This is a genomic window from Nocardia sp. NPDC051052, from assembly GCF_044456045.1.
GTDB lineage: Bacteria > Actinomycetota > Actinomycetes > Mycobacteriales > Mycobacteriaceae > Nocardia.
Map to the genome: position 1 here is coordinate 459,106 of NZ_JBITFL010000002.1, position 55,644 is coordinate 514,749.

The following is a 55,644-nucleotide window of genomic DNA, read 5'->3' on the forward strand; positions in this document are numbered from 1 at the left end:
CCCTCTACGACCTCGGCGTCGCCATGTACGGCCGCGGCGAGGAAGACCAGGCGTGCGGACTGTGGGAGCAGGCCGCCGACGCGGGACATCCCGGCGCAGCCTACGACCTCGGCGTCGTTCGCTTCCGCCGCGGCGACCTGGCCGACGCCGAACGCTGGTGGCGCACCGCGGCGGACCGCCGGGAGCCGCGCGCGATGGCCGGGCTCGCCGAACTCTTGGACCGCCAAGGCAATTACGCCGAGGCCCGCGTCTGGCGCGCGTGCGCCGACGAGGAGCGCGTCACGAACGCAGATCAGTCGGTCGGCTGACCACGACGTAGTTCCGCGCGCGCGTCCATCAGCGCGAAGCCGAGCAGGTTCAGCCCCGGCCACCGTGCGGGATCCTCGGCCTTCGGACTGTCGGAGGCCAGCCCGATCCCCCAGATCCGGTCCACCGGACTGGCTTCCACCAGTACCCGATCGCCGGTGCCGAGCAGATACTCCCGCAACTCCGCGTGCTGTCCGAACTTCGCGACATTCCCGCGCACCACTACTTCGTACCGGTGCTCGCTCCACACGGTGCCATCGAATCCACGGACTTCCCGCCCGAGCCGCTTCGCGTCCTTCGGTGTCGGCGCCGCCAATACCCGCTCGGCATTCGCCGCGTCCCCGAACAACTGGGCCTTGCCCCACATCATGTAGTGCTCGGCCGACGCGAACTCCGTCCCGTCGACGACGAACGACGCAGGCCACCACTGACTCAGGCAGCTGGCCCCGATCCGTCCGCTCCGCTCCGGCTGATGTCCCCAGAACAGCAGATAGTCCACCTTCTCGCCCGCAGTTGTCACCCTGACCAGGTCGGCTACCGAACGCAGGTTCATGATCAAAGTGTGCCCTATGGTGTGCCGTCGCTGCCGCTCGATTATCGTGAGCGCCGTTGTGGGCGGCCGACATAGGGTTCGTGTGGTGAACAGACACATCCACTTCGAACGACTACACAACTTCCGTGATCTGGGCGGCTACCCGACCGAGGACGGACAGGTAGTGCGATGGCAGCGTCTGTTTCGCTCCGACTCCCTGAGCAAGCTGCGCGACGAGGACTGGACAAGCTTTCTGAACCTGGGCGTCACGACCGTCATCGATCTGCGCTACCCCTGGGAGATCGACCGGGCAGGCCGGGTCCGCCACCACCAGTCGCTCGCCTACCACAACCTCAGCATCGAACATCGCCCGTACGATCAGGCGGCGCTCGGTCCGGAAATCGAGACGGGCCCCTACCTTGCCGAGCGCTTTGTGGAGGTCGCCAATGACGGCGTCGCCGAAATCCGCCGAGCCCTCGAGGTCATCGCCGAAGCCGACGGCCCGACGGTCTTCCACTGCGCGTCCGGCAAGGACCGCACCGGGCTGCTCGCCGCACTCGTGCTGACCTTGCTCGGCGTCTCCGAAGAACGGATCATCGAGGACTTCACGCTGACCGAGCTCGCCACCGGACGTCTCGTCGCGGACTGGCGGGCCGCGTATCCCGGCAAGGAGCTGAAGTGGCCAGGGTACGGGCGGGCACCCGCCGCGGTAATGCGGTTGTTCCTCGACGCGTTGACGGCCGAACATGGCTCTGTGCACGGATATACGACGGATCTGCTCGGCGTCGACGCCGACTTGATCGCCGCGCTGCGCCGGAATCTGCTCGAACCGGCGTAGCGCGTCGGTAAATAATCGGTCGCGGGGCGCGGTGGCGGTGCGATACCTTGCGGGCATGTGCAGTGTGGAGATGAACGGAGTGTGCGCGGTCGGCGTGTACTACCTGCGGCTGCGCGCGGAGGCCTGGGCTCTGCCAGTGCACCGTCACGCTCCGGTGTCCCGACTGTCCTGATCGGGAGCTGCGCCGGCGGTCGATGACCGTCGGATTTTTTGTGCACTGGCATGGGTCCGGGCGAATCACCTGTTCTGATTCGACCACTCCGTTCGGAGGACACCCATGTCCCGCAATCGTTCGCTGCCGCGCGCCCGTAAGCGCCTGTCCCAGAACTTTCTCACCGATGTCGGTGCCGCCCGGTTGATCGTGCGCTCGTCGGGCGTCACGGCCGAGGATCTGGTGCTCGAGATCGGTCCCGGCGACGGCATGCTGACCAGGCAACTGCTCGGCTCGGCAGGCCGGGTACACGCCTATGAGAAAGACGCCATCTATGCCGACCGCCTGCGCAGGCGGTATCTCGGCAATGACCGAATACGGCTGTACCACATGGATTTCCGGTCGGTGCGCGAGCCAGCGAAGCCGTTCGCGGTGGTGGCGAATGTGCCCTTCGCCGTCACCACCGACCTGGTTCGCTGGTGTCTGGCCGCCCGGCAGCTCACCTCGGCCACGCTGCTCACCCAATACGAGTTCGCGCGTAAGCATTCCGGTGACTATGGCCGGTGGACAAAGCTCACTGTCACCCATTGGCCCACTGTCGCAATGGAATTGGGTGCGCGCATCGGGCGGCACAGCTTCGATCCGGTGCCACGGGTCGACACCGCGATCCTGCGTCTGCGCCGTCGGCCTCGACCGCTCCTGCCCGGCTCAGCGCTGGCCGACTACCGGCGGGTGGTCGAACTCGGCTTCGCCGGGGTGGGCGGCTCGCTGGCGAGCTCGTTGCGCCGCGAGTTTCCGACGCGCACCGTGCGGGCCGCCTGTGTCGCCGCGGAAATCGCGCTCGACGAACCGGTCGGACTGATCGATCCGAACCGCTGGCTGACCCTCTACGGCGCACTGCGAACAGACGCCAACTCACACCGCTACACAAATGTATCGGATACATTCATGTATCAAACGAGGAAGGGAGCGCCGTGACCGGCAACTTCGGTGACTACCAGTACGAGATCTACTTCCAGGGCCTCGGCGGCGTCCAGCCCGACCTGCCGATGACCTTCGCCGACCTGGAGGCGCGGGCGCAGGCCGCGCTGCCGCCGGGCATCTGGTCCTACGTGGCGGGCGGTGCCGGCGACGAGCTCACCCAGCGCACCAACGCGACGGCCTTCGAACGGCTTGGCCTCTTCCCGCGGATGCTGCGCGCCACGAAAGAACGCGATCTCACGATCGATCTCTTCGGCATGAAGCTGCCGTCGCCGATCTTCATGGCCCCGGTCGGCGTGATCGGGCTGTGCGCGCAGGACGGCCACGGCGACCTCGCGACCGCCAAGGCCGCCGCCCGCACCGGCGTGCCCATGGTGGCGTCCACGCTGACGGTCGACCCGCTCGAGGACGTAGCCGCCGAATTCGGCGCCACCCCAGGCATATTCCAGCTCTACACACCGACCGACCGTGACCTCGCGCAGAGCCTGGTCAGCCGCGCCGAGGCCGCGGGCTTCAAAGCCATTGTGGTAACCCTGGATACGTGGGTCCCCGGCTGGCGGCCCCGCGACCTGAGCACCTCGAACTTCCCGCAGCTGCGCGGCCACTGCCTGGCGAACTACTTCAGCGACCCGGTATTCCGCGCGATGCTCGCGAAGAGCCCCGAGGAAGACCCGAAAACCGCCATCCTGACCTGGGTTTCGCAGTTCGGTAATCCAGTCACCTGGGACGACCTGTCCTGGCTTCGATCGCTGACCGATTTGCCGTTGGTACTCAAGGGAATCTGTCACCCGGACGACGCGCGCCGCGCCAAAGACGCCGGCGTGGACGGCATCTACTGCTCCAATCACGGCGGCAGGCAGGCCAACGGCGGCATCCCGGCGATCGAGCACCTGCCCGGCGTGGTCGCGGACGCGGACGGACTGCCCGTGCTGTTCGACTCCGGAATCCGTTCCGGCGCAGACATTGTCAAGGCACTGGCGTTGGGCGCGACCGCCGTCGGCATCGGTCGCCCGTACTGTTACGGCCTGGCACTCGGCGGTGCCGACGGCATCGTGCACGTGCTGCGCACGCTGCTTGCCGAGGCGGATCTACTGATGGCCGTTGACGGCTATCCGACGATCGCCGACCTGACCCCGGAAATCATCCGCCGGTCGAACTGACCCGTCAGCCGAGCTGAGCCCGCGCTCAGCTCGGCTGAATCAGCGTGCGCTTCAGGATCTTTCCGGTCGCGTTGCGCGGCAACGCCTCCAGGAAGGTCACGTCGCGCGGCACCGAGAACCGGCTGAGCCGGTGGCGGATGTAGTTGCGGACCATGTCGCGATCGAGCCCGAACCCCTCCCGCGTCACCACGAACGCCGCGAGCCGCTGGCCGTACTCCTTGTCCGGCACGCCGACGACGGCGACCTCGCTCACCTGCGGTAGGTGCGACAACGCCTCCTCCACCGGTCGCGGGAAGACGTTCTCGCCGCCGGAGATGATCATCTCGTCGTCCCGGCCCGCCACGAACAACAGCCCGTCGGCGTCGAGATAGCCCAGATCGCCGGTGTCGAGCATGCCGCCCGACTCGATGGGCGGCTTGGCGTCGGTGTAGCCGTCGAACAGCATGTGATTCAGCACGAAGATGCGTCCGGTGACACCGCGCGGCACCGGACGCAGATCCTTGTCCAGCACAGCGAGTTTCGTGCCGAGCGGCGGGCGGCCCGCAGTGGTCGGTGCCGCGCGCAGATCGGCCGGATCGGCGATGGTGGCCCAGGACACCTCAGTCGAGCCGTACACGTTGTAGAGCACATCACCGAAGCTGTCCATGAACTTGAGCACCGTCGGACCGGCAAGGGGCGCACCGCAACTCGCGACCACCCGCAGGCTCGACGTGTCGTAGCGATCCCGGATGTGCGTGGGCAGGTCCAGGATTCGGTTCACCATCACCGGCACCACGATCAGTGAGGTGACGGCGTGTTCCTCGATCAGCCGCAGGCAGTCCTCGGCGTCGAACCGTTCCGGCAATACGACACTGGCCCGGATCGGGGTGCTGATCTGCAAGGCCGCCAGCCCCCAGGTGTGGAACAGCGGCGCGGGGATGAGCATGGTCTCGTCCATCCGCAGCGGAATCCGCGACAGCAGCGCGGCGACGGTGCCGAATCCCTTGGGCTGCGGGCGTTGTGCGCTCTTGGGCGTGCCGCTGGTGCCGGAGGTGAGCACGATGAGCCGGCCGGGATGCGACGGCCTGGCGAACGTCGGCGCTTCCAGGGCGATCAGATCGTCGACGGTGTTGCGCTCGAACACCGACTCCCGCCCGGTCGCGAAACGCGGCACCCCCGACCCGACATACTTGGTCTGCGCGTCGTATTCGTCGTCGAGGAAGAGCGCGGACAGACCGTGCCGATCGGCGACGTCCTCGATCTGCCTGGCCGACAGCCCGGTGTTCAGCAGCACGGTATCCACGCCGAGTTTGCCGGTGGCGACCATGCATTCGACCATTGCCACGCGATTGCGCGACAGTAGCCCTATTTTGTCGCGCGCGCCGATGCCGAGCAACGTCAGCGCCGACGCGAGTTTATGCGTGCGATCGTGCATTTGACCGAACGTGTAGGCGGACACGTCGTCCACCACGGCCAGACGATGCGGCGAGTGCCCCGCGGCGGCCGCGTAACCACCGGCCAGGGTGAAGCCCCACTTGGCCAGTCCGCCCATCTGCTTGAGCGCGCGATCCGGCCGGAAGGTGCGCACGACACCGGTCGACACCATCTGCTTCAGCGTGCCGACCTGCTGTTTCGTGCCCGAATCCTCGCCGTTGACCAGCACCGAGGTCGGCGCGCCGATGATGGCGTCGACGATCCGGTCCAGCCCGGCCATGGTCCAGTCGATCACGTCGGCGTTGTCCTGCTCGGCGATCCACGGATGGATCCGCGCCGCGCCGAAATAGGTGATGGTGACCCGGGTCTGTTCCTCTTCGCCGCGTAGTCGGATCGCGGCGAAACTGCCCAGCCCAGGGCACTGTAGTTCGAAGGTTTCCAGCTCCTTGCCGACGACGAGCCGGAGCGCTGGCACGGTCAGTTCATGACCGGCGTGCCGCGCCCGGATCAGGAGAACGGGGTGCGTATCCGAGGTTTCCGCGCGATCACAATCTCCGATTCCGAGGAACATCCGGGTGTAGGTCTGTGGGTCCATGAAAAAGTCCCACAACGCTTTGCGTGCGGCTGCGAACTCCGCATCGATAGTGATGACGTCCGTTACCAACTGCGTGCATTTCTTCATGGGCCGACCGAGCGGTATGCGTCGGCATGGTTACGTAGTTGTACCCACCGGTAACAATTAGGTCAAGGGCTTCGCCCGTTGCCGATGATTTGCCACCAAATTGGTCAAACGCCCATGTTTGTGCACGATGCTGGCAGCTGACGGCACTCTGCACAATTCGTCCGAAACCGCCGCCCGGCCAGCCGTGATCGGGTATCCGATCGAGAAGACCACGCGCACAGCGTCGGTCAGTAACCGGATCGGCACGCGGTCGCGATCACGCGGCACCGGGGCGATGAGTCATCTTGTGGCGAACGCCAACACCCGCAGGTTGTCCAGAATATTGCGCACGCCAGAAGAACATTTGGCGGGAGAACCGGAACAGGGGGCGAATCCGGCCGTGTGGGGCGGCAACAGCAGATGGCCGACAGGATCGTACCGCCGATCCACCCGCGGCGCGCGGCGAGCACCCGACGCCCACATCGGGCTTTCGCCGAGCAACCGAAAGCGCCCTTCGGACTGCGGGCGCCTTCGGTCAGTGCATCAGGCAGACAGTGGCGTGAAGTCGCGGCTGCCGATGTAACCCGGCCGCGGCGCGGGTGCCGCGAACGGTTCCGTCAGGGTGTTTTCCACGCTGTTGAACACCAGGAAGATGTTCGAGCGCGGGAACGGGGTGATGTTGTTCGACGAGCCGTGCATCAGGTTCGAGTCGAACAGCAGCGCCGAGCCTGCCCGGCCGGTGAACTGGCTGATGCCGTAGGTGTTCGCCAGGGTAGTGATGTCGTCCTGGGTCGGCACCCCGATCTCCTGCTCCTGCAACGACTCCCGATAGTGCTCGGCGGGCGTGCTGCCCAGGCAGGGCACGAACGTCCGATGCGAGCCGGGCATCACCATCAGGCTGCCGTTGATCGGATAGTTGTCGGTCAGCGCGATGGACAGGCTGACCGCCCGCGGCGCGGGCATGCCGTCCTCGGCGTGCCACGTCTCGAAATCCGAGTGCCAGTAGAAGCCGGTGCCGCGGAACCCGGGCATGTAGTTCACCCGGCTCTGGTGGATGTAGACCTCGGAACCGAGGATCTGCCTGGCCAACCCGGCAACCCGGGATTCCCGGGTCAGTTCGGCGATCGCCGCGCTGAGCCGATGCACCTCGAAGACCGACCGCACCCGCTTCGACGACTTCTCCACGATCACCCGCTCGTCGTCGCGCAGCGACGGATCGCCTGCGAGACGGCCGATTTCGGCGCTGAAGTCAGCGACCTCGGTGGGCGTGAGCAGGTCGTCGACGCTGGCGAAACCGTCGGCCTCGAAGCTCGCCAGCGCCGGAGACTCGACCCGTCCCCACACCGTCGGATCCTTGCGATCCAGATGGGTGCCGGGAGTACTGAGCCGGGTCGGGTAACGATCGACCGGGCCGGTCTCGGGTCGAGTTTCAGTGTGCAGCAAAACCATTACTACCTCTATCCCCCGATCGTCGCGGCGACCAATGGGTACGCGCCACTGCTGTCGTGGACCTCCTGCCCGGTGACCGGCGGGTTGAACACGCACATCATCCGCATCTTGGTGCGGGCTTCCAGACGGTGCCGTTCGTGTTCGTCCAGCAGATACATCGAACCCGGCTCGAGCACGTAGGTGACGTTGTTGTCGAGATCGGTGAGGCTGCCCGTTCCCTCGATCAGCCATACCGCTTCTACATGATAACGATAATGGAACTCGTGGGTGGTGCCCGCGTCGATGGTCGTCTCGTGGAACGAGAAGCCGACGCCGTCGCCGCCGAGGATGATGCGCTTGCTGCGCCAACCCTCGCCCGCCACATCACGTTCGGTGCCGGTGATCTCTTCGGTGCTACGCACGATCATGCGATCGCTCCCATTCCACTGCAGACGGTGTCGATGGCGCCGGTGAGGATGCCGAGGCCGTGGTCGAGTTCCTGATCGGTAACGGTCAACGGCGGCAACAACTTCACCACCTCGTCGGTGGAACCGGAGGTCTCCACCAGCAGGCCGCGCTCGAAGGCGACCTGGCAGACCTTGCCCGCCTGCGAGGCGTCGTCGAACACCACGCCCTGCACCAGCCCGCGACCGCGGGTCGAGAGGCCGGGGAGGTGATCGGCGAGCTCGCCGAGCGTCCGCGCGACGCGCTCACCCTTGGCCAGCGTCGAGGCCTGCAGCGCACCGTCGGACCAGTAGTGCCGCAACGCGACTCCGGCCGTGACGAACGCGGGGTTGTTGCCGCGGAAGGTGCCGTTGTGCTCGCCCGGCGACCACTGGTCGAGCTCGGACTTGAACAGCACCAGCGCCATCGGCAGGCCGTAGCCGCCGATCGACTTGGACAGCGTGACGATGTCCGGGGTGATCCCGGCCAGCTCGAACGAGAAGAACGGGCCGGTGCGGCCGCAGCCCATCTGCACGTCGTCGACGATCAGCAGGATCTCCCTGGCCTCGCACAGCCCGGCCAGATGCCGAAGCCATTCGGCGCGAGCGACATTGACGCCGCCCTCGCCCTGCACCGTCTCGACGATCACCGCGGCGGGACGGTCGAAGCCCGACGACGTGTCGTCCAAAACCTTTTCCATCCACTGGAAGTCGGCCGTGGTGCCGTCGAAGTAGCCGTCGTAGGGCATGTGCGCGGCGTGCACCAGCGGCACCCCCGCGCCGGCCCGCTTGGCGGCGTTGCCGGTGACCGACAGCGCGCCGAGCGTCATGCCGTGGAAGGCGTTGGTGAAGCTGACGATCGTCTCGCGCCCGGTGATCTTGCGGGCAAGCTTGAGCGCGGCCTCGACGGCGTTGGCGCCGGTCGGGCCAGGGAACTGGACCTTGTAGTCCAGGCCGCGGGGCGCGAACAGGGTGTCGCGCAAGGTGGTCAGCAGGTCACGCTTGGCGGTGGTGGACATGTCGAGGCCGTGCGTGATGCCGTCGCCCGCGATGTAGTCCAGCAGCGGCTGCTTGAGCACGTCGTTGTTGTGGCCGTAGTTCAGCGCGCCCGCGCCCGCGAAGAAGTCCAGATAGTCGTTGCCTGCTTCGTCACGTAACCAGCTGCCCTTGGCCTTGGTGAACACGGTCGGCCAATTGCGGCAGTAGCCGCGGACATTCGATTCCAGACTTTCGAAAATGCTCGTGTCAGCGTTGATCATCGGTGGTCCTCCTGCGTTGTGCGAGCGGTCGGTGCGATGAGATAGAGATCCTCGGGCGCGTGGCTGTCCGGGAAGACGCCCGCGTCGAACAAGGGGCGCTTGGTGATTCCGGCGTCGCGACGCCGTGCCACCGAGCTGAACAAGGCGATCGATGCGGCGTTGTCCGGCGAGATCGTGGTCTCCAGCTTGGAAACGTCCTGGGCGGCAACATTGTTGAGCAAGGCGTGCAGCATCTGCGCACCGATTCCCTTGCCCTTGTGCGCCCGGTCGACGGCCACCTGCCAGACGAACACGGTGTCCGGCGCCTGCGGCCGGACGAAGCCGATCACATAGCCGACCACGCGGCCCGCCCGCTCGGCGACCACCGAGGTGGCCGCGAAGTCGCGACACCAGAGCACGTAGGCGTAGCTCGAATTGGTGTCGAGCACGGCCGAGTCCTTCGCGATCCGCCACAGCTCGGCGCCGTCGCCGATGCGTGGCGCGCGCAGGACCACGGCGGGTCCGGCCTGCGTGCGAGCCTGGGTGGAGCCAAGTGCGGCTGCGGCCTGGACAACACGAGATCGTTCGATCTCCGCGGTGTTCAACGTTGGCAGTGGCATACAACTCCCTCGTCGGTAGTACTTATCCAGGCTTACGAATCAACTTTGAGGTGGCCTGGTCGACTTCATTACGGTCGTGTTACGACTCGATTGCGTCGAGTCCCGGCAGGGTGACGACAAACCGGGCCCCGCCGCCCGGGCGATCGGCGCATTCGACCTGGCCACCGTGCTTGGCGACGGTCTCGGACACCAGCGCGAGGCCGATGCCGGTGCCCGTCGCGGAGCGCCGCCCGCTGCGCGCGGTCGCGAAACGTTCGAAGATGCGGACGCGGTCCAGCGGCGGCACGCCCGGCCCCGTGTCGTCCACCACGATCACCGCGTCGCGGCCACGCCGGTCCGCGGTGACCGCGACGACGCCACCGCCGTGCAGATCGGCATTGCGCAGCAGGTTGCCCACCGCACGCTCCAGCTCGAGCTTGCGGCCGCGCACCACCACGTCGTCGGCGATGGTCAGCAGGCCCGGCGGATACCGCCGCTCGGCGAGGGTGTGCGTCAGCAGATCGCGCACCGACAGCGGTTCCATGTCGCCGCGATGCATGCCCGCCTCGACCCGGGCCAAGGCCAGCAGATCGTCGAGCAGCCGCCGCAGATGGTCCACCTCGACGGTGACCAGTCCGAGCGCCCGCTGGGAACGTTCCGGCAGATCCGCGCTGTGTCGATTGAGCACGTCCACGCTGGCCATCAAAGTGGTTAGTGGCGTGCGCAATTCGTGACTGACATCGCCGAACAGCCGGTGCTCGCGCTCGATCCGGCGCTGCAGCGAGTCGACCATGCTGTTGAACGACTCCACCGTGGTGGCCAGATCCTGATCGCGGGTGGCGGCCAAGCGCAGATCCAGATCACCGGAGGCGATCTGAGCCGCCGCACCGGCCAGCTGATGCAGCGGCGTGAGCACCCGCCTGCTCGCCCACCAGCCGACGCCGGCGCCGATCAGCGTCACCACCACGGCACAGCCGATCAGCACATTGCGCAGCAGATTCAGATTCGACTGCAGATCGGTGCCGCCGGCCTGCGCGTGTTCGAGATAGCTGCGGCTGATAGTGAACACCGACACCACGAGCACCAGCGACATGAGCGCGGCGATCGCCGCGAACATGGCCGTCACCCGGCCGCGCAGACTCCAGCGTTTCGGATCGAACCAGCGCTCAGCGCTGAACATCGAGGCGATAGCCGAGCCCACGCACGGTTACCACAATGTGCGGATCGGACGGGTCCCGTTCGATCTTGGTGCGCAGCCTGCGCATGTGCACGTCGACGATCCGCTCGTCACCGAAAAACCCTTGGTCCCATACGCGTTCGAGCAGCACGGTACGACTGAGCACCCGGCCCGGCGCCTCGGCCAGCTCACACAGCAGCCGGAACTCGGTGAGCGTCAGCCGGATCTCCTCGTCGCCGCGACGGACAACGCCGCCGTCCTGCGCGAGCACCAGCGGGCTGTCCGGATCGGCGTCGAGCACCATCTCCTGCGGTGCGTCGCGCTCGACGGTGGACCGCGCGCGGCGGCGCACCGCACGCATGCGGGCGGTGATCTCCTTGATCTCGAACGGCTTCGTCACGAAATCGTCCGCGCCGGCTTCCAGCGCGGCCACCACATCGTGGGTATCGTCGCGGGCACTGACCACAATGATCGGCACGTCGTGCTCGCGACGGATCTCGCGAATGCAGTCGAAACCATCCATGCCGCCGAGCATCAGATCGACGATCATCACATCGGGAACACCGTTACTGCGCAGATGAGTGAGCGCGTCCTCGGCCTCTTCCGCCTCCTCGACGTCATAGCCTTCGTCTTCCATGGCGAGCCGCAGCGCACCACGGACCCTATCGTCATCTTCAACGATCATAAGGTTCGCGCTCAAATACCTATCCTTCGCAGACGCGCGGTACACGTCGCCGGTACGGAATTTCGCATCCCCATACCGACACGACATTCCGCTGTTCGAGCACCTTGCCGAAGCCACGATTACCCGAACAGACTGTTCGGTAAACGTCGACTGGACGCCCGATCAATAGCCGTTGAGCTCTGGCTACTCTCCACTCTTGCCCCCATCGCACCCGTTACGCAACCGTTACGTGATGCCTGACACATTGGCGCCACCAGCTGTTCATCGGCCTCGCCGCGATGGTGTATCGGAGCCCGTTCAGCGGGCGATTATCGACTCGAGCCGACCGAAATCAGCGATCCTCGCGAGTCGGGCGTTCCAGGCGATTGAAGTTGCTCGGTGTCCCGTCCGCGCGCCGATCCTGGTAGCGAAAATGCATATGCTTCGCGTCGAAGGCGGCGAACCAGTCGTCCCAATCCACCGGCCGCAGTACCGCGCCGCCGTAGCCCGGAAAATCGAAGCGCAACACCCGGAGTTGTCCGTCGTATTCGCTGCCCGGCATGGTCGCGGGGCGGGCACCGCGCCGCTCCGCCCACTGCCGGATGATGTCATGGTTCCTGGTAACCCGGGTGCGCTCCACATTCGCGGCGCGCAGCCGATCCAACCGCTGCTGCGACTGGATTTCTTGCGAGTACTTCGGCGACCTCGTGCTCCCCGATCCGGCGTACGGATTCCGGGTGCCTAGTCGGTGATCGTTCATCAACGAGCTCCTGAGCCATCGGCATCGTATGTCCGGTTCCCCTTCACGTACCCGACGTGAACTTCGTGCAAACCGGCTGCAGGTCACTCGGCTGTCGAATCAGGCGAAAGGTCTGGCGAAAAGCGCTGACCGGCAGTACGTGTGTGCGCCGAATCACTCGCGACGAGGTGGCGACCGCGGCCGATTCAGGAGCTCGCGGGTGGGTAACTCCCCCGCCGAGGAGGAATACGATGACCACTCCAGTGTCACCCGATCCGAGCCCGATTCCGTCGCCGCCGAATCCGGTCCCACCCGCGCCGAATCCGAATCCCGACCCGGTACCGCCGGTGCCGGGGCCCGACCCGGCGCCCGCTCCGCCGGACCCGATACCACCGGTTCCCGGGCCCGACCCGGCACCGGCCCCGCCGAGCCCCGGCGATCCAAGCCCGCTCCCGCCGGTGCCGGAACCCGGCGGGCCGTTCCCGCCGGCACAGCCGACGCCACCCAATCCGCTGTGAGCCACCGGTATTTCAGGCGCTCAGTCCCGTAATGCCTGCTCGCGCAGCTGATTCAGGGTGCGCGATAGAATCCGCGAGACGTGCATCTGGGAGACGCCGAGCACGTCCGCGATCTGGGTCTGCGTCTTGTTCTCGAAGAACCGCATGATCAGCACCTGACGCTCACGCTCGGGCAGCTCTTCGATCAGCGGCCGAACGGCGAGGTAGTCCTCCACCAGATGGTAGGAGGGCTCCTCTGCCCCAAGGCTTTCCAGCAGCGGCAGCGGCGCGTTCTCGATGTCGTCGCCGGCCACCGCGTCGATGGACGACGATTGATAGGCGTTGCCCGCGATCAGCGCCTGGGTGACCTCGACGAGGTCGACGTCCAATTCCGCGGCGATCTCCCTGGCCCGCGGTATCCGGCCGAGCCGCTGCGACAGCGCCTCCACCGTCGCGCCGATGCTGAGCTGAATCTCCTTGGTGCGCCGCGGCACTCGCACCGACCAGGTGTTGTCCCGGAAGTGCCTGCGCACCTCGCCCATGATGGTCGGCACCGCGAATGCCAGAAACGACGAGCCACGGGTGACGTCGAACCGGTCCGTCGCCTGCACCAAGCCGAGCCTGGCGACCTGCAGCAGATCATCGAAATTCTCACCGCGCCCGGCGAATTTACGCGCGATGTGCTCGGCGAGCGGCAGACAGCGCCGGATCAGCTCCTCGCGCATCGGCTCGCGCCGCGGGTCGTCCTCGGTCAGTGCGGCGATCTTCTCGAACAGCGGCTCGATATTGTCGTAGCTGTCGCCGCGTGATCTCGATTCACCCGCCATCCGAGGCCCCTCGTATCCAACTGAAGTCGACGACAGTCGGATACCCGGAAATCACGCCGTCGAACGGGGCCTGCGCGGCAGCGATCGAATGGGTCAGCGTGCGCACGATATGCCAGCCGAATCCGGCCTGTCCCACCACCGACTCCGTGGTGGTCACCGACGCGACATGGACGAACATCTGGTTGCTGTCATAGGTGAATTCGCAGTCGAGGGTGGAGCCGGGCACCGCGTCCAGGATCAGCGAGGTGGCGACCTCATCCAACGCGAGGCGGATGTCGGTGACCTCATCGAGCGCGAAATCGGCGATGAGGGCGACGGTCTCGGCGAGCGCGCGCAGCATCGTCAGCTGTTCCAGCTGCGCGGGGATTCGGACGCCGATAGTTGTTGTTTCCGTTGAGGATCGGGAAGTCCATTCCCCCATGCCCATCACCACCTTGCTCTCGCAGCCAACTCCGGAGACGACGTCGTTACTCGTCGATCCGAGTTCTTCCGGGCCGCCCGCTGCCCAACACCGCGACAGGCCAGGACTCCGAGGTCGCAGCGCTCCTCATCGGTACCGACGTACCCGCCGCGCCGCACCCGAAACGTGCGCGCGAGATCAGCTCGCGTCGATGCGCTGGTGCGCGGTGAGCAGCAGATGGTCGAACCGCGTACGTAATCCCACGGTCGAGCCGTTCAGCGAGCCCAGGTCGGTGACGAGGCGCGAAGCCAAGGTGCGCAGCTTGATGTTGGTCTCCTGCGAGCGCCAGCTGAGCACCCGGAACGCCTGTTCCGAGCTGACGCCGTAGACCAGCATCACCGCGCCTTTGGCCTGCTCGATCACCGCACGGGAAGCCCACAGTTCGGGCAACGCGTCGTCCAGGGCTTCCTGCCGATGGTGTTCGAGGGTGTCGGTCACGTCGATGTAATAGCCGGCGGTGCCCGCGACCTCGCCCTCGTCGTCGAACAGGTGGTCGGCGACGACGATGACGTGGTGGATGCCGCCCGAGGTGTCGATGATCCGGTGCCTGCTGGAGAACGGCTCGCCCTCATCGATGGACTTGGCCAGAGCGTTGGCCACCTGGGCACGATCTTCGGGGTGCTTGTGCGTCAGCAGCAGATCAGTGGTCGGTGTGACGCTGCCCGGCGAATAGCCGTGCATCGTCGCGACCTCGTCCGACCATTCCCACCGCTGATCGGCGAACCAGAAACGAAAACTACCGACACTCTGCGGTGTCCCTAATCCGATCACCCGGTCCAGCGCGAGGGAATCCTCGGGCTGGACCGGCCCCATTTCAGTCACAGCGCAAGTATCCATCGTAAACCAGCGCCACGCGACCAGATCAGCACTCGCCACGCCGGAATCGGCGACCCGGTGAAATCGGCCGCTCCTTACGCGTCCAGTGCCGCTTGCATCGACGGAAAGTGGCTGAATAGCTGGCGCACGCCGGAGACCTCGAGTGACCGTTCGATCGCCTGCCGACCGGCGACGATGCGCACATCAGTGCCGTCGCCCTCGGCGCGTTGTTTGACCGAGCCGAGTGCGTCGGCCGTTCGGAGACTGAGGAATCGCGCCGCGCGCAGATCGATCACCACGGCCCGGCAGTTCGAGCGGACCGCCCGTTCGATTGTGGCAAAGAATTGCGGCGACGCGGCCGCGTCCAATTCGCCTTCGACGCGGACTACCACGCATTCGTGGCGGCGGTCTACGCGTTGGGCCCAGGCGTGGCTGGCGTGGGGCCCCGAGCCGTTCTGGTGCACGCCTTCAGCGTGCTCATGCAGAGCGGAACTAACGGACATAACTGCGCCTCCCGTATAAGGGGGGAATTCCAGCTCTACGCGACAGGCTGGGTCGATGGGAGATAAGGGAGCGAACAACTGTCGCAACACTGCGAATTGGCTGCCGCTACGTTTCCATCGACCGGTTTTCGGCGGGTGTGGTGCGCCCTGCGTGGAACCGGGGTCGGCTGTAGTCTCAACCTTCCTATAGTGTCGCACGGTCCGTCGCCGATGTCACAAAGTCACGGGCGAGCCGCGGATAGCAGGCGCTGTTCAGTGGGGCGCGGGTGTCGTCTTTCCGTCATGCGAGCGCGCAAACCGGCGCCGGATTGCCGTTCCCGCCATCGGGTACGCCATATCCATGGATTCCGACCCGATCAAGGCCATGGACCCCGACCCGATGACCACCCCCGGCCTGGAGCCGGGCGGTGGCGTACCGCCCGGCTCCACTCCGCCGGAGACCGCACAGACGTCGGGCCTATCCGCGCCGGAGCCAGCCACCAGCCACCATTTCCCCGGTACCGGCGTCGCCGCGATGATCGCTACGGTGCTGCTCGTGGTCGTCTTCACCGCGGTCGCGGTCGGCATCATCGTGTCGATGTTCTGACCCTGTTCCGTATTACGCGGCGGGGTCAGTGGTTTCGTTCTCGCGCGCACGGGCATAACTGGGACATATCCGAATTCGACACATGTCACGCGATGCCTGGTCGCGGGCCCCGCGCAGCGCCGTGTGCCCGTCACCCGTAGTGAGAACGGAGCACGTCGTGAAGATTGCCATGGTTTCCGAACACGCCAGCCCGCTTACCGGGCTCGGCGGAACCACCGCGACCGGCCAGCACATCCACGTCGCGGAGTTGGCGGCGGCGTATGTGCGGCGCGGACACGACGTCACCGTGTACACCCGTCGCGAGGATCCGAAGCTTCCCGCGGAGGTCGTCACCGGTGCGGGCTACCGCGTGGTGCACGTGACCGCCGGTCCGGTCGAGCCGCTGCCGCGCGACCAAAGTTTGCCGTATCTAGGCGATTTCGGCAGCTACCTGCAACGCCAGTGGGGCCTCGACACCCCCGACATCGTGCACGCGCACTTCTGGATGTCCGGGCTCGCCGCGGAATTGGCCGCACGCGCACACGGGATTCCGGTGGTGGTCACCTTCCACGCACTCGGCACCGTGCGCCGCCGCCATCAGGGTCTGGCCGACACCAGCCCGCGCTCCCGAATCCGCTTCGAGCGGCTGATCGCCGGCCGCGCGGCGCATATCGTGGCGACCAGCTCGGACGAGGTGATGGAGCTGACCAGGATGGGCGTCCCCCGGTTCCGCATCTCGGTCGTGCCGAGCGGGGTCGACCTGTCTGCCTTCACCCCGGAGGGCCCGGCCGCCGATCGCAACCAACGACACCGCCTGCACCGCGTGCTCTCCGTCGGAAGGTTGGTGCCGCGCAAGGGATTCGACGTCGCGATCAAGGCGCTACAGGAACTGCCCGACACCGAATTGGTGATCGCGGGCGGACCGGTCGGCGACGATATCGAGGATGACGGCGAAGGCAGGCGACTGCGCAGGCTCGCAATGGAATACGGTGTGCAGGAACGGCTTCGGATGCTAGGACCGGTCCGTCGTGCCGATTTGCCGCGCTGGTATCGATCGGCCGACGTAGTACTCAGCACCCCGTGGTACGAGCCGTTCGGCATGGTCGCGCTGGAGGCGATGGCGTGCCGGAAACCGGTGGTGGCCACCGCGGTCGGCGGCCTGCTCGACACCATCGTCGACGGGGTCACCGGCAGGCTCGTCGCGCCGCCGGATCCGCTCACCGTGGCCAGGGCCGTCCGCCAGCTGCTCGAAGACAAGACCCTGCGCGACACCTGGGGCGCGGCCGGATATCAACGCGCCGCGAGCCGCTACGCCTGGGATCAGGTCGCCCTCGAGACGCTGACCGCCTATCACCGGGCCGCACCCGCGCACGCGGGGGAGGTCGTCTCGGCCCGCTGACGACGCGCCGTCACCGACCCTCGGGCTTGCTCGATCTACGCCAGCACAGCGGCGCGATCCACCACGCCACCAAGAACAGCACCGCGATCGTCACCCCGGCGACCACGCCACCGACCGTCCCGGCGACCATGCTCACCACTAGCACCATTGCCCCGGTCAGCGCGATACCGAGCAGGCCGACACCGGCGATCGCACACCGGTGCGCCGCGGCGACCACGTTGCCGAGACGATGCCGCCGGAACAGCATTCGATGCCAGGACACCGGCGCGACCAGGAACACCGTCGCCCCGATGGCGGCGCAGAGGGTGACCAGGTAGAGCAGCCGCAACGGGTGCGACAGCGTCCCGAACGTCGCCTGGAACGGCACGATCAGCAGTGCCGAGATGAGGAACTGCACCCCGGTCTGCACCACCCGCAGCTCCTGGATCAGCGTGCTCCAATTGCGGTCCAGTCGCTCGGTTTCGGTCTCGCCACGCGCATTGTGGTTCCAGGCTTCGTCACTGCTGGGCACGGGTGGTCCCCGTCTGCTCGATCGAGACGAGTCGGTCCCCGGTCATCTCCCACCGCCCTTTCCAGCACAGGCCGTTGCGCAGGAAAGCGGGTACCCGTTCACACCCCGATTAACCAGGTGCCCGCCGGGTAACCGCAGTGCGCGCCCGGACGTCGGCGTCCAGCCCCATCGAAGACGGAGAGAGTTGAGCCTCATGCGGATCGCGGCGATCGGCGATGTCCATTTCGGCACCGAATCCTCCGACCTGCTCCGGCCCGAGCTGCTCGAACTGCCGGGGCGGGCCGACGTTCTACTGCTGGCCGGCGACCTGACCAACCACGGCACCATGGACGAGGCGCGGGTGGTGGCGGCCGAATTCACCGATCTCGGCGTTCCGGTGGTCGCGGTGCTCGGCAACCACGATCACCACAGCGATGCCGAGGGCGAGATCGCGGCACTGCTGTGCGACCACGGCATCACCGTCCTGGAGGGCACCTCGGTCACCCTCGACGTCGACGGCCGGACGCTCGGCATCGCCGGAACCAAGGGCTTCGGTGGCGGCTTCGCAGGCAAGTGCGCGGGCATTTTCGGCGAGCGGCAGATGCGCGAATTCGCCGGGCACACGGCCGATCTCGCGGCCTCACTCGGCTCGGCGCTGGCGGAGCTGTGCACCGATGTCACCCTCGCCCTCACGCACTACTCCCCCGTCACCGACACCTTGCTCGGCGAGCCGGCCGAGCTGTACCCGTTCCTCGGGACCTATCTGCTCGGCGAGGCGATCGACGAGTCCGGCGCCGATCTCGCGCTGCACGGCCACGCGCACGCGGGTAGCGAACACGGAAAGACACCGGGTGGCGTCCCGGTGCGCAATGTCGCCCAGCCGGTGATCCACGCCGCCTATCGAGTCTACGAATTGGTGCCCGCCGCCACCTGATCATGGAGAGCGTGCGTTTCGGATTTCCCGACACGGGCACCCGGCCCTTATGGATGCGCCGACGACTGAAACGAATCCTCGCCCGACCGCCGCGCACCGGGCGTTGCCGACCCGATGACCGGGCACGTACTGGTGGCGCGCCTGGACAGCGCCGGCGATGTGCTCCTCGCCGGGCCCGCCGTGCGCGCCGTCGCACGCCGAGCCGATACGGTCACCTTTCTCGCCGGTCCGCGCGGTAGCTCGGCCGCCGCGCTGCTACCCGGCGTCGACCGGGTGCTGCAATTCGAGGCCGCCTGGGTCGAAGCCGACCCACCGGCGCTGACCGATGCGGCCGTGCGCGCCCTGATCGAATGTGTCCGCATGCTGGCGCCGGACGAGGCGCTGATCAGCACCTCGGCGCATCAGTCCCCGTTGCCGCTCGCGATGCTCCTGCGGATGGCGGGCGTGCCGCGAATCAGCGCGATCACCACCGACCACGCCGGATCGCTGCTCGATGTCCGGCATCGCGTGAACGACGATATGCCGGAACAGATTCGGGCGCTGTCGTTGGCCGTCGCGGCCGGCTATCCGCCCGGCAGCCACCGGCTGCGGGTGCGCGACGATCTGCCCGAGGTGGCCGAATTGACCGGCGGCCCAGGCTATGTCGTGCTGCACCCCGGCGCCACCGAGCCCGCCCGCCGGATGTCGGCACCGCGCAGCAGGCAGGTGGCGGCGGCGCTGGCCGAGGCGGGCCATCGGGTAGTGGTGACCGGAAGCGCGGCCGAGCGGTCGCTCACCGACGCCGTCGCCGGCGGTCACGCCCGCGATCTGGGCGGGGCCACCGACCTGGCCTGCTTCGCCGCCGTGCTGCGCGACGCCGACGCGGTGGTCGCCCCGAACACCGGCGCCGCCCCGCTGGCCGCGGCGGTGGCGACTCCCGTGGTTTCGCTGTTCGCACCCGTCGTCCCAGCCCGGCACTGGGCGCCCTACGGCGTACCGACCGTCGTGCTCGGCGATCAGCGCACACCGTGCGGGCGATACGGCCTGGACGCCATTCCGGACGTCGCGATCGTCTCCGCCACCGAGCAGGTGCTGCGCGCCACCGATTGATCCCCGGCTGGCCGGGTATGCGGTCGAATGCCCCCTCTTCGGTGGTAGGACCAGAAAGGATCCCCATGCTTCCCGGACCGGACGAGACGACCACGGGACACGGCGGTGCCGAGCACCACGGCCGCCCCGATGACAATTTCCCGGATTACACCCGGACCTCACGCGCCCACGTCGGGGAATCCATCGAGGACGCACGCAACTGGCCCGGCATCATTCTGGTCGCGATCGGCCTGGTCGGCCTGGGTCTGACGCTCACGGCGGCCGGCTACGGGTTCGAAGGCTGGGTCATCATCGGCGCCATCGCGACCGTGGTGTGCATCGCGCTCGGTATTTTCCTGGTGGTCCTCGAGCATCGTCGGCTGAAGCAGCGTGAGGGCTTGGACCTCACCGATCAGGCAGGTCATTGAGATGACCCGAGATCGCCATCGGCCGATGCTGCGCGCACTGCTGATCACCGGCGCGCTCGCCGCCGCCCCGCTGATCGCCGCGTGTTCGAGCAACGATAAGGACCCGGCGGCCCCGGCCACCGCGACGAACAGCACCATCGTTTTCTCGATGCCCTCGACCACGGCCCAGGTGCCCGATCCCGACAAGCAGATTTCCGGCGCGGCGGCCAAACAGTTGTGCGACATGATGCGCCCGGACATCGACAAGTGGCACACCGAAGGCGCGGCCCTCGGCCGAGTCGCCTTCAACGGCACCGTACAGAACTGGGCCGCCCGCAACGGTGGCCTCAACGACACGGTGATCAAGGACCGTGGCGTCATCGACCAGATCACCGAACAGAACTGTCCCGATGTGCGGCAGCAGGCACTCGAGGCGCTCGACACCGCTGACCTTGCCAGTGCCCTTGTCGGATTCGGAGGCTGACCATGATCAAGACCATCAAGTTCTTCACGTTTGTGCTCATCGCGGCGTTCTTCGTCGGCGGCTGTGGTGATGAGCCGAAGAAGATCGTCAACAAGGGCGGTAGCACGCCGTGCAGCGAGTTCTCGGCGCAGGATCCCGACAAGCAACGGATCACCGTCACCAAGTTCCTGGAACAGGAACGCAACAATGACGCGCCGGCCACCAATGACGGGACCACCGACGCGGCCATCGCCTCGATCAAGTTGATGTGCGCGGCACAGGCGAACCCGGACACCCCGATCAACAAGGCCGATCTGACCGGCATCCTGGTCCCGAAGTAAATCGCAGTCGAACGAGGGCGAACATGACATCGCGTCACTACAGAAACGTCGTGGAACTCCTTGTTCTGCAACACAACCGGATGCGTGAGCTACTCGACGACCTGCAGTCGACGGCGGGACCCGACCGCAGGGAGTCGTTCGAAGAGCTGGCGCGCTGGCTCGCCGTGCACGAGGCCACCGAGGCGGAATTGATGGCGGACACCGTCAACTAGCGGTGAGCAGCCGCAGCACCTGATCCACCGGCAGCGCCGGTGAGCGATGACCGCCGCGGCCGATCATCGTCTCGCCGGCGAAGAGTGCGTTGACCACGGCTTCCTCGACCACGTGCACAACCGCGTCGTAGAACGGGTTGAGTTGACCCCACGGGATGAATGTCAGTTGTTCGTACGGGGTTTCGGCATTCGGGAAGGTGCTGGTGAGCGCGCCCTCGTTGGCGGTGGAGAAAGCGAGGAAGATGTCGCCGGAGAAGTGCGAGCCGCTGGTTCCGGTGCGGGCCAAGCCGAGTGGCACCCGGCGGGTCAACGCGGTCAGCTGGCCGGGCAGCAGCGGCGCGTCCGTCGCGATGACGACGATGACCGAGCCGGAGCCCGACGGTGGACTCCACTCCTCCAGCGGATTGTCTTCGGCCAGTAACGGGCCGAGCGGGACGCCGCTGATCGTCAGTTCTTTGCGGGAGCCGAAATTCGCCTGCACGAACGCGCCGACCGTGTAGGTATCTTTACCGTAATCGACTCGGCGAGACGCGGTTCCGCTGCCGCCCTTGAAGCCGTAACAGTTCATGCCGGTGCCGCCGCCGACGCTGCCCTCGGCGATGGGTCCGCTCGCCGCGGCATCGATCGCGGCCACCGCGTCGGCGGAGGTGACATGGGTGCCGTTGATGTCGTTGAGATAGCCGTCCCAGGTCTCGGCGACCACCGGAAGTGACCAGTCGTCGGGCAATTCGGGAAACGCGCCGATCAGCCAGTCGATGATCCCGCGATGGCAGGTGCCGACCGCATGAGTGTTGGTGATGAGGATCGGCAGTGCCAGCGAACCCGTTTCGGTGAGCCAGGTGGTTCCGGTCATCTCACCGTTGCCGTTGAGCGAATACCAGCCTGCCGCACAGGGTGTGAATACCCGATCGCGGCCGCGCGGCAGGATCGCCGTCACGCCGGTGCGCACGTCCTCGCCCCGGATGAGGGTGGTGTAGCCGACCTCGACACCGGGGACGTCGGTAATCGCGTTCAATTCGCCCGTGGCTCCAGGGAATTGCAGCCCATACTCCCTTGCGCGCACATTCATGGGATGATCTTAGGCAAGGAAACGGTCTTCCGCTCGGAAACTTCTACGGTTCAGATACTCGATTTCCGTACAACAACCGGCGGGTTTGCCGAACCACACACCGGCTATGCCGTGGTTATGACGTCACTTTGGTTGAACGACGCAGAGATCCCGGCACGTCTGCGATTAACGCCAGGATCGCGCTTCGACACCGTCGTGATCGGCGGCGGCCTCACCGGCCTGATCACCGCGCTGCTGCTGGCGGAGAACGGCGTCGAGGTGGCGGTGGTCGAAGGCCGACGGGTCGGCGCGGGCACCACCGGCGCCACCACCGGAAAGATCAGCCTGCTGCAGGGAACTCGGGCCCAGCAGATTCGCCGGCGACATACCGCGGGCACGGTGCGCGACTATGTCGCGGCGAATCGTGATGGGCAGCAATGGTTGTTGCGGTTCTGCGCGGAACACGGGGTGCCGGTGCAGCATGCCGCCGCGCTCACCTATGCGCAGTCGGCGGCCGAAATCGGCAAGGTGCGTGCGGAATTCGAGGCGACGAAGGAGGCGGGGCTGGCCACCGAGCTGGTGGCGAAGTTGGACGTGCCGTTCCCGTCGCACGGCGCGGTGCGGCTCGACGATCAGGCTCAGGTCGATCCGATGGCCACGCTGGCCGCGCTCGCCGCCGAGGTCGAATCGCATGCCGCGCCGATCTATGAGTCGACGATGGTGCGCGGGGTGCGCGATGGGGTGAACGGCGACCTCACGGTGGAGACCGAGCACGGTGATCTCGGTGCGGGGACCGTCGTGTTGACCACGGGCACACCGATACTCGATCGCGGCGGGTTCTTCGCACGACTGACGGCGCAGCGGTCCTATCTTGCCGCCTTTCGCGTGGACGAGCCGTTTCCGCGGGACATGTACCTCAGTGCAGGACAACCCACTCGCTCACTGCGGTACGCGCCGACGCCGGAGGGCGACGTGCTGCTCGTCGGCGGGAACGGGCACGTCGTCGGACGCACCAGGTCGGAACGCGAGAAGGCCGACGAGCTGCTGCGCTGGACGCGAACCTGGTTCCCCACAGCGGAACCCATGCAGGAGTGGTCGGCTCAGGACTACTCGCCGGTCGGCGAACTGCCCTACGTCGGTCCGCTGTTGCCCGGACGGGACAAAATTCTGGTCGGCACCGGATACGCGAAATGGGGCCTCACCAACGGTGTTGCCGCCGCCTTGGCGCTGGCCGGGCGCATCACCGGTAAGCCGCCGAGTTGGAGCGGCGCGCTGGCCAGTTGGCGGCCGGGCGAACTCAAGGCGCTGCCGTCGGCCACCCGCACGAATAGTGCGGTGGCCCAACAACTCACGGCCGGATGGTTACGCATGGCCACCCACACCTCCGATCAGGCGCCCGCGGAGGGGTGCGGCACGGTCGAACGACGGGGTGTGCGCCCCACCGCTACCTGCACGGTCGACGGCACCACCACCGAATTGTCCGCCGTGTGCCCGCACCTCTACGGCATCGTCCGCTGGAACGATGCCGAACGCTCCTGGGATTGTCCGCTGCACGGTTCCCGCTTCGCGCCCGACGGCACTGTTCTCGAAGGGCCTGCCACCAAACCACTCACCCCGCTGAGCCCGCCGCATACGCACGACCTGGCCTAGCAAGTTCCTGCCGCGGGGTCGCTACGTCAGCGGCTGCGCGCGGGTCAATATCTCATCGACCGTCTGCTGGACGGTGAGATACGAAGTGTCCAGCCACAATCCGATTCGCGGCGTGCTCTGCCACAACGCCGCGTCCAGCTCCGCGACGCTGAACGCCCCATAGGCATGCTTGCCCCGCCCCGCCTCCCGAGCGGCAACAATGTCCGGCCGCGGCGCGAGCACCACCACGAACAGCGGCCGCGTCTCGATCTGATCGATGGTGTACTGCAACAACTCCCCGAGCACCGTGTCCTGCACGACCGCCGTAAACCCCTCCGCCGCATAGGCATCGGCGGCCTTCGCGGCCAGCCGATGCCGCAGGCACAGCTGCCGGAGCGCCTCCTGCGACGGCTCCTGACTCATCTCCTCCCGGCCCCCGACCACAAAGCGCCGGAACGTATCTCCCCGCACATGCGCCGACCGAGGCAACCGCTCGGCCAGCGCCTGCGCCACCGTCGACTTCCCAGCCGCCTGAATGCCGGAGATGAGGTAGACCGAAGGTGTCATGGCGATCATGATTGCACTCGAGGCAACAGAGTGCCCGCCGACATCCAAAACGGCCGCCGTTCCCCCGAATACGCGCGACCATCCCTAATATGGAGTACTGCGGCGCCGTAACGGCATCTCGGCATCGCCGAAGTGGTTCGATAGGGCGATGGCAGTCGATCCGATTCCCCCCGGCCAGCACAGTCTGACGGCGTACTTGGCCGTCGAAGACGCGCGCGCGGCAATCCAGTTCTACACAGACGCCTTCGGCGCCGTCGAGCTCTACCGCGGCGAATCTCCCACCGGCCGCATCGATCACGCGGAGCTGAGGATCGGCGACTCATCCCTGGTCCTCACCGAACCGTCCGAAGGCAACCCCCTGGTCACCGCGGGCCAGCCCGGAACATCGGTGGGCCTGCGCCTCTACATCGACAACGTCGACAAACACTTCGCCCGAGCCCTGCAACTCGGCGCCCGCCAGTTCAGCCCCGTCAAAGACCTCTTCTACGGCGACCGCAGCGGCACCCTGGTCGACCCCTTCGGCCACGTCTGGATCATCTGCACCCGCACCGAAAACCTCACCGTCGAGGAAATCCAGGAGCGGGCCAAGAAGTTGTACGGCGGATAGATCGGGGCCTCTACAGTGGAGCGGCATGGGGTACGTGCGGTTCTGTTCGACATCGGTGGGGTCCTCGAAATCACGCCGCCGATGACCTTCCTCGCCGATTGGGTGCGTCGACTCGGGTTGTCGGCCAATGAGATCGGGCCGTCGTTGTTCGACATCTGGGCGGCGGGAGAGCTCGGCAGAGTCACCAACGCACAGGTGGGTGAGGCGATCCGGATTGGTCTGGCCATCGATCAGACGGTCACCGACGCGGTAATCGCCGACATGTGGACACAGTATCTCGGGGTCGCCAACACCGAACTGATCGAGTATCTCGGCGGATTACGTCCGCGGTACCGAACCGGCCTGGTGAGCAACAGCTTCGTCGGCGCGCGCGAACGCGAAAGAGCCGCATACGGTTTCGAGCACCTGGTCGACGACATCGTCTACTCCCACGAGGTCGGCATGACCAAACCCGACCCCCAGATCTACCTCCTGGCCTGCGCGCGCCTGGACGTCGCCCCTTGCGAGACCGTTTTCGTAGACGACGCGGAGGTAGCGGTGGCCGGAGCGGAGTCCGTCGGGATCACCGCGATCCACCACCTGAACAACGCGTCCACCATCTCGGCGCTGGACACGTTGCTGGCGAAGGAATAGACGCCCTTCGATCGAAGTGGTCCGGTCGAACCCTCTAGGTGGGTTCGCCGAGCCACTCTCCCGGCAAGCGGTTGTACACCTGCGGTATGTCCTCGGCTGGGCATCCGCGAGTGAGTTCGACGTACACATCGCCCCATCGGGTGGGAATGATCAAGTGCTCGAACTGGTCGAGCTCGGTGTCGCAAAACCGTTGGAGCAGCATGAAGAATTGGCGCAGCTCCGCTTCTGTCATGGACCGGCCGGAGGTGTCTGCCATGTCGGAAGTCTAGTTTCGTGGGAGCGCAGGCCGTGGGGTCGATCAGATCATCGAGCGGTGGATTCCCTGCGGCTCACCGCCGAGTTGGGTCAGTGCCGACGAATGGAAGATCGAGCCCGGGACGTGGATGGCGTGGGACAGTCCCGCGTGCGCGTCGCGCCAGAACCGTTGCAGCGGCGTCTTCATTTGCAGCGCGCCGCCGCCCGAGCGGGCGAAGATTTCGTCCACGGCGCGGACGACCCGCCATGCGGCGGCGGTTTGGGTGCGGCGACCGATCGCGCGCATTTCGAAGGTGACGTCCTGTCCTCGCTCGACCATGTCCCAGAACCGGTCCACCGTTTCGAGGATCGCGGCCCGCGACGCCGCGATCTCGGCGGCAGCGTCACCGATCGCGTACAGCACGTACGGATCTTCTTTGATCGCGACGCCAGTGATCGCCACCCGCGATTTTTGTGCGGCGATGTGACATGCCAACGCGCCCTCGGCAATTCCGATCAGCGACGAGGTGATGCCGAGCGGAAAGATGCACGAGAACGGGAAGTTGTAGAGCGTTTCGGTGCGTCCCGCGTCCTTCGGCGCGGTGCCATCGAACACCTTCGCGGCGTCGATGGTGCGATACGCCGGAACGAACGCGTCCTTGACGATCAGATCCTTACTCCCGGTCCCGCGCAGCCCGACGACGTCCCAACTCTCCTGATCGATCTCATAGTCGCTGCGCGGCAACAACACATGCATCGTCTGCGGCGGCATCAACCGCTTACCCTGCTCGTCGCCGACGGCCGCGCCGATCATCACCCACTGACAATGATCTGTGCCGGACGAGAACGACCAGCGCCCATTGAGCAGATACCCGCCGTCCACCGGCTTCGCGACCCCCATCGGCGCGTACGGCGACGCCATCCACGTATCCGGATCCCGCCCCCACACCTCGTCCTGTGCCTTGGTGTCGAAAAACGCCAGCTCCCACGGATGCACGCCGACAATCCCGGTAACCCAACCGGCAGCACCGTCCATCGCCCCGATCGCCATCGTGGTCTCCGCGAACTCCCGCGGATGCACCTCGAGCCCCCCATACTGCTTCGGCTGCAACATCCGAATCGCCCCGCTAGCCCGCAGCCGACCCGCCGTCCCCTCAGCCAACCGCATCAGCTTGTCCCCCTCAGCACCAGCCGCCCGGATCTCCTCCGCATGCTGCTCGACCCGATCCAGAACCTCTCCCATGATGTACCCCATCCACACTGATCGTCCGCGACTTCCAAACTAGAACACGTTCCATTATGCGTGCAGCAAAACGCCCATCACGAGCGGGCATATCCACCTGGATAGTTCGGCTACGAAGCGCAGGACGCGACCGCGAAGACCAACTGGCCATGCGATCACAGCGAACCGGTGCCGCCGACCTCCGGAACTGCGGATTCAACAGTGACCCCGACCTGCCACGCTGAATGATGGTCAACGCGAGGTTCTGGCCCGACGATCCGGCTGCGGCCGCGGCGATGCGCTGTGGTGAAACCTGTTGACATACAGGGGGATTCACAGAGCCTGCGTACCCCTCACAGGCACCTGGCGCCTGGTGGAAGGTGTGGGGGGCTGTGGGATCGGTTAGCGGCCCGGGTCGTTGGGGTGGGGTTGCAGGGGGGTGATGGTGAAGGTCATCCAGGCTCGTAGGGGGAGGGAGTCGAGGACGTTGGTGCGGAGGTCGGCTTCGTCGGTGGCGCGCCAGAGGCCGATGCTGCGGAGTTCGTCTACTGGGCGCCAGAGGCGGCCCAGGTTGCCGGTGGCGGCGAGTTCTTTGGCTCGGACTGCTTCGGCGGCGCGTCGGGCGTCGACGTCGGCTGGGTCGGTGCCGTCGGGGATGGTGGTGGTGATTTCGACGAGGAATTCCTGCATGCCTTGCTCCGTTCGGTGATTGTGCTCGGCCCGGTCCGCGGGTGGCATCGTTGCGGCGCGAAACAGCGTTGCGCTAATCGTGCGCCCGGGTCCGATGTGTCCACAACGTCCGGTTGCCGTGAAGATCGCCCGGCTGCCGGGACGACGTACCGGTCTTTGGTGGCTACGATCGAGCCAATATCGCGGTCCTGGCCTTGCGCGACGGCCGTTTGCCCGAATCTGATCAGGAGACCAGTTGACGTTCCGCAGTGTGGTCGGTGTGCAGCTGTTGATGAGCCGGGGCGAACGTGTGTTGCTTGCGCGCCGGCGGAACACCAGTTTCGGGGACGGGGAGTGGAATGCTCCCGGGGGCAGGCTCGATGACGGGGAGGATGTGCTCACCGCGGTCATTCGCGAGGCCGAGGAAGAGATCGGGGTGCGGGTCGATCGCGAGGACGTGCGGATGGTGGCGTCGATGCACATCCAGTCCCCGCCAGGACAGGCGCTGATCGTGTTCGTCTTCCACACCGACACCTGGTCCGGCGAACCGCGCAACCTCGAACCCGACCGCTGTTCGGACCTGCGCTGGTTCGCCTTCGACGACATTCCGGACGAAACGATCCTCAGCACCCGCGCCGGCATCGACATGTTCCGGCGCAAGCAGCATTTCGGGCTGTACGGCTGGCCAGAGCACGCGTCGCTCGGCGCCAAGAACTGACAGCTCAGAGCAGCGTTCCACCGCTGGCGTCGATGTAGGACCCGGTGATCCAGCGGGAGTCGTCGGAGGCGATGAACGCGACGACGTCGGCAATATCGGAGACCTCGCCGACCCGGTTGAAGGTGGACCACGCGGACATTTCGGCGACGGTATCGGGGTCGTCGAAGACCGGGTCGCCATTGTTGGTGACGCCCGGCGCGACGGTGTCGATGGTTATCCCGCGCGGCGCGACCCTAGTCGGCGCGCCCCGTCCGCAAGGTGAGGTAGCTCGGCTGGTCGGGGTCGAGCACGATGGTCTGGCCGATGATCTCGCGCTGCTTCCACGGTGGAATCAGGTGACGCGGAAAGCTGGTGCGGCTCACCGCTACTCGCAATCGATGACCCGCGCGCAGCACCGCTTCGGTGGGGTTGATCTCGATGTCGACGACGAACGGCTCACCGGGGATCACCGGCAGCGCGGATTCGGCGGTCAGGGTGTGCAGCGGGAACAGCAGCTCACCGTCGACGTAGTCGCTACCCGCGGTATCGATCGCCCGCAGACTGGACAGCAACGCACCGCGCGTGAGCGGCACGGAGGCACCGCCGGGCTCCACATCGCACACCGTCACCGACCAGAATGCGTCCGTCCCTTCGGCTTCCACGTTCAGGTGCAGGTTCATCGGACCGGACACCACGAGGTCTTCGGCGAAGGGCTCGGTGGTGAACGTGACCGCCCCGGCCTCCGCATGCCGGTCGTCGGTACCGAACCGACGACCGAAGAGCAGGGTCACCCCCATGCTCATCACCCCGGTGTTGTTGGAAGCCATCCGGATTCGCCCGGTGGGCAACGGTAGTCGGGACTCGATATCGCCGACCTCGGCAGCCAACCCGGCGTCGGTCCCGGCATGCGGTGCGGCACCGGTGATTTCGGAGTTCAGGTAGAGCCGTTGCAGCGTGCTCGCCGGATCCGGGAACTCGTTGTGCCGCAACCACTGTCCGTCGCCTTGCCGGCGGACGGTGATCGGACCGTAGCGGTCGATACCGTTGTCGATGTCCTTGACCCACCGGTCGAACCAGGCGCATTGCAGCTCGTCGATCGCCTGCGGACTGCCCGGAGCGCCGAGACCCGACCCGACGGTGAGGTGGTAGGAATCATCGACCAGCACCTGTTTCGCCCCGCCGGACAACGGGATTCGATCGAACATCCGGAAGTTGGAGCGGTTGTAGACGTCGTGCCAGCCGCCATGAATCCAGGTCGGCGCGGTGATGTCCTCGAAGCGCGCCAGCTTGCTCGCCCACGTCGGGTTGAGGAAGCTGTCGGGATGGTTCTCGGTGAGCCCGATCTCGATCGCGTGCCGCACCCAGCCCGCCGGGTCGGCGATCCGATCGCGCAGGAACTGCCTGGTGATCCCGGCGCGCAGCAGGCCGGACACCGACGGCAGCCATTTGAAGCCGGTGACGGCCAGGATCCACAGCAGCATCCCTGGCGTCGGCACCCCACCGGTCAGGCCGAGTTCGCGCATCGGGTCCTCGCCCGCCTCGATGGCGAACACGGCGCGCAGGCCCGCCGGCCGCAGACCCGCGGTGATCAGCGCGGAGATCGCCCCGTAGGACACCCCGGTCACCGCGAAATCGCCGTTGCACCAGGGCTGTTCGCGCACCCACGCGATCGCCTCCAGATAGTCCTGCTGCTCGCGCGGTTGGAAGAAATCCCAACTGCCGGTGGAGGTTCCGGTGCCGCGCACGTCGATCATCAGCCCGACATACCCGCGGCGCACCGCGGTGCGGTTGATCACGAATGGTTCCAGGATCCCGCCCGCGGGCGTGTGCAGCACGTCGCGCGCGGTGAACCGCCGCCGATCCGAGGAGCCGACCCGCGCGGCCAGCCCGCGCAGCGTGTGGTGCCAGCGCATGCCCTGACGATTGATCATCTTGTTGTACGGGGTGAAATTGATGATCGCGGGCAACGGTTCACGGGCGGGCCCGGCTCCGTCCCCGGGGCGCAGGATATCGGCGGTGAGGATCGCGCCATCCGACATCGCGATGGGAACGGTGGTGGCGCCGAACAACTTCGAGTATCGGGCCGGCCCGATATCGAATCGATGATCAGGCGGCACCGTCGCCGCGGTGGTGGTCAGCGGCTGGGCCATGGTGGGTCCTCTCGGCGTCAGCGCACGGTGGTCGTCGTGGCCGGTTGATCGATATAGCGGCTCATCGCCCAGTTCAGGCCGCGCATGGCGAGGTGGTAGGACGGCGGGAAATACCGCTGCGCCCAGTGCCCGATGCGAATGTCGTTCGAGGTGTAGACCAGATAGGTATCGCGCTCGACCCCGCGCACGATCGAGCGCGCCGCGGCCTCCGGCGTCACCGCCCGCTTCATGAACAGCCCCATCGCACGCTGCACGACGTCGGCGTTGCGATCGATGCCCGCGATGTCGACCCGGTCGACCATCGGCGTCGCCATCGCGCCCGGACACACGAGGCTGACCCCGATCCGGTGCCTGCGCAGATCGAACCGCAGCACCTCCGACACCCCGCGCAGGCCGAATTTGCCCGCGCTGTACGGCGCGTGCCACGGCAGCCCGAACAGTCCGGCGGCGGAGGACACGTTCACCAGATGCCCACCGCGGCCCGCCGCGATCATCGGCGGCAGGAATTCCTCGATGACATGGATCGGGCCCATCAGATCGACGTCGATGGTGCGCCGCCACTGCGTGTGAGTCAGCCGGTCGACGGTGCCCCAGGTCGCGATCCCGGCCACGTTCATGATGATGTCGACGCTGTCCACCTCGTCGTGCGCCCTGGCCGCCAACGCCACCACCTGATCATGGTCGCTGACGTCCGCGGTCGCCGCGAGGTGCACATTCGCGCCCGCCGCCCGCGCCAGCGTCGCGGTCTGCTGCAGACCCTGCGCATCGATGTCGGTCAGGATCAGCGAGGCGCCCTTGGCCGCGACGGCGAGGGCGGTACTGCGGCCGAGACCGCTGGCCGCACCGGTGATCAAGCAGCTCTTGCCGCCGAACGTGGTCATGACTCACGACGATAGGCGCAAATGAACATTGTTGTCTACAAAACGACGGATGCTGTCCCAGACGCAAAAGGGCTGGCGCTCAAGCGGGTTCGCGCCCGGCCGGATCGAGGGCGAACACGATGGTCGTCCAGCCACCGAGATGGATCCGATCGCCGCTGCGCAACGGCACCGGCACCTTCGCGGGGATGAGCTCGTCACTGCCGTTGACGCTGGTGCCGTTCGTCGAGCCGAGATCGGTGACGGTCAACTCCTCGCCGTCGAGGTGGATCGTCGCGTGCGCCCGGGACACACCCACGTCGGCGGGCGCGATACCGAGATCGATATCGGGCGTCAGTCCCTGCGAGACGCTGCGCTTCCCGATCAGGATGTCGTTGCCACGCAGGACAATTCGACGTTCCGGGTAGAACGCGGGAAAACCGACCTGGTCGGCATCGGGGCCCTTGCGGGCGATCACCCGATCGTAGAACGCACGATCCGCGGTGATGGTGGCCACCCAGGCGGTCGAGGGGGCGGACACCGCGCTCGAGGCCTCCGCGATCAGCAGATCGGGCCGAACGGCCGGCGTCGGCAACGCCGAATCATGCCCGCACACTTCACAAAAGCGCCCGCTGCTCGGCGCACCGCAGGACGGGCACAGCGCGACCGGTGCCGCGGCAACCGTCGCCTGCGCCGTTCCGATCGGCGCTCCGCACACGTCGCAGTAGTCGGTCGCGCTCGACTGATGCCCTTCGGGACAGGTAACGCCCACTATCCCTCCTTCCGGACCCTGGCGGTCTTGGTCGAGCGAGCGTCCAAGGCCATCTCGTCGGCGGCCGCGACGCTGGCCCGCAATCGCACCGTCCCGTTGCGCTCATCGACCTCGACCACACCGCGCAGCAGCTTCGCGGTGCTCTCGTTCCCCGACTCCGCCGCGAGCTCGACGGCGCGCCGCAGTTTGGCCGTCGCGGTGTCGGTATCGCCGCTCTTGCGCGCCGCTAGACCCTCCTGCACCACCTGCGCCAATTCCGCCTGCCCGGTGTAATGCGCCACCCGCCTGCTGATTCGGGTCGACAGCTCGGTATCGGTGGTCCACACCGCCTTCACCAGACCCTGCCCGAGCACCTCGTCGCCACTCACCACGCTCACCCGCGCGGCCAGCTTCTCCCGGCCGGGCGCGGCGGGTTCCACTTCGACCTGCACGTGATAGTCGCGGTCCTCCGCGCCCCACGCGCCGAGCGGGTACTCCCCCACCTGCGCTGCGGACTCCACCCGCCGCGCGGTGAGATCCTCGATGGCCGGGGCGACCTGCTTGACGAACCGCACCTTGGCACCCGCCGGGGTCCAGACCCGCAACGTCAGTTCCGGAATCGCCTTCGCCATCGAGCCCCGGATCATCGTGGCGAAGTCGTCGGCCAGCTTGGCCGGGTCGGCGACAATGTCGACGGTGCCGTGCAGCGCCGAGGCGATGGTGCGCAATTCGTCCACCCGCCAATCGGTTCCGACGCCGCGACAGTCACAGGTGAATACGCCTTCGGACTGCTTGATCTCCGCGGCCAGCGCGGCGGGCTCCTCGTGCTCGTTCTTGCCGTCGGTGAGCAGGATGGCGTGCACCATGGCGCCGGGATGCTTCGTGGCCAGCTGCCTGGTCAGGCCGAGCCAGGTGCCCATCGCGGTACCGCCGCCGGGCGTCAGCTTGTCGAGTGCGCGCCGCGCGGCCGCCCGGGATTCCCGATTCACCGCCATGGACGGCACATTCGACGGAAAAGCCAACCGCGCCATCGCCGTTCCCTCGATGATCGCGAATTTCGTACCGTCGGCCATGACATCGAGCGCGGCCAGCGCGGCCTGGCGTGCGCCGGGGAACTTGCGGCCGGTGGCCATCGATCCGGAGCAGTCCAGGATGAGGATCTCCAGCCGCTCCTGCGGCGCGGCCGCGACCACCAGATCGGCGGCGGTCTCGACGGTCACCACCGCGTCCACCGTGCCGACGCCGTCGGCCAGATACTCGTTCTGATCGATGGCTACCGAAATGCCATTGCCTGCAACGGAACTCACTGCACTTCTCCTGGCTGTGGAACGGGAACGATCGCGACGGTGATGTTGTCGCTGCCGCCGCAACGCAGCGCGAACTCGACGAGTTCCCGCGCGGCGACGGCGGGGGCGGTCGCGGTGGCCACCTCGGCGAGCGCGGTCGCGTCGGACAGGTAATTCCAGAGACCGTCGCTGCACAGCAGCAGCACGCCGGGCCCGGTGGTGCGCAGCGTCCGAATGCAGCTGTCCGACCACGGTTTTGCCGGCCCGTCCGCGCCGAGCCAGCGGATCAGGGTGTGCGCCCTCGGGTCGTTCATCGCGGCCTGCTCGTCCATCGCGCCCGCGTCGACCAGGGCCTGTGCCCAGGAGTCGTCCGAGGTGAGCCGCTGCGACGGCGGGTTGCCCGGCTCGTCGGGTGCGTCGGCGTGCAGCCAATACGCCCTGCTGTCACCGACATTCGCGACGGTGATCTCGGTGCCGTCGGCGTCGGTGCGCACCACGGCCGACACGTAGGTGCACGACGGCGCGTGACCGTCGGCCACCGCGATATCGCGGACCGCCTGTGCGGCCGCCGCGAGGCCCGCCATCGCGGCTTCGGCCGCGGGCAGCCCGTCGAGCAGCGCCGTGCGGCAGGCATCGACACCCGTCCTGGCCGCCGTCCCCGAGGCCACCTGCGGATCTTCCGAGGAGGACACCCCGTCGGCGACCACGATCACCGTCGCGCCACCCAGACCGTCCAGCACCGCCGCCGCGACGGCATCCTCGTTGCGCGCGTGCGAGATTCCGCGATCGGTGGCCACCGCGACCGCGCCGAGGTCGGCCGCGAATCGGTCCGGTGCCCCGCGCAACTGCCCGCACCCGACGCAGTAACCATCGCCGTCGTACCGCAATCCGCCGCACCCGTCGCAGGCGCCGGGCGGCCCGGGTTCGTTATTCGGCAACGCGATTCGCTTGCCGCCCAATTCCTGTCCGCAGTTCTCGCAGAAGCGATCCTGCTGGTGCACCTCGGCATCGCAACCGGGACAGTGCAACCCGACCCCGGTGCTCATAACCTGGTCCTGGGCCGGACGGTGTTCGCCTGCTCTACCAATGCGAATCGCTCCCACATGTCGTCGGTTTCCCGGGCCAAGTCCCGATAACAACGCTCCAATCCGGTGCGGACACCGTCTTGATCCAGCTTCGCGCCGAGCAGCGGATCGAGTGCGCTCGCGACCCCGCCCACCCGTAGCCAGTCCAGCGCGGCGGTCAGCACTCGCAAACGCACCTGTGCGCCACGGCGTTTGGAATCCAGTCGCAACCGGCCGACCCGCTCGCCCGCGTCACGCACGATCAGCTCGGTGAATTCGGCCGGTGACCGCCCGTTCAGTTTCGTCTCGACCGCCGCGATCCTGGCCTCGGTGAACAGCGAAGAACCCGCGTCCACCTGATCGAGGGCGGCTACCGCACCGTCGCGATCGCCTGCGGACGCACGTAACCTGGCCAGCCCGAACACCGCACTGAGATACGTCCGATCGGTGCGCCACACAGTCTCGTAATAGCTTGCGGCCCTGCGCTTTTCCTCGGCGGCCTGGAAGCCTTCGGCATCGGGTGCCTCGGCACCGGACAGCTCAGCGACGGCGGCCAGCGCGAGTTTGGGTGCCCCTTCGCCAGGCAGCGCGGCGTACACCGCATCGAATTCGGCGGCGGCTGCCGGGAAATCACCGGCGAGCAGCCGACTTTCGCCGCGATACCAGGCGAGCCGCCAATCGCCGGGCAGCGTCGCGGCGACCTCGGTCAGCCGCCGATCCGCCTCGGCGGTATCGCCGGTCTCCAGCGCGGCCCGAATGAGCCGCAACGGAATCTCGGTCGACGCGCTGCGTCCGGTGACGACCGAGCGCAGTCCGGCCTCGAACGCCTGCTCCAGTTCCGCCGGCGTGGTGCCGCTCGTCGTGGCGAGCAGCGCGGCCGCGCTGTCGGTCGGATCGACCAGCGGAACAGGCAGGGCGGCAACGATATTCGCCGCATCCACCGGCGCGTCCACGCCGAATACGCCGCGGGGCGGCCCGAAGTAGGTCGACATCCCGGGCCGCGGCACGCCGTCCTCGGTCGACAGCACCTCGCGCAGCACCCCGGTGAGCTGGTCGGTCATCTCCTCCATCGAGGCGAACCGCACCTCGGGGTCGTCGTCGGTGGCCCGCAGCAGGAATCGGTAGAGCGAGTCGTAGGTGACCAGCAGCGGTTCGGTGTCCGGCCCTGGCAGCTCGGCGAAATGACCACCCCGCTGCGGCACGTCCATGAGCAGCACGGCCAGCGTGCGCCCGACCGTATAGACCTCGGTGGCCACGGTCGGCCCGGTCTCGGCGATCTCGGGTGCCTGGTAGCCGATGGTGCCGTAGATCGGACTGTCCTGATCGTCCATGGCGATCACCGCGCCCAGGTCGATGAGCTTGAGCTGCTCGTCGGTCTGCATCACGTTGTCGGGCTTGAAGTCACAGTAGGCCAGGCCGAGAGAATGCAGATAGCCGAGCGCGGGCAGCATCTCCAGCACGTAGGCGATCGCCTGGGCCGGGGGCAGGAATCCGCCGCCCGCGTCGCGGTGGGCGCGCAGGATCTGCTTGAGCGAGGTGCCGCCGACGTACTCCATCACGATGTAGCCGACCGCGACCCCGTCCGCCCCGGCGTGCTCGACGAAGTTGTGGATCTTGACGATGCTCGGATGCTCCACCTCGGCGAGGAAGCGCTTCTCCGCCACCGCCGCCAGCATCGCGTCGGCGTCGCCGGAGTTGAGCAGGCCCTTCAGCACCACCCAGCGGTCGCTGACATTGCGGTCGATCGCCAGGTAGATCCAGCCGAGCCCGCCGTGCGCGAGGCACCCGGCGACCTCGTACTGACCGGCGACCAGATCGCCCTTGGCCAGCTTGGGCGCGAAAGAGAATGGGGTGCCGCAGTTGGCACAGAAACCCGCGCTGCGGCCGGGTTTTCCGTCGCGGCCCCGGCCCACCGGCTTCTCGCATTTGCCGCAGAACCGTTTGTTCTCCGGCACCTGCGGGTCGGTCATGATCGCGGTGCTCGGATCGATGCGCGGCACGCGGGGCACCTCGACCATGCCCGCGCCGAGCCGGCCGCGCCTGCTCGACTTGGACGAGGATCGACCGGTGCGCACCGAACGCGAGCCGCTCCGGGCGCTGCGGGCGCTGCCGGACACCGTCGCGACCGTCTCCGGGGCGGGCGCGGTGCCGCATACTTCGCAATAACCGTCGATAATCGTTGCGCCGCAACCGGGTTCGGCGCATTGCCGATGCGCGGACTCGGCCGTCGGCGCCTCGGTGGACGCCTCGGCCGCCGTCGCCCCCTTGGCCTGGGCCGCCGTCGAATGCACGGTCGTCGCCTCGGCCGGTGCGGTTCCGCACACCGCGCAGTAGCCGTCTTCGATGGTGCCCGTGCAGCCGGGTTCGGTGCATGCCGTCACGGTCGCCTCCCCGATTTCTCCGCGATGAGTTGCTGATAGTCGGCGACCGCGCGGGTGACCGCCGCCAGATCACACGGCGTGCGGGTGAGCAGCCCGGCGGCGATCTGATGGGCGGCGAGCAGGTCTCGGTCCTCGCCGACACCGAGGCGCGCCGCCTTGGCCTGGTAAGCGGCCAGCCTGCCGCGCAGTTCGCCGCGACGGTCGAGCAGACCCTGCGCCAGGTTTTCCGCGGTAGCCGCGGCGGCGGTGGCCGCGTCGATGCGGCGGCCCAGTTCCAGCAGCGCCGCTGCCGCACCCGGATCGGCCGGGACGGCGTCCAGTTGTGCGCGCAGCCGGTCGATATCGTCCGCGAGTATTGGCAGCGGACCGGACACGATGGTGCGTTCGACTTTCACCCTGGCTTGTGCGGCCCGCTCCCGCGTTTCCCCCAGTGCGTCCAGTCGCTGGCGTGCACTGGCGATCGCGGCGGGCCAATTCGCCGCGACCGCGGCGAGTTCGGCGAGCACGGCCGCCTCCCGGCGCACCGCGCCGCTCAGTTCGGCGAGGCGAGCGTCGATCTCGGCGGCGGTCAGTGCGAGCGGATCAGTCGCCGAGCGCCGCAACAGTTCGGCGATGCCCGCGCTGACGGCGCGCAGCTCAGGGGTCGCTCCCCCGGCCTTGTCGAGTTGAGCCTGCAGCGGCGCGAGGCCGGCCATCACGCGGGTGTTCACCTTGTCCACCGCGTCGAGGAATTCGGCGATCATCGGGAAAGTCGCCCGCATGCGATCAAGCGTATCGGCGAGCCCGACGAACAGCACGTATTCGCTCGGACCCGTCAGCGAACGCTCGGCCAGCGGGATCGGCGTGCGCGAGACCTCATGCGGCCGGCCGCGCAGCAACTCGGTCAGCTGCGCGCGCTGGTCGTCGTCCAGCCTGGCGCGATTCCCACGCACCGTGCGCGCCGAATCCAGGATCGCGCGCATCCGGCCGAAGTCCTCCCACATCAGCGCGAGCGCGTCCCGGACCGGCAGCCAGCGGGCCTCGGTGACCCCGGACGGCGGATAGCTACGCACCAGGTTGAGCCCCGGATGTTGGTCGAGCTCCAGCAGGGTGGCCACGATCGAATCGGCTTCGCTTGCGCGCCGGGATATTTCGCGGTCGATCTCGATGAGGGTGAGCGGCTCCATGACGGTCGGGCTCATCCCACATACCGGGGCGCGGGCTGGCCCGGCGAGGGGCCGAGTGCGCTCAGCCGGGTCGCGTAGATCCGCTCCCAGGTGCCGTCGGAGCGCATCCGCTCGAGCACGCCGTTGACGAAGCGCACCAGATCGTCGCTGCCCTTCGGCAGGCCGACCGCGTAGCCGCCGACACCGATGGGGTCGCCGACCACCTGGAGGTTGCGGTCCTGCTCGACCAGGCCGAACAGAATCGGCGCGTCGCCACTGATCGCGTCGACCAGCCGCTGCTGCAGCGCGACGAGGCAATCGGTCCAGTTGGTGACGCCGATGACGGTGGGGCGGTTGGCCATCGCGAACAGCGGCGTGGACGCCGTGGTGCCGCGGGCGACGCACACCCGCTTGCCCGTCAGGTCGGCACCGGAGTTGATGCCCGAGTCGCGTGGCGCCAGGATCCGTTGTGCCGCACCGTAATAAACCGAGGAGAAGTCGACTTCCTTGCGTCGTTCGCAGGTCGCCGAGAAGGTGCGCACGATCATGTCGACCTTCTTGTCCCGCAGCGCGGGCAGCCGTTCGGCGGCGGTCACCGAGCGCAGCTCGATCTTGCTCGGGTCGCCGAACAGCGCGTTGGCGATCTCGTGCGCGATGTCGATGTCGAAGCCCTCGAGCTCGCCGGTGCCTGGATTGCGGAAGCCGAACAGATAGGTGTTCTGATCGACGCCGACCTTCAGCTTGCCGTTGGCGACGATCGCCGCCATCGCCGAACCCTGCGGCATCGCACCGGGTCTCGGCAGCGGGCCGGGCCGCAGGCTTGCCTCCGTGTCACAGGAACTCTCGATCGGCGGCGGCTCGGTGATCTCGCCGGCGCCCGCGGGTTCCGGGTTCACCGCTGCCATGGTGTTCGGCGCGGGCAGCTCGCCCGAGCCGCAGCCGGTCAGCAAAGCCGCCGCGGTCACCAGCAGTGCGGCAAGCATCAGGCGTGTGTTCACAGGAACTCCTTCAGCCGCGGCCACACCCCGGCGACCACGGCGGCCGCGGCGACAACCAGCAGCACCAGCGTGCCGGACGGGCTGAGGAGCAACGCCGTACCCGCCGTCCGCAGGCCGTCCCGGAGATCGCGGCGGGCCTGGGCGAGGTTGTCGTTCAACGAGCGGTCCAGCGCCGCGAACTGGGTGGCCGACGAGGTGGGCGCGGTGCCGATGGCCTGCGCGACCGCCGCCGGATAGTTCGCCGCCTGGTACGCCGTCACCTGCGCCTGGTGCCCGGCCGACCACTTGGTGAGCTCTTGCCCGGCAACGGAATCGGTGCCGAGCCGGACGCGCAGGTCGGCGGCGTGCTTGTTGTACATGTCCTCACCGGCCGCGATGTCGCCGCGGGTGATCAGTTCCAGCGTCTCCTGGGTACGGGCCTGCTGCGCCGCGATGCGCGCCTTCGCCAGGGACTCGAAACGGTTGCTCGCGCCGGACGCGCCGGTGTCGAGCGCGTTCGCTGCCACACCCGTCGCGACGACCAGCCACAGCAGCGCGAGCACCGCAGCGGCCGCCGCGCCCGCCATGCCGAGGTTGGCCAGCCGGTTGGTGCGGCGCACCAGGATCCACGATCCCACCGCGCAGCTGATCAGCACCAGGACGACCAGCGCGACGCTCACGATCGGCGTCGCGGCGATGGCCCGCTGGTCGGTGCGCACCGCGGCGAATCGGTCGGCGGTGAGCCGTTCGGCGTTGGGCAGCAGGGACTTCTGCATCACCTCCGACGCCTCACTCAGGTAGGACGAGCCCACCGGGAAACCCTGCCGATTGTTCGCCCGCGCGGTCTCGACCAGGCCGGTATAGGCGGGCAGGTCCGCGGCGATGCTGGCCACGATCTGCCTGGTCCGCTCGTCGGATGCGCCCGCGGTGGCCTCCGCCAGCGCGGCGGCGGCGTCGGCCAGTGATTGCTGGTACCGCTGGCGCGGGGCGGCCGCCTCGTTGCCCGGGGACAGGAACTCCGCGGCCGCGGCGGCGTCGGCGGCCGAAAGCGCCACGTACAACCCCTGTGCGGCGAACGCGAGCGGCTCGGTCCGGTCGAGCGCGACGTCACGACGCGCGCTCTTGTCGCTCATCTCGTTCGCGCAGGCGAAACCGGCGAGCAGGCACAGCACGACGGAAACGACGACAACAACGGCGATCACCCCCGGCGTCGTTCCGGCGAAGCGTCGCAACCACAGGGTCCCGTTGCGGATGCGAGGTCCCACACCGTCCTCCTAACATCTCCCCGGCCGGTGTATTCGATCGCGATAGTACGGGAGCAGGATTAGGTGTGCCGACCGATTGCCCAGGTAGTGGACAATCAGGGTTTCAGACGTCGGCGCGAACCAGCTTGGGAGCGGTGCTGATTCGGGCGACGATCAGGGCGGCCGCGCACAGGCCGGTGATGGTCAGCCAGCCGAGGTTGGCCGGTGCCCGGAAGGCCCCGGCCGAGGTCAGGGCGTCGGGATGGCTGGCGATCAGTGACCCGATCACCGCGACGCCGAGCGACTGGCCGATCTGCCGTGACGTGGTCGCCAGGCTGGCCGCGACCCCGGACTGCGCGGCGGGCAGTCCGGCCACCGCCGTCGCCGTGATGGGCGTGTAGATCAGCCCGATGCCCGCACCGAACATCGCGTAACCGATGAGTAGCAACAGGTTTCCGCTGCCGTCGAAGGTGGCCGTCAGCACCGCCGCCGCGGCGGTGGCCACCACCGCTCCGGCGCTCAGCGCGCTGCGGGCGCCGCGACGCGCGACGATCCGGCCCGACATCGGCCCGAACACGAACATGGCGACCGCCATCGGCACCAGCGCGAGCCCGGCCGTCAGCGGCGAGTCCCGCCGAATCTCCTGGAGGTAGAACGTATTCAGGAACAGGAACCCGCCCAGCGCGGCGAACGCGAGGATCGCGATCACGAACGCGCCGGTGAACGGGATCGACCGGAACACCCGCAGGTCTATCAGCGGGTGCGGGTGCCGCGGCGCGTACCGCAGTATCGCGCCGAGGCAGGCCGCCGACCCGGCGAAGCAGCCGACCGTCAGCGGCGCGAGCCAACCCCGATGCGGCCCTTCGATAATCGCGAATACCAGCAGCCCGAGCAGGCCGATCACCAGCAGCTGCCCCAGCGGATCGAGCGCGCGCGGGCGATCCGACTTCGACTGCGGAACAACAAGAAAGGTGAGTGCCAGCGCGATGACCGCGATCGGTACATTGATCCAGAACACCGCCTCCCAGCCGATCGCGTCGACCAGAAATCCGCCGACCACCGGCCCGGCCGCCATGCCGATCCCGATCGACCCGCTCCAGATGCCGATGGCCCTGATCCGCTGCCCCGGTTCGGTGAATACCGCCGAAATGATCGCCATCGCTACCGGAGTGAGCATCGACCCGCCGACCGCCTGCAGCACCCGGAACGCGATGAGCCAGCCGACCGAGGACGCGAGACTACATGCCAGCGAACCCACGGCGAATATGGCGAGGCCGATCTGGAAGATGGTCCGGCGACCAATCCGGTCGGCCAGCGAGCCGGACAGCGTCAACAGACAGGCCAGGGTCAACGTGTAGGCGGCGACCACCCACTGCGCCCCGGCCACCGAACCCTCCAGCCCACGACCGATCACCGGTAGCGCGACGTTGACCGCGGTGGTGTCCACATTCGCCATCACCACGGCGGTGCAGCAGACGGCCAATATCGTGGCCTGCCGGATCGTCTTCGGGACACTCGGCGCGACAGGGGCGCTGATCGACATGGCAGCATACTTGCAGCATCCAGGCGGTCTTCGGCACCCAACACACCGAGTGATGCGACTGGTTCCAGTTGGAACTCCGTGTGAACGATCTAGTGGGCGCCCGCGGGGACCGGCGCTCTGATCGGCGCGGGCGATCGGCCGCCATGCAGCCGGAACTCCTGCGGAGGGCACCCTTTCCAGCGCCGGAAGGCCCGAATGAAGGACGCGGCTTCCGCGTAACCGAGGCGGGCGGCGACCTGCTCGGTGCTCAGATCGGTATCGGCGAGCAGCTGCTCCGACATCAGCTGCCTGACCTCGTCGAGCAAGCCGCGGAAGGAGGTGTCCTCCTCGTTGAGCCGCCGCGACAGGGTGCGCGGGCTCATGAACAACTCGTTGGCGACCGCGATCTGATCGGGAATGGTGCCGGGGGTACGGACGAGCAGATCGCGGACCGCGCCCGCGACGCCGGAGCGGGTGCGATGCCTATCCAGCAGGTCCCGGCAGAACTGCACGCAGGCGCCGCGCGCCCGTTCGTCGATTGTCGGCACCGGAAGGTCGAGGAAGCGATCGTCGAATGACACCGCATCGGTCTCGGTGCCGAAAAGGGGCTCCACCCCGTATATCTCGCGATACCTGGCGATGCTCGCGGGAGCCGGGTGCCGGAATTCGACCCGGGTAGCCGGAATTCCGGATTCGAACACCGCGCTACCGATTGTCTTGATACCGGCGAGGATTCGCTCGGCAAGAAAAACGCGCAGGTCCGGCGGGCATTCGGCAGCGTCGAACCGCACCCGAGTCACACCGCCGGATTCCTCGACCGCGAGTCGCCCGGACACCGAGAAGCGATCGAGATAGCGCACCATGACATCGACCGCGTCGCCCATGGTGCGGCTGCTGAGCAGCGCGAGCCCCCATGGGCCGGACAGCGGAATATCGGCGCTGCTACCCGCTTCCGCGCCGAGACCTGGCTCGGCGCCGCAGCGTTCGAGCAGATTACGCACGGCCAGTAGTTCCTGAGTAGCGGTGCACTCGATATCGTTCGGCGACAACATGGTGCCGGATAGGCAGTCCGCGCTGGACATTCCGCGTTCCTCGGCGATCGTGATCAGCACGCGAACACTGGAAGTGCTACGGCGAAAATTCCGGTCGAACATGTACTCGCATTCCCTCATCGAATTCACCGTGCCAGACGGCTTGGCGAAATCTATCAATGCCGGGCCGGTCAGTGGGGCAAAACGACAAACTGGTCAGGGTGCGCGCAGCAGCATTTCATTCAGCGTGGCGATGATTCGGTCGGTGCGCGTAGGAGGGCAACGCTGACTGCGAGCAGCCAAAGAATGGTCAGCCCACCCGTTGTCGCCGTCGTGCCCCAGCCGTTGGCCGCGTAGAAGTTCGCGGGGTCGTTTCCGCAGAACATCGAGGGCACGAAGGCCAGATGGATTGCGGCCAAGGCGAAAGCGGTCCACCTGGTCCAACGCGGGAGCAGGGCGGTGCCCGCGATCGCGACGCCGAAGGCGGTCAGGAACAAGGCGATCAGCAGCTTCGACAGCGAGCCGTAGAGCAGGTAGGTCCCGGTGACGGCGATGGTCGGATCGATCGGGTCGGGGGCGGCGATGGTCGCGCCGACCTCGAGGCAGGTGGACACGGCACTGACCGTCAGCCAGGCCGTCCATGGATTCTCACTTTCGCCGGCCTGCCGCCTCGTTGCGCGGCGACCAGGCTCTTTCCTCTTTAGTATATCTCTTATACTATAAGCCGCATGCTAATGTTCCGGCCGTTCGAGCACAAGCGCTGAGGAGGCGAACGCACGATGGTCGACGACACCCCACCGAACGAGCTGGTCCGCCTCTGGCGCCTGCCCGTCGGTCAGCGACTCGGCCGCCCGGCCGGGCTCGACGTCGAACTGGTCGTCCGTACCGCCGTGCAACTGGCCGACCGCGCCGGATTGCCGGGCGCCACCTTGCCGAAGATCGCCGAAAACCTCGGCGTCACACCGATGTCGCTCTACCGCCACATCGGATCCAAGGAAGAGCTACTCGTCCTCATGAGCGACGCCGCCATCGGCCCGCCCCCGGCCTTCCCTGCGCCGGTGCAGGATTGGCGCTCAGCACTGCGTGCGTGGGCCGTCAGCCTCTGGTCCGTGCACCGGCAGCGCCCCTGGCTGACCCAATTGCCGATCGCGGGCCCACCCAGCGGGCCCGGCACCATCGGCTGGATGGACGCGGGCCTGCGCGCCCTGCGACCCGCCGGTCTCGATATCGGTGCGAAGGTCGGCGTGGTGATGGTCGTCAGCGGCTACGTCCGCCAGGCCGACCTGCTCGCCCAGCAACTCGAACAGGGCAGGCGCGCAACCGGTCTCGACGAATCCGAGACCAATCGCCACTACGCCCGGCAGATGGCCCGCCTGGTCGATCCGGAACGCTTCCCCGACGCGGCCGCACTCTTCAACTCCGGCCTGTTCGAATCGGCCCCACCACCGCCGACCCCCGACCCCGCCCAGGACGATTTCGACTTCGGACTGGAGGTCGTGCTCGACGGCGTGGCCGCGACGATCGCCCGCATCGGTTCAGGCGGATAACCCGCACTCCGGTCGAACCTGCTGTGTAATCAGGAGTTTCGGACCACGATGCCGAGGTGGCGGGCGAAAGCCGGTGCCAGCTCCATCAATTGGCCGTTGTCGATGGTCGCGCCACGGAGGGAGTCCAGGCCGTCGGTGATGTCGAGGGCACGGGCGCCGCGCAGGTCGACCTTGGTCAGCTTGACCCGGTTCAGCACCATGCTTTCCAGGATCGAGCCGGGGAAGGTCACGTCGGTAAGCGTGGCGTCGCCGAAATCGCAGTCGCGCAAGACACATTCGACGAAGGTGACGTCGCGTAGCTGTGCGGTGCGGAAGTTGACGGAGTCGAACTTGCAGCCCTCGAAACGCACCCGGCGCAGGCGGGAGCCCGCCAGGTCGACGCCGGACATGGCGCCCGCGATGACTTCGCTGTCGATCCAGCCGGTGTCGGCGAGTTCAGTGCCGATCCAGCGGACGTTACGCAGCCAGACGTCGGCGAATCTGGTGTGCCGCATGCTGCCCCTGGTGAAGGCCATCGAGGTGAAGGCGGACTCGCTGAAGCGGGCGTTCCGCACGTCGACCTCGTCGAGCTCGCCGCCGTCCAGGTGCACGCAGTCGTAGTCGCCTTCCGGCTCGAGGTCGCCCTCCAGTGCCGCGAGATGGCGCGCGTAGGGCAGGTCTTCGAGCTCGCTGGGCATGCGGAATCCTCCTGGTGACGGTTCGTGGTGCGACAACGGTCGAGTATTCCGGTCGGCACCGACAGGTTCATCCCGAGGTCGGTAGATCACCGAGGCGGGCGGCACGGGTGTTCAAGTAGCGCTGTTGCGGGAGGCTCATAGTCTTTTGTGCGGCAAGGAGATACGCGGTGCGGGCGGCCGCGATGTCGCCCGTGGTCTCCAGTAGGTGAGCGCGGACGGCGTGCAGGCGGTGGTCGTCGGCGATGCGGGCGTCGGCTTCGAGGTCGTCGACCAGTTTCAGGCCCGCCTGCGGGCCGCGGGCCATGGCGACCGCGACGGCGTGGTTCAGCGCGATCATCGGGTTGTCGACGAGGGCGAGCAGGCGTTCGTAGAGCAGCATGATCTGCGGCCAGTCGGTGTCCGGGTAGCTCGGCGCCTCGTCGTGCAGGGCGGCGATCGCGGCCTGGAGTTGATACGGCCCGGGGACACCGCGCGGCAGGGACGCGGTAAGGAGCGCGATGCCCTCGGCGATGAACCCGGCGTGCCAGCGGCCGCGGTCCTGCTCTTGCATCGGGACGAGTTCACCGCTGGGTCCGGTGCGCGCCTCGCGGCGGGCGTCGGTGAGCAAAAGCAGCGCGAGCAGACCGGCCACCTCCGCGTCGCCGGGCAGCAGCCGATGCACCAGGCGGGTGAGCCTGATTGCCTCCGTGGACAATTCAACGCGATGCAGGCGCGCACCAGCGGTGGCGGCATAGCCCTCGGTGAAGATCAGGTAGAGCACGTGCAGCACCGCGGCGAGGCGCGCGTCGCGGTCGCCGAGGCGCGGGGGCGCGAAGGGCACGCCGCTGTCCTTGACCGTCTTCTTGGCCCGGCCGATGCGCTTGGTCATCGTCGGCTCGGGGACCAGGAAGGCGCGGGCGATCTCCGCGGTGGTCAGGCCGCCGACCGCGCGCAAGGTGAGCGCGACCTGCGACGGTGGCGAGAGCGTCGGGTGGCAGCACAGGAACAGCAGGATCAAGGTGTCGTCGGAATCCGATGGCTGCCGATCGGCGGCCGGGGTCAGCCAATCCTCCGGCAGCGCCCACCGGGCGACCGTCTCCTCGCGCTGCTTGCGAGCCTGCTCGCTGCGCAGCAGATCGGTCAGTCGGCGGGACGCGACCGTGATCAGCCAGGCGCGCGGATTATCGGGAACGCCGTGCACCGGCCATTGCGTCGCCGCGGCGAGCAGTGCTTCCTGCACCGCGTCCTCGGCGGAATCGAAATGGCCGTAGCGGCGCACCAGCGCGGCGAGGACCTGCGGCGCCGACGAGCGCAGCAGGTCCGCCAACCGATCAGCCGACATGTCAGCCGAACTCGGGCGGCGCCTCGGCGATCGGCCGCACATCCGCGTAGGCCGTGTCGGCGATGTGCGCCGGCGCCGGGCACTTGCCCAGGTGGGCCGCGATCTCGGTGGCGCGGTCGAAGCTTTCGCATTCGACGATCCAGTAGCCCGCGAGCACCTCCTGGGTCTCCGCGTACGGTCCGTCGGTGACGAAGGCGCCGTCCTTGCCGCCGATCCGGCGGGTGTGCACCGGGTCGGCCAGCCCGCGGGTCTCCACCAGCTCGCCGGACTCCTCGAGCCCGGTATTGAAGTCGGTCATGAACTGGACCATCGCCGCCACCTCCGCGGCCGTCCAGGCGGGCTTGCCGGTTTCTTTGCCCGCCAAGCCGTCGTAGTCCTGCTGCGAGCCGTAGCTCAGGATCATGTATTTCACGGCAACTCCTCTAGTAGTCGGCACCGCGGTGGCGCCGCTCGTCAGGAACGTCGGAGCCGCTGACCATTCTCGGACATCCGGGCCGAAAGAATCTCGAAGCAGGCCGATCCGCTGACGGCGACCAGGTCACCGGCAGGCCTGCCGGGCGCGTGCCATGCTTGGCCGCATGAGCATTGACGGAACGGTGGCGCCCGGGTTCGAGGCGGTCCGGGCGGCATTCGCCGCGAATTTCGCTGACCAGGGCGATATCGGGGCGGCCGTGTGCGTGTACCTCGACGGGCGGCCGGTGGTGGATCTGTGGGGTGGGCTCGCCGACCCCGACAGCGGACGGGTGTGGGAGCGCGACACCCTTCAGCTGGTCTATTCGGCGACCAAAGGGGTGGTTGCCGCGGCGACACACCTACTGGTCCAGCGCGGTCAGCTCGACCTCGACGCGCCGGTCGCGCAGTATTGGCCGGAGTTCGCGGCGGCGGGCAAAGCCGAGATTCCGGTGCGCTGGCTGCTGACCCATCAGGCCGGGCTGGCGGCGATCGACAAGCCGGTGCCGCTGGCCGACGCGCTGGCGTGGACGCCGATGGTCGACGCGCTGGCCGCGCAGACACCGAACTGGACGCCGGGCACCGATCACGGCTACCACGGGCGCACCTTCGGCTGGCTGGTCAGTGAGGTGATCCGGCGCATCACCGGACGTACCGTCGGGCAGTTCCTGGCCGAGGAGATCGCCGGGCCGTACGGCATCGACTTCTTCATCGGTTTGCCTGCCGCCCAACGGGATCGGGTCAGCCGGTTGGTGTTCGCACCGAAGCCGGATCTGGATTCGGTGCCCGACGAGCTGATCCCCGAGCAGCTCCGGCCGATGGTGGCGGCGATGCGCGATCCGGAGTCGCTGGCGAACCGGGCCTTCCAGATCACCGACCCGCCCGACATCGACTTCAACTCCCCCGCGGTGCACGCCGCGGAAATACCCGCCAGCAACGGCATCGGCACCGCCCGCGGGCTGGCCCGGCTGTACGCGTCGCTGGTCGGCGAGGTCGACGGCAACCGGTTACTCAGCCCGGCGACCCTCGATGCCGCCCTCCGCGAACAAACCAGCGGCATCGACCGAGTCATCATGCTGCCGGACCGCTACGCCACCGGCTTCATGCTGCCCATCGCCGATCTCACCCTCGGCGGCCCGAATTCGTTCGGCCACCCCGGACGCGGCGGATCACTGGGTTACGCCGATCCGGGCCGAGGCGTCGCCTTCGCCTACGTCACGAACTACATCATCGAAGGCGCCGTAGACCTACGCGCCCGCAACCTCGTCGACGCCCTGGAGACCGCGCTCGGATAGCGTTGCCGTGCACAATCTCTCGCCCCGCGCACGAATCTGCCAGCAATCTCGCGCGCGGGCGCACAATCTGTGCGCGGCAAACCAAGCCATGCGCCCACAACAGCCCCGTCAGCGGCGCACACGACATCGCGTGCTGCGCACGAATCGGCTTCCCGCGCAACGGCTCGCGCGCGGAATCGTGCGCGCGGCGACAGAACGTGCGCGGTGCGCGGCGGATCAGCGGAGGGTGCGGATCCAGCGGCGGGTGTCGGCGGGGTCGATGACGTGATCGAGTTCCAAAAGGGTGGCGGCGGTGAGGGCTTTGCCGCTGGCGTAGGCGATGCTGACGAGGTTGTCGAAGGCTTCCTGGCGTTTGGTGGGGTCTTCGATGGCGGCGAGTTCCTTCGCGAAGCCAAGGCGCACAGCACCTTCCAGGCCCATACCGCCGATTTCGCCGGTGGGCCAGGCGATGACGAAGCGGGGCGCGAGGAACGAGCCGGCGGCCATGGCTTGGGCGCCGAGGCCGTAGCCCTTGCGCAGGATGACGGTGCCCCAAGGGACGGACAGGGCGGCCGCATCGATGAAGAGGCGGCTGAATCTGGTGACGGTGGCCTCTTTTTCGGCGTCCGGGCCGACCATGAAACCCGGTGTGTCGCAGAGGGAGACGATCGGGAGGTCGTGTGCCCCGCACAGGCGCAGGAAGGCGCTGAGCTTGTCGGCGGCGGGGGCGTCGATGGCCCCGCCGAGGTGCTGACAGTTGTTGGCGATGAGGCCGTAGGGGTGGCCCTCGACGCGGATCAGCGCGGTGACGATGCCGGCAGCCCAGTCGGGGCGTAATTCGAGGACGGAATCGAGGTCGGCGACGGCGTCGATCGCGGCGCGGATGTCGAAGGCGTGCAGCCGGTTCTCCGGGATCACATGGCGGGCAATGCGCGGGTCCGGTGCGATCCAATCATCCACCGGTCCTTGGAAATAGGCGAGGTAACGCTTGGCGATGCGCACCGCCTCGGCTTCGTCGGCGGCGACGAGGTGCACGACGCCGTTGCGGCGCTGCACCTCGATCGGGCCGATGTCCTCGGGGGCGTAGACGCCGAGTCCGCCGCCTTCGATCATGGCGGGACCGCCCATGCCGATGTTCGCGTCGGGGGTGGCGATCACGACGTCGCACATGCCGAGCAGGGCGGCGTTCCCCGCGAAGCAGCGGCCGGAAACGAGGCCGATCAACGGAACTCGGCCGGACAGCGCGCCCATGGTGTGGAAGGTGGTGAAGTCGAGGCCCGAGATGCCGCCGGTGTCGGTATCGCCGGGACGGCCGCCGCCGCCCTCGGTCCAGAAGACCACCGGAAGGCGTTGGGTGCCAGCCATTTCCAGCATGCGGTCGGTCTTGGCGTGACCGCGGTAGCCCTGGGTGCCCGCCAAAACGGTGTAGTCGTAGGACATGACGACCACCTTGGTGCGGTCGGCGCCGAAGCGGTCCGCGTTGATGGTGGCGACGCCCCCGATCAGGCCGTCGGCGGGGGTGTTCGCGATCAGGTCTTCCGGACTGCGGCGCAGTCGCTGGGCGGCGACCGCCAGTGCGCCGTATTCGACGAAGCTGCCGTCATCGACGAGGTCGGTGATGTTCTCGCGGGCGGTGCGCCTGCCGAGCCGGTGCCGTTTGGCGACGGCGGCGGGGCGGCCCTCGTCGAGGCCGACGCGGTGGCGTTCGCGTACTTCGGCGAGATCGGGGCGGACCGCGTCGAGGTCGATCGCCGCGATATCCGGGACGGTCCCATCGTGCTCGGCCTCGGTCCAGATCAGCAGCGGCGCATGCGGATCCACTGTCGTGCCCGGCGCCGCCACGTGCCGCCGGATGCGCAGCGACTGTTCGGCGCGCAGCACGTGCTGCATCTTCATGGCTTCCAGGACGGCGACCTCGGCACCGGCCGCGACGACGGTGCCGGGTTCGACCAGGCTGACCACGGTGCCGCCCATGGGTGAGCGCAGGGTCTGTTCGTCGTCTTGCAGGACAACGTCCTCGGCGGCGGCGGTCGGCTCGACGTGCGGTGCGGGCGCGTAATCGCTTGCCCGAGCGATGAGTTCGTGCAGGTTCCGTTCGAACCACTCGGTCGATACCGTGACTCCGTCGGACAGCTGATCGAGTACCGCCCGCAACAGTGCCGCGTTCGTATCGACGCCGACCACCACGGTCTCGGCCAACGCGTCCGAACAACGGCGCAGCGCGGCCGAATACGACGGACCGCGGGCGATCACCTTGGCCAGCAGCGAATCGAACTGTGCCCCTTGCCGCATACCGGCATAGGCGGCCGTGTCGACACGCACACCGACGCCGGTCGGCGCGGCGAACTGTGTCATGGTGCCGGTGCTGGGCAGCACATCACCACCCGCGGTGACGATTTCGGCATTCACCCGGGCCTGTACGGCGTAGCCGCGCGGCGCACCACCGGGTAATTCGAGGTCCGCGAGGGCACATCCTCGCGCCAGATCCAGCTGGATCGCCACGAGGTCCACTCCCATCACCTCCTCGGTGACGGTGTGCTCGACCTGCAGTCGCGGGTTCACCTCGAGGAACCACGCATCATCACCCCGCACGAGGAATTCGACGGTGATCACCCCGCGACAACCCACCGATTCGGCGAGGCGCACCGCGTCACCATGCAGCCGTTCCCGCAGTGCCGCAGCTAGATTCGGCGCGGGCGCCACCTCGATCAGCTTCTGATGCCGCCGCTGCACACTGCAATCCCGGTCTCCGAGGGCAACGGCACGCACGCCGTCCGCAACCACCTGCACCTCGATATGCCGTGCGTCGGCCACCAGCGCTTCCGCGTAGACCGCGTCATCCCCGAAACCCGCCAACGCCTCCGCCTGGCACCGCTCATACGCCTCCCCCAGCGATGCCAACTCCCGCACCTCGCGCATCCCACGCCCGCCGCCCCCTGCCGCGGCCTTCACCATGACCCCCGCCGGATGCGCGGCAAGCAGCGCGGCCATCTCGCCGACCCCCACACCCGCCGACGTCGCCGCCAACACCGGCACCCCGGCCCGCTCCGCCGCCGCCCGTGCGGCCACCTTGTCACCGAACGTCCGCAACACCTCCGGCGCCGGACCCACGAAAACAAGCTCGGCCGCCGCACAGGCGGAAGCGAGATCGGCACTCTCACTGAGGAATCCGCATCCCGGATGCACCACCGCAGCCGGGCCGGCCTTACGGGCCGCCGCCACCACGGCACGCACATCCAGATAGGCAGCGGCTCCTACGCCGGGCAATTGCACCGCGTCATCCGCCAACCGAACATGCAGAGCGTCGCGCTCCTCGGCGGTATACACCGCCAACGTCGCGTACCCACGCTCCCGTGCGGCCCGCAAAACTCGAACCGCCACCTCACCCCGGTTGACCACCACCACGCGCATGCCGCCAGTCTCCCGCATGCGAATTGCTCGCCGAACTGGACCTGGCTGAGTCGAATCACGAGAGAGCGCCCGGCCGGAGTGCTGGCGGTACCGACAATTCCGGGATGAACGTCGGCCACACCGGATGTACTGCGATCAATCATCTGAGCACCCCGGTCGATCTACGCAGCCGGTATCAACGCATCAACGCTCCACGCGAGCCGCCCGAAACTGTCAACACTGCAGGCGATGTCAGGTAGCGGGCGGCTACGAGGTGAGCGAGGCGGTGATCAGGCTGCGTCGTGCTCGATAAGACTGTTGGCGCAGTCGAGGACCGCCCGGTTCGCGGGGCGGGGTTCCCAGCCGAGGAGGCGCTTGGCCTTGTCGGTGCTGTGCCGGTTGCGGCGGCCGAGGGCGGGGATGACTTCGCCGAGCGACGCGTCGCTGAGGCGGGCGGCGAGCTTGACCGCGAAGTCGGGCAGCTGACGGGTCGAGACCTGCTTGCCGCGCGCGCCGAGGCCGTCGTGCAGGGTGCGGGCCATGTCGCGCATCCACATGAATTCGCCGGTGGCGAGGAAACGTTCGCCCGCGGCGGCGGGTTCGGTCATGGCCTTGATGTGGATGTCGGCGAGGTCGCGGACGTCGACGATTTCGAGTCCGATACGCGGGACGCCGGGCAGTTTGCCGGAGACCATGCGGGCGACGATGTCGACCGATCCGGTGGTGCCCGTGGTGAGGATGGGTCCGAAGACCGCCCCGGGCAGGATGGTGGTGAGCTGGGTGGGTCCGTCGTAGTCAGCCATGAAGTCCCAGGCCGCGCGCTCGGCGAGGGTCTTCGACCGGCGGTACGGGATGAGCGTGGGATCGTCGGGATCGGTCCACAACGTCTCGTCGGTGATGCCGTCGGTCGCGTAGGACGCGGGGCTCGCGGCATTCGCCGCGGAGGTGAGCACCACGCGTTTCACCCCGGCGGCGGTGGCCGCGCGCAGCACCCGCAGCGCGCCGCCGCGGGCCGCGTCGATCAGCGCGTCCGGGTCGTCGGAGTTGCGGCCGAGCGGCGAGGCGACGTGCAGCACATAGTCGACGTCCTTCATCGCGGCGTCCCAGCCGTCGTCGGCGGTGAGGTCGGCCACCGCGAAACTCAGCCGCCCGGCCGGGTCGACCGCGGTGGACACGGCCGCGATGACCGCCGCCTCCTTATCGCTGCCGCGCACGGTGGTGCGCACGTCGTAGCCTCGTTCGAGCAGCTCTACCACGCACCATCCGGCGACATAGCCACTCCCCCCGGTTACCAGAACCAACTCACCCATCGTCGTCCTCCAATGTGTTCGGAACGCCTGTGCGAGAATGAAACGGAGGCCCCTCCGTTAATGGCTGCGAGCGTACCGGAGGGCCCTCCGTTTAGCAAAAGTATGTGTACGGGCACAGTGTGTATGGATGGAGCGCCGACATTGGTGGACACGCCGAAGCAGGCCAGAGCTGATGCCCGAACGAATCGTGAACGGGTCCTCGTCGCCGCCAGGGACGCGTTCACCGCATCCGGTGGCACGTCGCTGACGGCGATCGCCAAGCAGGCCGGCGTCGGCATCGGCACGCTGTACCGGCACTTCCCGAACCGGGAATCGCTCATCGTCGCGCTCTATCGCCACGACATCCAGGAACTCATCGACCTGGCACCGACGCTGCTCGCCGCGCAGCCACCGCTGGCCGCGCTGCGACTATGGTTCGACGAGGTCGCTCGCTACGGACAGCTGAAATACGGTGTCGCCGAGGTCATTCACGCGGCGACCAACGGCGGCCTCGACGACGAGTACTACCGGCCGTTCGTCGAGGCGATCGCCCTGCTCCTCGAACGCGGCATCGCGGCGGGCGCGCTCAAGCCCGAGCTCGACCCCGAGGATGTGCTGCTCCAGCTGAGCGTGCTGTGGCGGATCAATCCCGACAACGGTGGTGCCGAGCGGGCCGCCCGCATCCTCGACCTCATCGTCGACGGGCTTCAGGTCAACCCGCAGTCCGGCTAGCCGGTGCGACGGCTGCGGCGTCGCCGATGTGCAGGACCGCGTCGGCGGTGTCGAGGGTTGCCTGATCGAGCGGGAAGTAGCCCCTCTCCGGCGGGGTGGCAGCGCGCGTTCGACTGGTGGCGACGGTGGCGGCAGCGGCCAAACCCCAAGTGCCGATGCGGCTTTGCAGTAGACCCTCGTACGTGCCCGGTTCGGGCTCCGGAATCCCCAGACCGTCGCTGCGGCCCAAGGTGCCCGCAATGAAGGTGTACTGCTCCCCCCATAGCGCCCCGATGATGGCGCCGACGCCGACCCAGTCGAGCACCATGCCCGCCACGCGCATGGTGCCGGGGTGTCGCCGCAGGTGCAGATTGTGCGCGTGGACCAGCGTCGCGCCTCGACCTGCCTCGATCGCGCGGATATCGATGAGGTTCTGCGCCATGAGCGCATCCCGGGTGGACGACAGCAGGGATATCCGGGCCTCGAGTTCGAGCTGTCGGGCCGCTTGCCTGTGGTATCGGAGCAGACCGATCCCGGCGGTGAGATACGTTCTGGCCCTGCGCCACTCGGCGTGCGAAGTGGTCGCGGACAGTTCCGGCGCGCGTGCCTCTAGCGCGATGAGCATGTCGTTGGCGACTACCCGCAGCCGCTGGGCCTCCGCCGTGGCACCGATCGACTTGGTCGCGTCCAGGATGGCTTCCTCTCGACTCCACAGTTCGTCATCGCCGAGGAGACTCACCAGGTCGAGGTCGAGTCCCAGGTAGCCCCTGGCGTATTCGAGGTAGCGGCGTGGGCTGGGAGCGCTGGTGTTCTCGGTCTGAGTGTCGAAGCCGTAGAAGGCGATTCGCTCGTCCGGCGGTCGATGCTGGTTGTATTCACGCAGCCAGCTCACCAGTTGCCTGTTGCCGTCCAGGTTTCCGAAGTTGTGGGTAAAGCCCGCGCTCATCGCGGCGTCCAGGGTGCCGATGCCCGCTCGGACGAAGTCATCGACGGTGAGCGCTGCCACGCGGTCGGTCTCGAGGGCGATCGACCGGAAGCCGAGGTCGACCAGTTGCGCGAACAGTTGGTTGCGGACCAGTTGGCAGGCCGGTTCCTGATGGGTCGGCTCGCCGAGCGCTACCAGGTCACAGGGGGTAGGAACGAAGTCTCGAATGTTCTGGCTCATGTGTCTAAATCGTATCGTTGAAAGAACGGTTGAGACTTTTGCGCGTTCTGACCGCTCAGCCATCCGGTAAAGTCTCAAACCGGTGATCACCTTGCGACCAGCCGACCTAGCCCGCGAGCACGGCCTCTCAACCCAAGCCATCCGCAATTACGAGCAGGACGGGTGCATCCCGCCCGCCGAGCGCACACCGAGCGGCTACCGGATCTACACCGAGGTGCACGCGGCCGCGCTGCGCACTTACCTCGCGCTCATCCCAGCCTACGGGCACGCGGCCAGCGGTCAGATCATGAACGCACTCCATCATGACGGGGTCGAAGGCGTGCTGGTGACCATCGATCGCGGCCACAGCCAATTACTGCGCGACAGAGACACTCTCGATGCCGTACGGAAAGCCGTAGCGCACCTGACCAGCGAATCCGACACCGCCGCAGTCACATCCGGAGAAACCCGCACCATCGGCGAACTGGCACACCAACTCCGGGTAACCCCGGCGACCCTGCGCAACTGGGAGAACGCGGGAATCCTCGCCCCGGCGCGAGACCCGGCCACCGGCTATCGCCGCTACGACGCGAGCGATATCCGCGACGCCCACCTCGCCGATCTGCTTCGCCGCGGCGGCTACCCGCTGGACCCCATCCGAACCGTGATCCAGCAGATCCGAACAGCGGGCGGCACAGACGCATTGGCCGCCACCCTGGCCGATTGGCAGCGAAAGCTCACCGTGCAAGGCCTCGCCATGCTCAACGCCGCCACTCAGCTCAGCCACTACCTGAGCGTGCGATAGTCAGGCGGTG

General features: G+C 67.6%; 60 protein-coding genes (2 of these 60 cut by a window edge). 21 read left to right on the plus strand and 39 right to left on the minus strand.

Annotation, left to right across the window (positions count from 1 at the left end):
* A protein-coding gene (locus ACIBCN_RS07180) for a hypothetical protein (RefSeq protein ID WP_396990610.1) crosses the window boundary here: on the plus strand, window positions 1–308 show its 3' portion. 1,054 nt of this gene lie to the left of the window's left edge; 308 of the gene's 1,362 nt are visible here — the last part of the coding sequence; its start codon lies off the left edge, out of view; it ends in the stop codon at window positions 306–308.
* On the opposite strand, the gene ACIBCN_RS07185 is transcribed toward ACIBCN_RS07180, so the two are convergent.
* Window positions 293–859, minus strand: coding sequence for an NADAR family protein (locus ACIBCN_RS07185; protein ID WP_396990611.1), 567 nt, complete (start codon window positions 857–859; stop codon window positions 293–295). The genes ACIBCN_RS07180 and ACIBCN_RS07185 overlap by 16 nt on opposite strands.
* A gap of 85 nt (window positions 860–944) precedes the next feature.
* On the opposite strand from ACIBCN_RS07185, the gene ACIBCN_RS07190 reads away from it, so the two are divergent.
* The 3 genes from ACIBCN_RS07190 to ACIBCN_RS07200 all read left to right on the plus strand — a co-directional run bounded on the left by ACIBCN_RS07190 (window position 945) and on the right by ACIBCN_RS07200 (window position 3,968).
* A complete protein-coding gene (locus tag ACIBCN_RS07190) occupies window positions 945–1,676 on the plus strand; it encodes a tyrosine-protein phosphatase (protein WP_396990612.1) in 732 nt (243 codons plus the stop codon).
* Between the two features lie 277 nt (window positions 1,677–1,953).
* Entirely contained in the window at window positions 1,954–2,805 is an 852-nt protein-coding gene (erm, locus tag ACIBCN_RS07195) for a 23S ribosomal RNA methyltransferase Erm (RefSeq protein ID WP_396990613.1), read from the plus strand.
* Window positions 2,802–3,968, plus strand: coding sequence for a lactate 2-monooxygenase (locus ACIBCN_RS07200; protein WP_396990614.1), 1,167 nt, complete (start codon window positions 2,802–2,804; stop codon window positions 3,966–3,968). Before erm ends, ACIBCN_RS07200 begins: the two co-directional genes overlap by 4 nt.
* A gap of 25 nt (window positions 3,969–3,993) precedes the next feature.
* Here the strand turns inward: ACIBCN_RS07200 and ACIBCN_RS07205 are convergent, their stop codons facing one another.
* The 8 genes from ACIBCN_RS07205 to ACIBCN_RS07240 form a co-directional block, all read right to left on the minus strand.
* Entirely contained in the window at window positions 3,994–6,045 is a 2,052-nt protein-coding gene (locus tag ACIBCN_RS07205) for an AMP-binding protein (protein WP_396991150.1), read from the minus strand.
* Window positions 6,046–6,585: 540 nt separating this feature from the next.
* Window positions 6,586–7,491 (minus strand): ectoine hydroxylase, encoded by a 906-nt coding sequence (gene thpD / locus ACIBCN_RS07210; protein ID WP_396990615.1) that lies wholly within the window; start codon window positions 7,489–7,491, stop codon window positions 6,586–6,588.
* Window positions 7,492–7,499: 8 nt separating this feature from the next.
* Window positions 7,500–7,898 carry an ectoine synthase gene (locus ACIBCN_RS07215; RefSeq protein WP_150404705.1) on the minus strand — a complete coding sequence of 133 codons (399 nt, stop codon included), beginning with the start codon at window positions 7,896–7,898 and terminating at the stop codon, window positions 7,500–7,502.
* Window positions 7,895–9,172 carry a diaminobutyrate--2-oxoglutarate transaminase gene (gene ectB / locus ACIBCN_RS07220; protein WP_396990616.1) on the minus strand — a complete coding sequence of 426 codons (1,278 nt, stop codon included), beginning with the start codon at window positions 9,170–9,172 and terminating at the stop codon, window positions 7,895–7,897. The genes ACIBCN_RS07215 and ectB overlap by 4 nt, the downstream gene beginning before the upstream one ends.
* A complete protein-coding gene (gene ectA, locus ACIBCN_RS07225; RefSeq protein WP_396990617.1) occupies window positions 9,169–9,771 on the minus strand; it encodes a diaminobutyrate acetyltransferase in 603 nt (200 codons plus the stop codon). The genes ectB and ectA overlap by 4 nt, the downstream gene beginning before the upstream one ends.
* 79 nt (window positions 9,772–9,850) lie before the next feature.
* The gene (locus tag ACIBCN_RS07230; RefSeq protein ID WP_396990618.1) at window positions 9,851–10,951 is read right to left on the minus strand and encodes an ATP-binding protein; all 1,101 of its coding nucleotides are present in this window, start codon (window positions 10,949–10,951) and stop codon (window positions 9,851–9,853) included.
* On the minus strand, window positions 10,917–11,627 hold the full coding sequence (locus tag ACIBCN_RS07235; RefSeq protein WP_396990619.1) for a response regulator transcription factor: 711 nt from the start codon (window positions 11,625–11,627) through the stop codon (window positions 10,917–10,919). Before ACIBCN_RS07235 ends, ACIBCN_RS07230 begins: the two co-directional genes overlap by 35 nt.
* 316 nt (window positions 11,628–11,943) lie before the next feature.
* Entirely contained in the window at window positions 11,944–12,351 is a 408-nt protein-coding gene (locus ACIBCN_RS07240) for a hypothetical protein (RefSeq protein WP_396990620.1), read from the minus strand.
* A 230-nt stretch (window positions 12,352–12,581) separates the two neighbouring features.
* On the opposite strand from ACIBCN_RS07240, the gene ACIBCN_RS07245 reads away from it, so the two are divergent.
* A complete protein-coding gene (locus tag ACIBCN_RS07245) occupies window positions 12,582–12,848 on the plus strand; it encodes a hypothetical protein (RefSeq protein ID WP_396990621.1) in 267 nt (88 codons plus the stop codon).
* A gap of 20 nt (window positions 12,849–12,868) precedes the next feature.
* On the opposite strand, the gene ACIBCN_RS07250 is transcribed toward ACIBCN_RS07245, so the two are convergent.
* From ACIBCN_RS07250 to ACIBCN_RS07265, 4 genes are all read right to left on the minus strand, one after another.
* Window positions 12,869–13,654: an RNA polymerase sigma factor SigF gene (locus tag ACIBCN_RS07250; RefSeq protein ID WP_396990622.1), complete on the minus strand. Its 786-nt coding sequence runs from the start codon at window positions 13,652–13,654 to the stop codon at window positions 12,869–12,871.
* The gene (locus ACIBCN_RS07255; protein ID WP_396990623.1) at window positions 13,644–14,075 is read right to left on the minus strand and encodes an ATP-binding protein; all 432 of its coding nucleotides are present in this window, start codon (window positions 14,073–14,075) and stop codon (window positions 13,644–13,646) included. The genes ACIBCN_RS07250 and ACIBCN_RS07255 overlap by 11 nt, the downstream gene beginning before the upstream one ends.
* Window positions 14,076–14,252: 177 nt before the next feature.
* Window positions 14,253–14,927, minus strand: a complete 675-nt coding sequence (locus ACIBCN_RS07260) for a PAS and ANTAR domain-containing protein (RefSeq protein ID WP_396991151.1) — start codon at window positions 14,925–14,927, stop codon at window positions 14,253–14,255.
* Between the two features lie 98 nt (window positions 14,928–15,025).
* A complete protein-coding gene (locus ACIBCN_RS07265; protein ID WP_396990624.1) occupies window positions 15,026–15,433 on the minus strand; it encodes an STAS domain-containing protein in 408 nt (135 codons plus the stop codon).
* Window positions 15,434–15,773: 340 nt separating this feature from the next.
* Between ACIBCN_RS07265 and ACIBCN_RS07270 the strand changes: the two genes are divergently transcribed.
* Complete coding sequence (locus ACIBCN_RS07270) at window positions 15,774–16,019, plus strand: DUF6480 family protein (protein ID WP_396990625.1); 246 nt, start codon at window positions 15,774–15,776, stop codon at window positions 16,017–16,019.
* A gap of 157 nt (window positions 16,020–16,176) precedes the next feature.
* Entirely contained in the window at window positions 16,177–17,397 is a 1,221-nt protein-coding gene (locus tag ACIBCN_RS07275) for a glycosyltransferase (protein WP_396990626.1), read from the plus strand.
* A gap of 10 nt (window positions 17,398–17,407) precedes the next feature.
* On the opposite strand, the gene ACIBCN_RS07280 is transcribed toward ACIBCN_RS07275, so the two are convergent.
* The gene (locus ACIBCN_RS07280; RefSeq protein WP_396990628.1) at window positions 17,408–17,908 is read right to left on the minus strand and encodes a DUF6328 family protein; all 501 of its coding nucleotides are present in this window, start codon (window positions 17,906–17,908) and stop codon (window positions 17,408–17,410) included.
* A 193-nt stretch (window positions 17,909–18,101) separates the two neighbouring features.
* Between ACIBCN_RS07280 and ACIBCN_RS07285 the strand changes: the two genes are divergently transcribed.
* The 6 genes from ACIBCN_RS07285 (at window position 18,102) to ACIBCN_RS07310 (ending at window position 21,312) form a co-directional block, all read left to right on the plus strand.
* Window positions 18,102–18,821: a metallophosphoesterase gene (locus ACIBCN_RS07285; RefSeq protein ID WP_396991152.1), complete on the plus strand. Its 720-nt coding sequence runs from the start codon at window positions 18,102–18,104 to the stop codon at window positions 18,819–18,821.
* 114 nt (window positions 18,822–18,935) lie between these two features.
* On the plus strand, window positions 18,936–19,910 hold the full coding sequence (locus ACIBCN_RS07290; RefSeq protein WP_396990629.1) for a glycosyltransferase family 9 protein: 975 nt from the start codon (window positions 18,936–18,938) through the stop codon (window positions 19,908–19,910).
* Between the two features lie 65 nt (window positions 19,911–19,975).
* Window positions 19,976–20,317: a hypothetical protein gene (locus ACIBCN_RS07295; RefSeq protein ID WP_396990630.1), complete on the plus strand. Its 342-nt coding sequence runs from the start codon at window positions 19,976–19,978 to the stop codon at window positions 20,315–20,317.
* Between the two features lies 1 nt (window position 20,318).
* Window positions 20,319–20,780, plus strand: coding sequence for a hypothetical protein (locus ACIBCN_RS07300; protein ID WP_396990631.1), 462 nt, complete (start codon window positions 20,319–20,321; stop codon window positions 20,778–20,780).
* 2 nt (window positions 20,781–20,782) lie between these two features.
* Window positions 20,783–21,100, plus strand: a complete 318-nt coding sequence (locus ACIBCN_RS07305) for a hypothetical protein (protein ID WP_396990632.1) — start codon at window positions 20,783–20,785, stop codon at window positions 21,098–21,100.
* 50 nt (window positions 21,101–21,150) lie between these two features.
* Window positions 21,151–21,312, plus strand: a complete 162-nt coding sequence (locus ACIBCN_RS07310; protein ID WP_396990633.1) for a hypothetical protein — start codon at window positions 21,151–21,153, stop codon at window positions 21,310–21,312.
* Here ACIBCN_RS07310 and ACIBCN_RS07315 read toward each other — a convergent pair.
* Window positions 21,305–22,381 (minus strand): P1 family peptidase, encoded by a 1,077-nt coding sequence (locus ACIBCN_RS07315; protein WP_396990634.1) that lies wholly within the window; start codon window positions 22,379–22,381, stop codon window positions 21,305–21,307. The two genes, ACIBCN_RS07310 and ACIBCN_RS07315, sit on opposite strands and share 8 nt — an antisense overlap.
* Before the next feature lie 117 nt (window positions 22,382–22,498).
* Between ACIBCN_RS07315 and ACIBCN_RS07320 the strand changes: the two genes are divergently transcribed.
* On the plus strand, window positions 22,499–24,010 hold the full coding sequence (locus ACIBCN_RS07320) for an FAD-dependent oxidoreductase (protein ID WP_396990635.1): 1,512 nt from the start codon (window positions 22,499–22,501) through the stop codon (window positions 24,008–24,010).
* Window positions 24,011–24,031: 21 nt separating this feature from the next.
* On the opposite strand, the gene ACIBCN_RS07325 is transcribed toward ACIBCN_RS07320, so the two are convergent.
* Window positions 24,032–24,556, minus strand: a complete 525-nt coding sequence (locus tag ACIBCN_RS07325; protein WP_396990636.1) for an AAA family ATPase — start codon at window positions 24,554–24,556, stop codon at window positions 24,032–24,034.
* Window positions 24,557–24,704: 148 nt separating this feature from the next.
* Here ACIBCN_RS07325 and ACIBCN_RS07330 point away from each other — a divergent pair, with 148 nt between their 5' ends.
* Window positions 24,705–25,163, plus strand: coding sequence for a VOC family protein (locus ACIBCN_RS07330; protein WP_396990637.1), 459 nt, complete (start codon window positions 24,705–24,707; stop codon window positions 25,161–25,163).
* Window positions 25,164–25,178: 15 nt separating this feature from the next.
* The gene (locus tag ACIBCN_RS07335) at window positions 25,179–25,796 is read left to right on the plus strand and encodes an HAD family hydrolase (RefSeq protein WP_396990638.1); all 618 of its coding nucleotides are present in this window, start codon (window positions 25,179–25,181) and stop codon (window positions 25,794–25,796) included.
* A 34-nt stretch (window positions 25,797–25,830) separates the two neighbouring features.
* On the opposite strand, the gene ACIBCN_RS07340 is transcribed toward ACIBCN_RS07335, so the two are convergent.
* The 3 genes from ACIBCN_RS07340 to ACIBCN_RS07350 form a co-directional block, all read right to left on the minus strand.
* A complete protein-coding gene (locus ACIBCN_RS07340; protein WP_396990639.1) occupies window positions 25,831–26,052 on the minus strand; it encodes a hypothetical protein in 222 nt (73 codons plus the stop codon).
* A gap of 42 nt (window positions 26,053–26,094) precedes the next feature.
* Entirely contained in the window at window positions 26,095–27,273 is a 1,179-nt protein-coding gene (locus ACIBCN_RS07345; RefSeq protein WP_396990640.1) for a hydroxylase, read from the minus strand.
* A 381-nt stretch (window positions 27,274–27,654) separates the two neighbouring features.
* Window positions 27,655–27,942 carry a muconolactone Delta-isomerase family protein gene (locus ACIBCN_RS07350; protein WP_396990641.1) on the minus strand — a complete coding sequence of 96 codons (288 nt, stop codon included), beginning with the start codon at window positions 27,940–27,942 and terminating at the stop codon, window positions 27,655–27,657.
* Window positions 27,943–28,177: 235 nt separating this feature from the next.
* On the opposite strand from ACIBCN_RS07350, the gene ACIBCN_RS07355 reads away from it, so the two are divergent.
* On the plus strand, window positions 28,178–28,639 hold the full coding sequence (locus ACIBCN_RS07355) for an NUDIX domain-containing protein (protein ID WP_396990642.1): 462 nt from the start codon (window positions 28,178–28,180) through the stop codon (window positions 28,637–28,639).
* A 4-nt stretch (window positions 28,640–28,643) separates the two neighbouring features.
* Here ACIBCN_RS07355 and ACIBCN_RS07360 read toward each other — a convergent pair whose 3' ends face one another.
* The 13 genes from ACIBCN_RS07360 to ACIBCN_RS07420 form a co-directional block, all read right to left on the minus strand.
* Window positions 28,644–28,856: an SDR family oxidoreductase gene (locus tag ACIBCN_RS07360; RefSeq protein WP_396991153.1), complete on the minus strand. Its 213-nt coding sequence runs from the start codon at window positions 28,854–28,856 to the stop codon at window positions 28,644–28,646.
* Window positions 28,857–28,872: 16 nt separating this feature from the next.
* A complete protein-coding gene (locus ACIBCN_RS07365; protein WP_396990644.1) occupies window positions 28,873–30,768 on the minus strand; it encodes a CocE/NonD family hydrolase in 1,896 nt (631 codons plus the stop codon).
* A 17-nt stretch (window positions 30,769–30,785) separates the two neighbouring features.
* On the minus strand, window positions 30,786–31,649 hold the full coding sequence (locus ACIBCN_RS07370) for an SDR family oxidoreductase (protein ID WP_396990645.1): 864 nt from the start codon (window positions 31,647–31,649) through the stop codon (window positions 30,786–30,788).
* A gap of 79 nt (window positions 31,650–31,728) precedes the next feature.
* Entirely contained in the window at window positions 31,729–32,397 is a 669-nt protein-coding gene (locus ACIBCN_RS07375; protein WP_396990646.1) for an FHA domain-containing protein, read from the minus strand.
* The gene (locus tag ACIBCN_RS07380; RefSeq protein WP_396990647.1) at window positions 32,397–33,683 is read right to left on the minus strand and encodes a VWA domain-containing protein; all 1,287 of its coding nucleotides are present in this window, start codon (window positions 33,681–33,683) and stop codon (window positions 32,397–32,399) included. Before ACIBCN_RS07380 ends, ACIBCN_RS07375 begins: the two co-directional genes overlap by 1 nt.
* Complete coding sequence (locus ACIBCN_RS07385) at window positions 33,680–34,708, minus strand: protein phosphatase 2C domain-containing protein (protein ID WP_396990648.1); 1,029 nt, start codon at window positions 34,706–34,708, stop codon at window positions 33,680–33,682. The genes ACIBCN_RS07380 and ACIBCN_RS07385 overlap by 4 nt, the downstream gene beginning before the upstream one ends.
* Window positions 34,705–37,107, minus strand: a complete 2,403-nt coding sequence (locus ACIBCN_RS07390) for a tetratricopeptide repeat protein (RefSeq protein WP_396990649.1) — start codon at window positions 37,105–37,107, stop codon at window positions 34,705–34,707. Before ACIBCN_RS07390 ends, ACIBCN_RS07385 begins: the two co-directional genes overlap by 4 nt.
* Entirely contained in the window at window positions 37,104–38,288 is a 1,185-nt protein-coding gene (locus ACIBCN_RS07395) for a hypothetical protein (RefSeq protein WP_396990650.1), read from the minus strand. The genes ACIBCN_RS07390 and ACIBCN_RS07395 overlap by 4 nt, the downstream gene beginning before the upstream one ends.
* Window positions 38,285–39,250: a glutamate ABC transporter substrate-binding protein gene (locus tag ACIBCN_RS07400; protein ID WP_396990651.1), complete on the minus strand. Its 966-nt coding sequence runs from the start codon at window positions 39,248–39,250 to the stop codon at window positions 38,285–38,287. Before ACIBCN_RS07400 ends, ACIBCN_RS07395 begins: the two co-directional genes overlap by 4 nt.
* Window positions 39,247–40,494 carry a hypothetical protein gene (locus ACIBCN_RS07405; RefSeq protein WP_396990652.1) on the minus strand — a complete coding sequence of 416 codons (1,248 nt, stop codon included), beginning with the start codon at window positions 40,492–40,494 and terminating at the stop codon, window positions 39,247–39,249. The genes ACIBCN_RS07400 and ACIBCN_RS07405 overlap by 4 nt, the downstream gene beginning before the upstream one ends.
* 103 nt (window positions 40,495–40,597) lie before the next feature.
* Entirely contained in the window at window positions 40,598–42,016 is a 1,419-nt protein-coding gene (locus tag ACIBCN_RS07410) for an MFS transporter (RefSeq protein WP_396990653.1), read from the minus strand.
* Window positions 42,017–42,105: 89 nt separating this feature from the next.
* On the minus strand, window positions 42,106–43,107 hold the full coding sequence (locus ACIBCN_RS07415; protein ID WP_396990654.1) for an AraC family transcriptional regulator: 1,002 nt from the start codon (window positions 43,105–43,107) through the stop codon (window positions 42,106–42,108).
* A gap of 161 nt (window positions 43,108–43,268) precedes the next feature.
* A complete protein-coding gene (locus ACIBCN_RS07420; RefSeq protein WP_396990655.1) occupies window positions 43,269–43,640 on the minus strand; it encodes a hypothetical protein in 372 nt (123 codons plus the stop codon).
* Between the two features lie 165 nt (window positions 43,641–43,805).
* Between ACIBCN_RS07420 and ACIBCN_RS07425 the strand changes: the two genes are divergently transcribed.
* Window positions 43,806–44,573 carry a TetR/AcrR family transcriptional regulator gene (locus ACIBCN_RS07425; protein WP_396990656.1) on the plus strand — a complete coding sequence of 256 codons (768 nt, stop codon included), beginning with the start codon at window positions 43,806–43,808 and terminating at the stop codon, window positions 44,571–44,573.
* A gap of 29 nt (window positions 44,574–44,602) precedes the next feature.
* Here ACIBCN_RS07425 and ACIBCN_RS07430 read toward each other — a convergent pair whose 3' ends face one another.
* The 3 genes from ACIBCN_RS07430 to ACIBCN_RS07440 all read right to left on the minus strand — a co-directional run bounded on the left by ACIBCN_RS07430 (window position 44,603) and on the right by ACIBCN_RS07440 (window position 46,974).
* Window positions 44,603–45,250 carry a pentapeptide repeat-containing protein gene (locus tag ACIBCN_RS07430; RefSeq protein ID WP_396990657.1) on the minus strand — a complete coding sequence of 216 codons (648 nt, stop codon included), beginning with the start codon at window positions 45,248–45,250 and terminating at the stop codon, window positions 44,603–44,605.
* A gap of 67 nt (window positions 45,251–45,317) precedes the next feature.
* Window positions 45,318–46,571, minus strand: coding sequence for an RNA polymerase sigma factor (locus tag ACIBCN_RS07435; protein ID WP_396990658.1), 1,254 nt, complete (start codon window positions 46,569–46,571; stop codon window positions 45,318–45,320).
* A gap of 1 nt (window position 46,572) precedes the next feature.
* On the minus strand, window positions 46,573–46,974 hold the full coding sequence (locus tag ACIBCN_RS07440) for a YciI family protein (RefSeq protein WP_396991154.1): 402 nt from the start codon (window positions 46,972–46,974) through the stop codon (window positions 46,573–46,575).
* Window positions 46,975–47,149: 175 nt separating this feature from the next.
* On the opposite strand from ACIBCN_RS07440, the gene ACIBCN_RS07445 reads away from it, so the two are divergent.
* Complete coding sequence (locus ACIBCN_RS07445; protein ID WP_396990659.1) at window positions 47,150–48,316, plus strand: serine hydrolase domain-containing protein; 1,167 nt, start codon at window positions 47,150–47,152, stop codon at window positions 48,314–48,316.
* Between the two features lie 216 nt (window positions 48,317–48,532).
* On the opposite strand, the gene ACIBCN_RS07450 is transcribed toward ACIBCN_RS07445, so the two are convergent.
* Together ACIBCN_RS07450 and ACIBCN_RS07455 are read right to left on the minus strand one after the other, a co-directional pair.
* A complete protein-coding gene (locus tag ACIBCN_RS07450) occupies window positions 48,533–51,706 on the minus strand; it encodes a carboxyl transferase domain-containing protein (protein WP_396991155.1) in 3,174 nt (1,057 codons plus the stop codon).
* A 269-nt stretch (window positions 51,707–51,975) separates the two neighbouring features.
* Window positions 51,976–52,995 (minus strand): NAD-dependent epimerase/dehydratase family protein, encoded by a 1,020-nt coding sequence (locus tag ACIBCN_RS07455; protein WP_396990660.1) that lies wholly within the window; start codon window positions 52,993–52,995, stop codon window positions 51,976–51,978.
* Window positions 52,996–53,139: 144 nt separating this feature from the next.
* Here ACIBCN_RS07455 and ACIBCN_RS07460 point away from each other — a divergent pair, with 144 nt between their 5' ends.
* Window positions 53,140–53,706, plus strand: coding sequence for a TetR/AcrR family transcriptional regulator (locus ACIBCN_RS07460; RefSeq protein WP_396990661.1), 567 nt, complete (start codon window positions 53,140–53,142; stop codon window positions 53,704–53,706).
* Here ACIBCN_RS07460 and ACIBCN_RS07465 read toward each other — a convergent pair.
* Complete coding sequence (locus ACIBCN_RS07465; protein ID WP_396990662.1) at window positions 53,687–54,850, minus strand: erythromycin esterase family protein; 1,164 nt, start codon at window positions 54,848–54,850, stop codon at window positions 53,687–53,689. The two genes, ACIBCN_RS07460 and ACIBCN_RS07465, sit on opposite strands and share 20 nt — an antisense overlap.
* 82 nt (window positions 54,851–54,932) lie before the next feature.
* Between ACIBCN_RS07465 and ACIBCN_RS07470 the strand changes: the two genes are divergently transcribed.
* On the plus strand, window positions 54,933–55,634 hold the full coding sequence (locus ACIBCN_RS07470) for a TioE family transcriptional regulator (protein WP_396990663.1): 702 nt from the start codon (window positions 54,933–54,935) through the stop codon (window positions 55,632–55,634).
* Here the strand turns inward: ACIBCN_RS07470 and ACIBCN_RS07475 are convergent, their stop codons facing one another.
* A protein-coding gene (locus tag ACIBCN_RS07475) for a flavin-containing monooxygenase (RefSeq protein ID WP_396990664.1) crosses the window boundary here: on the minus strand, window positions 55,635–55,644 show its 3' portion. Its footprint extends 1,496 nt past the window's final position; only the last 10 of its 1,506 coding nucleotides appear in the window; its start codon lies beyond the right edge, outside the window — the gene reads right to left on this strand; it ends in the stop codon at window positions 55,635–55,637. It abuts the gene before it with no gap.

Bases quoted from the DNA above. Each gene is read 5' to 3' on its own strand.
- ACIBCN_RS07185 (WP_396990611.1), bottom strand. From the start codon at position 859: ATGAACCTGCGTTCGGTAGCCGACCTGGTCAGGGTGACAACTGCGGGC.
- erm (WP_396990613.1), top strand. From the start codon at position 1,954: ATGTCCCGCAATCGTTCGCTGCCGCGCGCCCGTAAGCGCCTGTCCCAG.
- thpD (WP_396990615.1), bottom strand. From the start codon at position 7,491: ATGGTTTTGCTGCACACTGAAACTCGACCCGAGACCGGCCCGGTCGAT.
- ACIBCN_RS07215 (WP_150404705.1), bottom strand. From the start codon at position 7,898: ATGATCGTGCGTAGCACCGAAGAGATCACCGGCACCGAACGTGATGTG.
- ectB (WP_396990616.1), bottom strand. From the start codon at position 9,172: ATGATCAACGCTGACACGAGCATTTTCGAAAGTCTGGAATCGAATGTC.
- ectA (WP_396990617.1), bottom strand. From the start codon at position 9,771: ATGCCACTGCCAACGTTGAACACCGCGGAGATCGAACGATCTCGTGTT.
- ACIBCN_RS07240 (WP_396990620.1), bottom strand. From the start codon at position 12,351: ATGAACGATCACCGACTAGGCACCCGGAATCCGTACGCCGGATCGGGG.
- ACIBCN_RS07245 (WP_396990621.1), top strand. From the start codon at position 12,582: ATGACCACTCCAGTGTCACCCGATCCGAGCCCGATTCCGTCGCCGCCG.
- ACIBCN_RS07250 (WP_396990622.1), bottom strand. From the start codon at position 13,654: ATGGCGGGTGAATCGAGATCACGCGGCGACAGCTACGACAATATCGAG.
- ACIBCN_RS07255 (WP_396990623.1), bottom strand. From the start codon at position 14,075: ATGGGGGAATGGACTTCCCGATCCTCAACGGAAACAACAACTATCGGC.
- ACIBCN_RS07260 (WP_396991151.1), bottom strand. From the start codon at position 14,927: ATGGGGCCGGTCCAGCCCGAGGATTCCCTCGCGCTGGACCGGGTGATC.
- ACIBCN_RS07265 (WP_396990624.1), bottom strand. From the start codon at position 15,433: ATGTCCGTTAGTTCCGCTCTGCATGAGCACGCTGAAGGCGTGCACCAG.
- ACIBCN_RS07270 (WP_396990625.1), top strand. From the start codon at position 15,774: ATGGATTCCGACCCGATCAAGGCCATGGACCCCGACCCGATGACCACC.
- ACIBCN_RS07285 (WP_396991152.1), top strand. From the start codon at position 18,102: ATGCGGATCGCGGCGATCGGCGATGTCCATTTCGGCACCGAATCCTCC.
- ACIBCN_RS07290 (WP_396990629.1), top strand. From the start codon at position 18,936: ATGACCGGGCACGTACTGGTGGCGCGCCTGGACAGCGCCGGCGATGTG.
- ACIBCN_RS07295 (WP_396990630.1), top strand. From the start codon at position 19,976: ATGCTTCCCGGACCGGACGAGACGACCACGGGACACGGCGGTGCCGAG.
- ACIBCN_RS07300 (WP_396990631.1), top strand. From the start codon at position 20,319: ATGACCCGAGATCGCCATCGGCCGATGCTGCGCGCACTGCTGATCACC.
- ACIBCN_RS07305 (WP_396990632.1), top strand. From the start codon at position 20,783: ATGATCAAGACCATCAAGTTCTTCACGTTTGTGCTCATCGCGGCGTTC.
- ACIBCN_RS07315 (WP_396990634.1), bottom strand. From the start codon at position 22,381: ATGAATGTGCGCGCAAGGGAGTATGGGCTGCAATTCCCTGGAGCCACG.
- ACIBCN_RS07320 (WP_396990635.1), top strand. From the start codon at position 22,499: ATGACGTCACTTTGGTTGAACGACGCAGAGATCCCGGCACGTCTGCGA.
- ACIBCN_RS07325 (WP_396990636.1), bottom strand. From the start codon at position 24,556: ATGACACCTTCGGTCTACCTCATCTCCGGCATTCAGGCGGCTGGGAAG.
- ACIBCN_RS07330 (WP_396990637.1), top strand. From the start codon at position 24,705: ATGGCAGTCGATCCGATTCCCCCCGGCCAGCACAGTCTGACGGCGTAC.
- ACIBCN_RS07340 (WP_396990639.1), bottom strand. From the start codon at position 26,052: ATGGCAGACACCTCCGGCCGGTCCATGACAGAAGCGGAGCTGCGCCAA.
- ACIBCN_RS07345 (WP_396990640.1), bottom strand. From the start codon at position 27,273: ATGGGAGAGGTTCTGGATCGGGTCGAGCAGCATGCGGAGGAGATCCGG.
- ACIBCN_RS07350 (WP_396990641.1), bottom strand. From the start codon at position 27,942: ATGCAGGAATTCCTCGTCGAAATCACCACCACCATCCCCGACGGCACC.
- ACIBCN_RS07365 (WP_396990644.1), bottom strand. From the start codon at position 30,768: ATGGCCCAGCCGCTGACCACCACCGCGGCGACGGTGCCGCCTGATCAT.
- ACIBCN_RS07370 (WP_396990645.1), bottom strand. From the start codon at position 31,649: ATGACCACGTTCGGCGGCAAGAGCTGCTTGATCACCGGTGCGGCCAGC.
- ACIBCN_RS07385 (WP_396990648.1), bottom strand. From the start codon at position 34,708: ATGAGCACCGGGGTCGGGTTGCACTGTCCCGGTTGCGATGCCGAGGTG.
- ACIBCN_RS07395 (WP_396990650.1), bottom strand. From the start codon at position 38,288: ATGAGCCCGACCGTCATGGAGCCGCTCACCCTCATCGAGATCGACCGC.
- ACIBCN_RS07410 (WP_396990653.1), bottom strand. From the start codon at position 42,016: ATGTCGATCAGCGCCCCTGTCGCGCCGAGTGTCCCGAAGACGATCCGG.
- ACIBCN_RS07425 (WP_396990656.1), top strand. From the start codon at position 43,806: ATGGTCGACGACACCCCACCGAACGAGCTGGTCCGCCTCTGGCGCCTG.
- ACIBCN_RS07430 (WP_396990657.1), bottom strand. From the start codon at position 45,250: ATGCCCAGCGAGCTCGAAGACCTGCCCTACGCGCGCCATCTCGCGGCA.
- ACIBCN_RS07435 (WP_396990658.1), bottom strand. From the start codon at position 46,571: ATGTCGGCTGATCGGTTGGCGGACCTGCTGCGCTCGTCGGCGCCGCAG.
- ACIBCN_RS07440 (WP_396991154.1), bottom strand. From the start codon at position 46,974: ATGATCCTGAGCTACGGCTCGCAGCAGGACTACGACGGCTTGGCGGGC.
- ACIBCN_RS07445 (WP_396990659.1), top strand. From the start codon at position 47,150: ATGAGCATTGACGGAACGGTGGCGCCCGGGTTCGAGGCGGTCCGGGCG.
- ACIBCN_RS07450 (WP_396991155.1), bottom strand. From the start codon at position 51,706: ATGCGCGTGGTGGTGGTCAACCGGGGTGAGGTGGCGGTTCGAGTTTTG.
- ACIBCN_RS07455 (WP_396990660.1), bottom strand. From the start codon at position 52,995: ATGGGTGAGTTGGTTCTGGTAACCGGGGGGAGTGGCTATGTCGCCGGA.
- ACIBCN_RS07465 (WP_396990662.1), bottom strand. From the start codon at position 54,850: ATGAGCCAGAACATTCGAGACTTCGTTCCTACCCCCTGTGACCTGGTA.